The sequence below is a fragment of the Symmachiella macrocystis genome (genome assembly GCF_007860075.1).
Lineage (GTDB): Bacteria > Planctomycetota > Planctomycetia > Planctomycetales > Planctomycetaceae > Symmachiella > Symmachiella macrocystis.
Genome location: NZ_SJPP01000001.1, coordinates 3504562 through 3562232, shown reverse-complemented (window position 1 = coordinate 3562232; position 57671 = coordinate 3504562). Strand labels below are relative to the sequence as shown.

At 55.3% G+C, this 57671-nt stretch carries 46 protein-coding genes (2 of these 46 only partly in view); 24 read left to right on the top strand and 22 right to left on the bottom strand.

Annotated features, from left to right (window positions below; translation table 11 throughout):
* From rfbB to prfB, 3 genes are all read left to right on the top strand, one after another.
* Positions 1–912, top strand: partial view of a dTDP-glucose 4,6-dehydratase gene (gene rfbB, locus CA54_RS13805; protein ID WP_146371317.1) — the 3' portion only. Its footprint begins 105 nt before the window's first position; the window shows 912 of its 1017 coding nt (coding positions 106–1017); its start codon lies beyond the left edge, outside the window; the stop codon is at positions 910–912.
* 296 nt (positions 913–1208) lie between these two features.
* The gene (locus CA54_RS13800; RefSeq protein WP_146371316.1) at positions 1209–2510 is read left to right on the top strand and encodes a UDP-glucose dehydrogenase family protein; all 1302 of its coding nucleotides are present in this window, start codon (positions 1209–1211) and stop codon (positions 2508–2510) included.
* A 173-nt stretch (positions 2511–2683) separates the two neighbouring features.
* A protein-coding gene (prfB, locus tag CA54_RS13795) for a peptide chain release factor 2 (protein ID WP_197532451.1) occupies positions 2684–3791 on the top strand; the annotation gives its coding sequence in 2 pieces (ribosomal slippage) (positions 2684–2752 and positions 2754–3791; 1107 coding nt in all).
* A 63-nt stretch (positions 3792–3854) separates the two neighbouring features.
* Here prfB and CA54_RS13790 read toward each other — a convergent pair.
* The 3 genes from CA54_RS13790 to CA54_RS13780 form a co-directional block, all read right to left on the bottom strand.
* Positions 3855–4322: a RidA family protein gene (locus tag CA54_RS13790; protein ID WP_146371315.1), complete on the bottom strand. Its 468-nt coding sequence runs from the start codon at positions 4320–4322 to the stop codon at positions 3855–3857.
* A gap of 119 nt (positions 4323–4441) precedes the next feature.
* Positions 4442–8083 carry a cytochrome c biogenesis protein gene (gene ccsA, locus CA54_RS13785; RefSeq protein ID WP_146371314.1) on the bottom strand — a complete coding sequence of 1214 codons (3642 nt, stop codon included), beginning with the start codon at positions 8081–8083 and terminating at the stop codon, positions 4442–4444.
* Between the two features lies 1 nt (position 8084).
* Complete coding sequence (locus CA54_RS13780; RefSeq protein ID WP_146371313.1) at positions 8085–8726, bottom strand: hypothetical protein; 642 nt, start codon at positions 8724–8726, stop codon at positions 8085–8087.
* Positions 8727–9084: 358 nt separating this feature from the next.
* Here CA54_RS13780 and CA54_RS13775 point away from each other — a divergent pair, with 358 nt between their 5' ends.
* Positions 9085–9288 (top strand): hypothetical protein, encoded by a 204-nt coding sequence (locus CA54_RS13775; protein WP_146371312.1) that lies wholly within the window; start codon positions 9085–9087, stop codon positions 9286–9288.
* A gap of 36 nt (positions 9289–9324) precedes the next feature.
* Here CA54_RS13775 and CA54_RS13770 read toward each other — a convergent pair whose 3' ends face one another.
* From CA54_RS13770 to CA54_RS30015, 5 genes are all read right to left on the bottom strand, one after another.
* Positions 9325–10584 carry a M14-type cytosolic carboxypeptidase gene (locus CA54_RS13770; protein ID WP_146371311.1) on the bottom strand — a complete coding sequence of 420 codons (1260 nt, stop codon included), beginning with the start codon at positions 10582–10584 and terminating at the stop codon, positions 9325–9327.
* Positions 10585–10604: 20 nt separating this feature from the next.
* Complete coding sequence (locus tag CA54_RS13765) at positions 10605–11714, bottom strand: SMP-30/gluconolactonase/LRE family protein (RefSeq protein WP_146371310.1); 1110 nt, start codon at positions 11712–11714, stop codon at positions 10605–10607.
* Positions 11715–11792: 78 nt separating this feature from the next.
* Positions 11793–13196: a hypothetical protein gene (locus CA54_RS13760; protein WP_146371309.1), complete on the bottom strand. Its 1404-nt coding sequence runs from the start codon at positions 13194–13196 to the stop codon at positions 11793–11795.
* Positions 13197–13311: 115 nt separating this feature from the next.
* A complete protein-coding gene (locus CA54_RS13755) occupies positions 13312–14607 on the bottom strand; it encodes a hypothetical protein (protein WP_146371308.1) in 1296 nt (431 codons plus the stop codon).
* Between the two features lie 42 nt (positions 14608–14649).
* Positions 14650–14775, bottom strand: a complete 126-nt coding sequence (locus CA54_RS30015; protein WP_261343726.1) for a hypothetical protein — start codon at positions 14773–14775, stop codon at positions 14650–14652.
* A 254-nt stretch (positions 14776–15029) separates the two neighbouring features.
* Between CA54_RS30015 and dnaB the strand changes: the two genes are divergently transcribed.
* The 3 genes from dnaB to CA54_RS13740 all read left to right on the top strand — a co-directional run bounded on the left by dnaB (position 15030) and on the right by CA54_RS13740 (position 18361).
* Positions 15030–16487, top strand: coding sequence for a replicative DNA helicase (gene dnaB / locus CA54_RS13750; protein ID WP_146371307.1), 1458 nt, complete (start codon positions 15030–15032; stop codon positions 16485–16487).
* Between the two features lie 105 nt (positions 16488–16592).
* The gene (gene argC / locus CA54_RS13745; protein WP_146371306.1) at positions 16593–17606 is read left to right on the top strand and encodes an N-acetyl-gamma-glutamyl-phosphate reductase; all 1014 of its coding nucleotides are present in this window, start codon (positions 16593–16595) and stop codon (positions 17604–17606) included.
* Between the two features lie 191 nt (positions 17607–17797).
* Positions 17798–18361 carry an REP-associated tyrosine transposase gene (locus CA54_RS13740; RefSeq protein ID WP_146371305.1) on the top strand — a complete coding sequence of 188 codons (564 nt, stop codon included), beginning with the start codon at positions 17798–17800 and terminating at the stop codon, positions 18359–18361.
* A 261-nt stretch (positions 18362–18622) separates the two neighbouring features.
* On the opposite strand, the gene rplI is transcribed toward CA54_RS13740, so the two are convergent.
* The 5 genes from rplI to CA54_RS13715 form a co-directional block, all read right to left on the bottom strand.
* Positions 18623–19126, bottom strand: a complete 504-nt coding sequence (gene rplI / locus CA54_RS13735; RefSeq protein WP_146371304.1) for a 50S ribosomal protein L9 — start codon at positions 19124–19126, stop codon at positions 18623–18625.
* Between the two features lie 130 nt (positions 19127–19256).
* Complete coding sequence (gene ssb / locus CA54_RS13730; protein ID WP_146371303.1) at positions 19257–19772, bottom strand: single-stranded DNA-binding protein; 516 nt, start codon at positions 19770–19772, stop codon at positions 19257–19259.
* A gap of 67 nt (positions 19773–19839) precedes the next feature.
* Positions 19840–20298 (bottom strand): 30S ribosomal protein S6, encoded by a 459-nt coding sequence (gene rpsF, locus CA54_RS13725; RefSeq protein WP_231963056.1) that lies wholly within the window; start codon positions 20296–20298, stop codon positions 19840–19842.
* A 168-nt stretch (positions 20299–20466) separates the two neighbouring features.
* Positions 20467–21036 carry an aminoacyl-tRNA hydrolase gene (gene pth, locus CA54_RS13720; protein WP_146371302.1) on the bottom strand — a complete coding sequence of 190 codons (570 nt, stop codon included), beginning with the start codon at positions 21034–21036 and terminating at the stop codon, positions 20467–20469.
* Positions 21037–21122: 86 nt separating this feature from the next.
* Positions 21123–21764, bottom strand: coding sequence for a 50S ribosomal protein L25 (locus CA54_RS13715; protein WP_146371301.1), 642 nt, complete (start codon positions 21762–21764; stop codon positions 21123–21125).
* A gap of 958 nt (positions 21765–22722) precedes the next feature.
* Here CA54_RS13715 and CA54_RS13710 point away from each other — a divergent pair.
* The 9 genes from CA54_RS13710 to CA54_RS13670 all read left to right on the top strand — a co-directional run bounded on the left by CA54_RS13710 (position 22723) and on the right by CA54_RS13670 (position 35652).
* Positions 22723–27510, top strand: a complete 4788-nt coding sequence (locus tag CA54_RS13710) for an outer membrane protein assembly factor BamB family protein (RefSeq protein WP_197532450.1) — start codon at positions 22723–22725, stop codon at positions 27508–27510.
* 192 nt (positions 27511–27702) lie between these two features.
* Complete coding sequence (locus tag CA54_RS13705) at positions 27703–28584, top strand: FAD binding domain-containing protein (protein ID WP_146371299.1); 882 nt, start codon at positions 27703–27705, stop codon at positions 28582–28584.
* 73 nt (positions 28585–28657) lie between these two features.
* A complete protein-coding gene (locus CA54_RS13700; RefSeq protein WP_146371298.1) occupies positions 28658–29143 on the top strand; it encodes a (2Fe-2S)-binding protein in 486 nt (161 codons plus the stop codon).
* Positions 29143–31428 (top strand): xanthine dehydrogenase family protein molybdopterin-binding subunit, encoded by a 2286-nt coding sequence (locus CA54_RS13695; RefSeq protein WP_146371297.1) that lies wholly within the window; start codon positions 29143–29145, stop codon positions 31426–31428. The genes CA54_RS13700 and CA54_RS13695 overlap by 1 nt, the downstream gene beginning before the upstream one ends.
* Before the next feature lie 56 nt (positions 31429–31484).
* Entirely contained in the window at positions 31485–31748 is a 264-nt protein-coding gene (locus CA54_RS13690; protein ID WP_197532449.1) for a MoaD/ThiS family protein, read from the top strand.
* Between the two features lie 419 nt (positions 31749–32167).
* Positions 32168–33094, top strand: a complete 927-nt coding sequence (locus tag CA54_RS13685) for a hypothetical protein (RefSeq protein ID WP_146371295.1) — start codon at positions 32168–32170, stop codon at positions 33092–33094.
* Between the two features lie 115 nt (positions 33095–33209).
* Positions 33210–33560 carry a hypothetical protein gene (locus tag CA54_RS13680; RefSeq protein WP_146371294.1) on the top strand — a complete coding sequence of 117 codons (351 nt, stop codon included), beginning with the start codon at positions 33210–33212 and terminating at the stop codon, positions 33558–33560.
* Positions 33561–33607: 47 nt separating this feature from the next.
* Complete coding sequence (locus CA54_RS13675; protein WP_146371293.1) at positions 33608–33946, top strand: hypothetical protein; 339 nt, start codon at positions 33608–33610, stop codon at positions 33944–33946.
* Between the two features lie 65 nt (positions 33947–34011).
* Positions 34012–35652: a CehA/McbA family metallohydrolase gene (locus CA54_RS13670; protein WP_146371292.1), complete on the top strand. Its 1641-nt coding sequence runs from the start codon at positions 34012–34014 to the stop codon at positions 35650–35652.
* An 8-nt stretch (positions 35653–35660) separates the two neighbouring features.
* On the opposite strand, the gene CA54_RS13665 is transcribed toward CA54_RS13670, so the two are convergent.
* From CA54_RS13665 to CA54_RS13655, 3 genes are all read right to left on the bottom strand, one after another.
* The gene (locus tag CA54_RS13665; RefSeq protein WP_146371291.1) at positions 35661–36326 is read right to left on the bottom strand and encodes a hypothetical protein; all 666 of its coding nucleotides are present in this window, start codon (positions 36324–36326) and stop codon (positions 35661–35663) included.
* Between the two features lie 293 nt (positions 36327–36619).
* Positions 36620–36904 carry a ferredoxin family protein gene (locus tag CA54_RS13660; protein ID WP_146371290.1) on the bottom strand — a complete coding sequence of 95 codons (285 nt, stop codon included), beginning with the start codon at positions 36902–36904 and terminating at the stop codon, positions 36620–36622.
* A gap of 291 nt (positions 36905–37195) precedes the next feature.
* The gene (locus CA54_RS13655; protein ID WP_146371289.1) at positions 37196–38542 is read right to left on the bottom strand and encodes a PHP domain-containing protein; all 1347 of its coding nucleotides are present in this window, start codon (positions 38540–38542) and stop codon (positions 37196–37198) included.
* A gap of 190 nt (positions 38543–38732) precedes the next feature.
* Between CA54_RS13655 and CA54_RS13650 the strand changes: the two genes are divergently transcribed.
* The 6 genes from CA54_RS13650 (at position 38733) to CA54_RS13625 (ending at position 47869) form a co-directional block, all read left to right on the top strand.
* Positions 38733–40178, top strand: a complete 1446-nt coding sequence (locus CA54_RS13650) for a heparan-alpha-glucosaminide N-acetyltransferase domain-containing protein (protein WP_146371288.1) — start codon at positions 38733–38735, stop codon at positions 40176–40178.
* Between the two features lie 255 nt (positions 40179–40433).
* Entirely contained in the window at positions 40434–41495 is a 1062-nt protein-coding gene (locus CA54_RS13645) for a sugar ABC transporter substrate-binding protein (protein ID WP_146371287.1), read from the top strand.
* Positions 41496–41619: 124 nt separating this feature from the next.
* Positions 41620–43122, top strand: coding sequence for a sugar ABC transporter ATP-binding protein (locus CA54_RS13640; protein ID WP_146371286.1), 1503 nt, complete (start codon positions 41620–41622; stop codon positions 43120–43122).
* 246 nt (positions 43123–43368) lie between these two features.
* On the top strand, positions 43369–44745 hold the full coding sequence (locus CA54_RS13635) for a PQQ-binding-like beta-propeller repeat protein (RefSeq protein WP_197532448.1): 1377 nt from the start codon (positions 43369–43371) through the stop codon (positions 44743–44745).
* A gap of 52 nt (positions 44746–44797) precedes the next feature.
* Entirely contained in the window at positions 44798–47653 is a 2856-nt protein-coding gene (locus tag CA54_RS13630) for a LamG-like jellyroll fold domain-containing protein (RefSeq protein WP_146371285.1), read from the top strand.
* 24 nt (positions 47654–47677) lie between these two features.
* Entirely contained in the window at positions 47678–47869 is a 192-nt protein-coding gene (locus CA54_RS13625) for a hypothetical protein (RefSeq protein ID WP_146371284.1), read from the top strand.
* A gap of 77 nt (positions 47870–47946) precedes the next feature.
* Here CA54_RS13625 and CA54_RS13620 read toward each other — a convergent pair whose 3' ends face one another.
* The 6 genes from CA54_RS13620 to CA54_RS13595 form a co-directional block, all read right to left on the bottom strand.
* On the bottom strand, positions 47947–48768 hold the full coding sequence (locus CA54_RS13620; RefSeq protein WP_146371283.1) for a hypothetical protein: 822 nt from the start codon (positions 48766–48768) through the stop codon (positions 47947–47949).
* Between the two features lie 133 nt (positions 48769–48901).
* Positions 48902–49420, bottom strand: a complete 519-nt coding sequence (locus tag CA54_RS13615; RefSeq protein ID WP_146371282.1) for a CBS domain-containing protein — start codon at positions 49418–49420, stop codon at positions 48902–48904.
* 69 nt (positions 49421–49489) lie between these two features.
* Positions 49490–50515 (bottom strand): 2-oxoacid:ferredoxin oxidoreductase subunit beta, encoded by a 1026-nt coding sequence (locus CA54_RS13610; RefSeq protein ID WP_145379175.1) that lies wholly within the window; start codon positions 50513–50515, stop codon positions 49490–49492.
* 113 nt (positions 50516–50628) lie between these two features.
* On the bottom strand, positions 50629–52524 hold the full coding sequence (locus CA54_RS13605; protein WP_146371281.1) for a 2-oxoacid:acceptor oxidoreductase subunit alpha: 1896 nt from the start codon (positions 52522–52524) through the stop codon (positions 50629–50631).
* 130 nt (positions 52525–52654) lie between these two features.
* Positions 52655–53119 carry a CBS domain-containing protein gene (locus CA54_RS13600; RefSeq protein ID WP_146371280.1) on the bottom strand — a complete coding sequence of 155 codons (465 nt, stop codon included), beginning with the start codon at positions 53117–53119 and terminating at the stop codon, positions 52655–52657.
* A 245-nt stretch (positions 53120–53364) separates the two neighbouring features.
* Positions 53365–54093: a Bax inhibitor-1/YccA family protein gene (locus CA54_RS13595; protein ID WP_146371279.1), complete on the bottom strand. Its 729-nt coding sequence runs from the start codon at positions 54091–54093 to the stop codon at positions 53365–53367.
* A gap of 303 nt (positions 54094–54396) precedes the next feature.
* Here CA54_RS13595 and CA54_RS13590 point away from each other — a divergent pair, with 303 nt between their 5' ends.
* On the top strand, positions 54397–56679 hold the full coding sequence (locus CA54_RS13590) for a serine/threonine protein kinase (protein ID WP_197532447.1): 2283 nt from the start codon (positions 54397–54399) through the stop codon (positions 56677–56679).
* Between the two features lie 236 nt (positions 56680–56915).
* On the top strand, positions 56916–57671 hold the 5' portion of the coding sequence (locus CA54_RS13585; RefSeq protein WP_146371277.1) for an aspartate carbamoyltransferase catalytic subunit. 207 nt of this gene lie beyond the right edge of the window; the window shows 756 of its 963 coding nt (coding positions 1–756); its start codon is at positions 56916–56918; the stop codon falls past the right edge of the window.

The window sequence follows — 57671 nt, the reverse complement described above, 5'->3', positions numbered from 1 at the left end:
ACCTATGCGGGCAACTTGGAAAATCTCCGCGATGTCGAAGACAACCCACGTTACGAATTCGTGCGGGGCGACATCTGCGACCGCGAATGTGTGAACAAGATTTTGGAGAGCCAGCCGGTCGATGCGGTGATCAACTTCGCCGCTGAAAGTCATGTCGACCGTTCGATTCTCGATAGCGGCCCGTTCATTCAAACAAATATCGTGGGGACACAAATCCTCCTCGACGCCAGCCGAGCCGCCAATGTGGAGCGCTACGTACAGGTCTCCACCGATGAAGTTTACGGCAGCTTGGGGCCGACCGGTTTGTTCACCGAAGAGACCCCTTTAGCGCCGAGCAGCCCTTATTCGGCATCCAAAACCGCGGCAGACCTATTGGTCAATGCTTACCACCATTCCTTTGACTTCCCGGCGATTATCACGCGATGCTCGAACAATTACGGCCCCTATCAGTTTCCTGAAAAATTGATTCCGCTATTCATCTCCAACGCCGCGGCAGACTTGAAATTGCCCGTCTACGGAACCGGTACTAATGTGCGGGATTGGATTCACGTGGAGGATCATTGTCGCGGAATCGATGCGGCGCTGCGGCGCGGGAGCATTGGCGAGGTATATAACTTTGGCGGCGGCAATGAACGGACCAATCTGGAAATCACGCATGGCATTTTGAAATTGTTGAACAAGCCCGAAAGCTTGATCCACTACGTGACCGACCGCCCCGGACACGATCTGCGGTACGCCATCGATTCCAGCAAGGCCGAGCGAGAATTGCAGTGGCAGCCCCAGGTCAATTTTGAACAAGGGCTGCAAGACACGATCAATTGGTACCTGTCGCAGGCCGAGTGGACCTCCCACATCAAGAGCGGGGAATACCAAACCTATTACGAAGAACAGTACGGCAAACGACTCGAATAAACGCTTCTCTCAAAAAAAACTAAATAAGAGCTGAGAGTATGTTTTCAAAATAAGTTTTCGCGATTGTCTTTCAGCGCAGCGGGAGGGTGAAGCTCCTGCTGAGCCGTTTTTCCCTTTTAACGTGAAGCGAGCGAATGGGTTTGGCAAGCGTCCCGGTCCATCGCGGCTCGGCGGGAGCCTCGCCCTCCCATTCTGAAAACTAGCATTAATTAGAACAGCCGGCTGCTAAGTTGCGGGGCGGCGGCGGTCCCCCATCCGAATAAAACGAACGGTCAAGGCAACGAGGACGACAACACATGAAGATTGCAATGGTGGGGACCGGCTATGTCGGTTTAGTGACCGGGACATGCTTTGCTGAGAGCGGCAACGATGTGACCTGTGTGGACATCGACCAAAAGAAGGTCGACATGCTCCTGGGTGGCGAAGTGCCGATTTACGAACCAGGTTTGACAGAACTGGTCAAGCGCAATGCTCAAGCGGGACGATTGCATTTCACCACACAGCTCTCCGAAGCTGTTGCCGATTCGCAATGCGCATTCATCGCAGTCGGCACCCCGCAGGGCGACGATGGTTCGGCCAACATGGGCGCATTTTGGAAGGTTGTTGATTCACTGGCACCAATCCTGCCCGACGATTGTATCGTTGTCGTGAAAAGCACCGTCCCGGTAGGAACCAATCGTGCGGTGTCCGAACGTTTACGAGAATTGACCGGTCGTGTCTGCGACGTTGTCTCCAATCCCGAATTCCTCAAAGAGGGCTGCGCGATTGATGACTTCACCAAACCGGACCGCGTGGTTGTCGGGGTCGAGCGGCCCGAACCTGCTGAAGTTCTGAAAGAGCTCTACAAACCATTTTTGCGCACCGAAAAACCGTTCCTCTCCATGGGTTTGGAGAGTGCGGAGATGACCAAGTACGTGGCCAATTGCATGCTGGCCACCAAAATTAGCTTCATCAATGAAATGGCGAACGTCTGTGACGGTGTGGGCGCCGACATCAACGATGTGCGTCGCGGCATCGGGCACGATGCACGAATCGGCTTTTCGTTTCTATTCCCGGGTGTGGGTTACGGCGGGTCTTGTTTCCCCAAGGATGTCCGGGCGCTGGCAGCGGTGGCAGCAGCGCACAACGTCGAGTCACAGATGTTGGAATCCGTCGACAAAGTCAATCAAGCACAAAAAACGGTACTGTTCAGTAAACTGCAGCGGTACTTCGAAGGCGATTTCTCCGGCCGTACTATTGCCATCTGGGGCTTGGCATTCAAACCACGTACCGACGACATTCGTGAAGCCCCGGCGCTGGTATTGATTGATCAATTGTTGGCCGAGGGTGCCAAGGTGCGGGTCCACGATCCCGTGGCGATGGAAAAAGTCAAACAAATCTACGGCGACAAGATCACCTATTGGGAAGACCAATACACTGCGCTCGAAGGGGCGGATGCGTTGGCGATCAATACGGAATGGAACGAGTTTCGCAATCCGAAGTTCGACCTGATGTCCGACAATCTGACACAACCGGTCATTTTTGACGGGCGAAATCTGTACGATCCCGCTAAGATGCGCGATCACGGATTTCATTACGAGGGCATCGGCCTGCGTTAATCGCCCGATGGAATAGGGGTGCCACTGGCGGCTTGTCCGCCAGTGCAAACTGCCTAACCAGAAAAACAGTGCTGGACTAACCAGCAGTAGCACCCGGCGCGCCCCATAGACAGTATCTATTTGAGGCCGTTCGGCGCAGCCGGACACCTATTATAAAACGGAGTGACCAGTCGATGGACAACGAATTACGCGGCACCTGTCAAGGAATCTTGGATCGCATTGTTCAGCTCAGAGACTCTCTTTGACTTAGCTGGCAAACAGTCTCGCTCGCAGGAAATCAACGAACTGATGGGGGCTCCCGGATTTTGGGACGACCAGGAGAAGGCGCAAACACTCGTCAGTGAATTGCGCCGGATCACACTGACCATCAAACCGTTGGCGGAGTTGGAAGAAAGCTCCGAAGAGATGGAAGTGCTGATGGAATTCTCCGAGGAGGACGAATCGGGCGAGAGTACCACCGAATTGGAAGGGCTTGCCAAGCAAGTTGAAAAACGCCTGGAGGCGATGGAACTGAAGGCAATGATGAGCCGTCCCGAGGACGCTTGCAACGCTTATGTCAGTATCCAAGCCGGTGAAGGCGGCACCGACGCGTCCGATTGGGCGGCGATGTTGTTACGCATGTATCAACGCTGGAGCGAAGACAATGGCTACTCCACAGAACTGATTGATATCTCCGCAGCGGAGGAAGCCGGAATCCGCAGCGCCACGATTGCCATCCGCGGCGATTATGTGTACGGATATCTCAAAGGGGAAGTCGGCAATCATCGACTGATTCGTATTAGCCCGTTCGACTCCGCCGGACGCCGCCAAACATCCTTTGCTGCCATCGATATTGTGCCTGAAATCGAGGACGATCTCGACATCGAAATCAACTGGGACAAAGATGTGCGGGAGGACACTTACCGCGCCAGCGGGGCAGGGGGACAGCACGTCAACAAGACCTCGTCGGCCATCCGTTTAACGCACGAATCGACCGGTGTCGTTGTGCAATGCCAAAATGATCGCAGCCAACACAAAAACCGAGCGACAGCGCGGAAAATGTTGCAGGCCAAGCTGTACCAAATCGAGCAGGAAAAGCGGGACAGCGAATTGGCCGCCAAGCGGGGGGACAAATCCCGTATTGGATTCGGCGGCGAAACCATCCGCTCCTACGTGTTGCATCCGCAACAACAGGTCAAGGATCACCGCACCATGCATACCTCGTCCAACCCGACCCGCGTTTTGGACGGCGACTTAAATGCGTTTATCGAAAGCTACCTGCGGTGGAGCTTGACGAATTAGGCTTGCGGCTTGAGGGGTGAGGCCTGAGGAAAGTGCGCGCCTAGTTTGACAGTTTATTGTGTTTTAATCAGTGACTTCGGCCCAGATGGCCAATTGCACGGCGGCGTCCAGCGGCATTTCACTCACCCCTAAGGCCACGCGTGTGTGTCGACCAGCGTCGCAGAATAACTCGACGAGCAGTTCCGAAGCACCGTTGAGTACTTGCGGCTGATGCTGAAATCCCGGTGCGGAGTGGACATAACCTTCCACGCGGACAATCCGCGACACCCGTTGCAGATCGCCGATGCAGGCTTTGATCTGCGCCAGTGCATTGACCACACAGATCCGAGCAGCATCGATCCCTTGTTGTTCGTGCAGTTCACTCCCCAGTTTTCCGCTAAAGACGATCTCTTTGCCGATAAAGGGCAATTGACCACTGGTGACAACCAGGTTGCCGGTCCGCAGCACGGGAACATAGTTGCCAACCGCCGCAGGCGGGGTGGGGAGATCGTAACCAAGTTCTCGCAGCTTCTCTTCGATCGTTTGGCTCATCGAGCGGGCTCGCAATTGAATCATGTATTGAATGACTGGTGAAAACTCACCGACTTCACATCATAACCAAACTCGCTCCGCAAGCCCAATGCTTACGGTCAGGTTTGCAGTCACACGTGCTAAGCCGTACTGCGCCAATTTTTGCGGGGAATAGCTCCCAGCAACATGACGGCGATCTGACTGACCCAGAACATGGCCAATGCCTTGAGCACACCGTCGGTAAAGCCGTATGAGTGCAGGCCAATTCCCAATTCATTCACGCCGAACCAGGACCAAGCGGTGACGATGTTGCCGAAGATGGCCAGCATGGCCAGCCCGCGATCTTTAACCATTCCGCCCCAGCGGGCATGCAGAATCAACGCGTTCCACAACACGATAATCAAGGCTCCGTTTTCTTTAGGGTCCCAACCCCAGAAACGTCCCCACGAATCATCAGCCCACAACCCGCCCAACACCGTGCCGAAGAAACTAAAGAACAGGGCGAAACAAACCGTGCCGTAAATCATGCGACTAACCGTCTTGCTGTTTTGCGGTGTGAACGTAGTGGTAAAGACACCCCAGATCACATAGATCAGCCCCAACATGCCGGCCACGAACGTCGTGGCATAGCCCAACGTAATGCAGACCACGTGTGTCGCCAACCAGAACTGCGTGTCGAGCACTGCTTGCAACACGCCAATGGTATCGCCATCGTTGGAAAGCATGTGAGCGATTCCCAAAGAGACAAAACCGGCCGTCGAGGCAATCACGTTGCCGACACCAATTTTGAAGATCAATTCCAACACAATCCCCATCAACACAGCCGCTAGGCCGATGAAGACCGCCGAGCTGTACAGGTTGGTCACCGGGGGACGGCCGGAGATATACATCCGCATGATGACTGCTGCCATCTGCACGCCGCACAGCAGGACGATCAACCAAAAGGCGGCGCGGTTGAAGGGACGGGTCCAGCCCAGCCAAGAGAGTGCCGTCAGCACGAACGCCAGAATGTACAGCGCTGCCGCATAATAGAATGGCGACGCGTGATTGAACCACGCCTCGGCATTGACCTTCGCAGAGCGGTAATCGACCGGGCGGTCTGTGCCTAACAATTCCTTGTAGTCTTCTACACCACGATTAAACGCTTTGGCATCTCCGGCTTTATAGGCATCAAAAATCCCCTTGAGCGCCGCTGTCGCGGGATTGCCAGCTTCGCGCTGCAAATCCACGGTCATGAAATGGTTGACCCATGCCATCGAAAATGGTTCCCATCCGTCCTTGGTCGCCTCGTCAGACTGCGGGGTTGGCACCGAGCGCGGCGGCTGCATGCGGCTGAGGGCCTGGTTAGCCGCGCGGGCGCGTTCCAAGACTTCCCTGGTTTGCACCAAAATTTGCAACGCCGCTTCGCGGTTGTTCTTGAACTCCGCTTCCGTCGGCAACCTGGGGAACTCGGCAGCTACGAATGAGGCTTGCAGCAACGTATAGCGGCGGACTCGTTTGTCGAGCTCCAACACCTTGCGCTGAAAAACGCTGAGGTGTTCGGCCCCTTTATCGCGCGAGACTTCCCGTGCTTTATCGACTTGTTCGTTGAATTCCACGGCCTTAGGCCGCAGTTCCGACAACGAATACAGATACCCTTTGCGCGGTTTGAGACCCAAATTCTGTTGAACTTCGAGATTCTCGATTCGAAAGACCCGATGTTCTTCAGCCGCTTCGGTCCCCGCTGCGACATCCAATAACCAGCGGATGGCGGGTTGACGATTGACGTTGTTGTCCTTGAAATCCTGCTTATTGGAAATGATCCGCAGACTATTGCGGGCCAATGTGTCAAACGGCTTTACGCGGCCTTCGAAGACCAACGGCAGTTTGCCGAATGCGTACAGATCCATCTCGCCCTCAGCTGTCCGAGGCGGCATCGAGACGCGGAGCAGATACAGTGCGCAAATCCCCACAATCAACACCGGGAACCACTGCGCGGCCATCCCGGCCCAGGTCTTGTCTGGCTCTTCAAGCGGAGGCAGCACGCCGTCGTCATCCGTTTTCGAGGAGGACTTCTCGACCGCCTTGGCCGTGGCAACAGGGCGGGACTGGCGATCCATGAAACGGATCAACACCATGCCGAACTGCGCCAACATGCCGATGACCACGATCATGCAACAGACATAGGGAATCATCCAGCCTGGGTTGCTGACGACCTGCAACGTCGTCGTTTCGGTTCCGGTCCGGGGGTCTTGAAAGTAGCCGCTTTGATAAAACGTTTCGCCGGCAAACCGCAGCGGGTTGTTCATCCAGATTTTGACTTCACGATCCACCTTGCGCGACTTATCAACGAGGTGAATGTTCGAGGAGTAATTCCGCGGGGTATCGGTGCCGAGGTAGTCATCCTTGCGGACATCGAGCAGCGTGACCTGATAGTCCTTATAGGTTCGCTTAAACCGCATCGCCACGTCGTAGGCTTTCCCATCGCCAGCAGTCACCGAATCGCTGAAATCGACGTTCGATAAGAACAGGCCGACGAGGTAGGTCCCCAAGTCCGCGCCTGTTTTTTTATCTGTGAATTTTAAATAGGCGGAGGTCAAATCGACGCTGCTGTTGCTGTCCGCACCGGTACTTGCCTTGGCTTCATCAACCGTCCATTGCTGCCCCACACCCGCAGTCGCTGGCGATTTTTCGCCCGGCTTGAGCTTGCGGGCATTGGAGTTTTGCAAAAACTTGACGACTTCAATGTCAAACGGCAAGAACTCATGTTTGATTTTCGCGCCGGTTTTGATCATCGATTTAGGGATCACGACGACGTCGTCGGTTTCCTTCCCCGAGGGATCAATGACGGCGAGTTCCACTTCACGGATGTCGCGGACGAAGTTCGCCGATTGGTTTTCACTGACCGTGAGTTGCGCTTCCTCGTTGGTCAAGCCGACATACAGCTCGTTGAACATCAACAGTGCGATGCCCCAGTGCAACAAGACGATCCCGCCCCGTTTTTTAAACAGCAGCAGACATCCCCCCAACAACACCACTCCGGCGAACGAGGCTTTGATCAACTGCCACAAAATCCGCATTTCCGATTCACCCAGAAATCCGGCGTCCGGTTGAAACACGTAATACAGGAACAGGCCGCCAATAGAGACGTTGACAATCGCCAACGCCCAACACAGCAATTTGCGCTGCGTGCCGACTTGAAAGAGCGCATATCCCGTTCCCAACCAGGCTGCGCCCAGTCCGGCCAACGAGAGATACCACAATGTTTTCCACTCCAATTTAGGAGCGATTGAGAAACCAGCTTGATTGGTTCCACTGGCGATTACCAGCCAAGTCACAAACATGCCAACGGCGAGCAATGCGAATCCCGCGATCCGCTGCGAACCTTTGGCTTGCAGCTTAAAGCGAATGCCGTGGGCGGCGAGCAAGTTGATGCCCATCAATCCGCCAATCAACCACCCGCCGGGAAACGGAAAGGTCAGCGGCAAACTCACGGTCTCGGAGATGCGAAGCGACTCGGGAATGTCCCAACCGGGGAAGAACGAGGGAGGGAACAAGACCTTGAGCGGGACCCAAGCAATCGCAGTGCGGAAGTAATCATCCATCACCTGCCAGATATCATCCTGTGCTTGGGCCAACGTGCCGATCAACACCAGCAGGATCGCCAAAGCGAACAGTACCACGGTGAATTTCAGCGAGGCCAACGGCTTGAGTAGCGGGTTGATGTTGGCGCGCACGGAGAGTGAGTCCAGGCGATCATCGTCGAGTGCCACGTTCTTAGAATGGGTTGTGGTACCGGCCACTTTAGGCTCCGTCAGAAGAGGAAAACTGAATCGATCGCAAGAACGTCTCAAATGCGGTTTTTTCGCGCGCCGCTAAGGCAGCCGGGGCTCGCAATTTGAAGAACCAAACGTTGCCCGCACGCATAACAATCGCTCCTAGAATTGTCTCTTGTTTCGTCGCCGATTCCGGTCCGACCAACTCGACAAACAATCCTTCCGTCCCGCCGATCGACATCTGTGTGGAATCGGCTTTCAAGTCATCTTCGGTGGTGTCGGGCAAATTGACTTGTCCTCGCCAACGATTGATATTCGCTAAGAGGCCACCCACATTACCGGGAAGGCTGATGGCTGTGACTTCCCCTTTGTTGTCTCCGTCGGGAATCTCAAAGGCTGCTTTGCGCATTCCCCCGGCGGCGATCTCTTTCCAACCCTCTGGAACTTCATACGTCAATTTCTCAGCCGCTGCGGGCGCGGAAGGCGGCATGGGTGGCTGCGCCGACTTGGGTTGTTTTGGGGCCGTATAACGACGGATTTGGTCCTGATTTCCGCATCCCGCCAGGAGGCACACCATCGCCAGGGCGGCAATGATATTCCGGCTGCGGGAGAATTGTTTACGCCCGACTTGGATTGTCAAACCGTGGTGGTTTCGCGGTATACGGAACATGCGGAATTTGTCGATTGAGGTTGATGTAAAATTCGCGGGAACGGACCGAGAGCGCCTGATAACGCCACAGGGAATCAGCGCGGGGGGAGCCTGAAAAAACGGGTTTTACAGGCCAACGCCATGTTTAGGAGGGTTAGATCTTATTATAGGCCCGCAGTCCGCAAAAAGTACACGCTGACTTGTCGGATGTGCTGAAAAATACCGGGAAACCCTCACGCACCCAGAAAACATGGCGTACACTTCGGTGCTGAAGTCACCGTTTCTCCTCGACACCTTAAACCCCAAAGGTAGCATGATGCTACGCGCTGCAATATTCGCTTGTGGAATCTTCGTTTCCCTCTGTGGAACCGCGTTCCTCATGACCGACAAAATCGTAGTTTTCCCCAAACGCGAAGCGGTCGCGCTGATGAAGTGGGAAGCACCCCGTCGCGATCCGCTGGGAGCGATACTCTACGGAGCCGTCGCCCCGCGCCGCGAGATTGCGGTCCCCGAATGGGCCGCCTATGCGACGCTCTCCACCGGAGCCGTCGCCGCCGTGCTGGCGCTGGGCAAGGGACGTTGAGCTCCGTCGCCAACAACAACAGCGAAAAACTATTGCTTATTGTTGCTTAGGGCCGTTTTCTCGAGGATCGGTCCGTAAGTAACGCTCCAGCCCTAGCCCCAATCGCCGACCGATCATCTGATACCCGGTTGTGTTACTGTGTGGCGTATTCCAAGCGGTTTCTAGCGTTATGCCGACGGCGTAATTCTGCGTATTCTGATTGATCCAATTCGCCGAAATTCGTTTCCACAATGGATCGTATTGCGGGCCGGTGGTCTTTAACTCTTTTTCCAAAGGCCAAGGGTCGACAAATTCCGAGCGGCAGGCTTTGATGAATCGTTCTTGGTGAATATATCGTTGCTTAGATACTAGGCTCGGTGCGGCAACGAAGAAGAACGGCTTCGGTGAATTGGCCCCTGGATTGTGTAAATCGATGAACGCGACAAGGCGCTGTCGTTGATCCAACGCCTCCAGCTTCTGCTTGGCAGTTTTAATGGCATTCCATTGCGTATCGGCAAACCATCCACGGTTGTGGTCATAGGGGACTTGTTCCTTCCCGCCATTCCCGGTCGCCGTATTGTCGATGTCCATGATCGGCACGAAATACACGACCGCTCGATGACGCAGCGCTACAGCACGGGGATCATCGCTAATGAGCCATTCAGCAAAACCACGTCCGACCCAACTCGCGCCGGATTCCCACGCGTGTTGCCGCGCTTGCACCCACACAGCCATTCGTGTGCCGTCATCGTCACCACCTTCGGTGACTGTTATCGCAGGCACAGCGCGACCGGCACGTGTGCGGCAAAGCGTAAACGCCGTTGCGTGCGGGGACGACTTGTCCAGTTTTTTGGTCAAGGCTTCGGCGTCACTGGGAAGAAACGGCGGCCCCCAAGCAAACCACGCGGTGGTTGCATCAATTTTTGCGGTCCAGACTGCACGATTCTTATCGCGCACACCTGGCTGAGTTTGTAACCACAGCTTCTGATCGATGCTCATTGCCGCGCGTCTCGGCAAAGCCCAATTCGCACTGAGCGCTTGTCCGTTCGCACGTTTGAGTTGGTCCGCCACAACCTCCAAGGTTATCGTTTCGCCCGGCTCAATTCCGTCCAGACGAAAATACCACCAACAGGGCCAACCGAATTGAGGATCTCCGGCGGGGCGGATCGAGACGCGACGTGCGGCTTGATCAATCTGCACAACCTGAGCCGATCCGCCGGGAAAATCGGAGGTGACCCGCAGTTCCCCGGCATCGACCGTCATCGTACAGGCGGCCAGCGCGCATAAGGCAGCCACGGTTTTGGAAACGAGAGACACCGTCAGATGAGCCTTTCCGCTTACGATACGTGCGCGCCCTTGGTCTCGACATACACCGCATACAGCGACTGGCTGGCGGTCATGAACAGGCGATTGCGTTTCGTGCCGCCGAAGCAGACGTTGGAACAAATTTCGGGCAGCAGGATTTGCCCGATACGGTCGCCATCGGGAGCAAAAATGTGCACGCCGTCATAGCCTTCGCCAACCCAGCCGGCACTAGCCCAGATGTTGCCGTCTTCATCGGCGCGAATCCCGTCGGCGAAGCCCGCCTTGCCGTTGAGTTCCATCGACGCAAACACTTGGCGATTGGCCAACGTCTTGCCGTCAACGACGTCCCAGACTTTGATGTCTTTGGGCGCGTCGGGGTAGTGCGACGCACCCGTGTCGGCGACGTAGAGTTTTTTGTAATCGGGTGAAAAGCAGAGGCCGTTGGGTTTGTAAATCTCGTCAGCGACCTTGTCCATCTTGCCGGTTTTGGCGTCGATACGATAGACCGCTTCCTTGATATGCAGCGGCCCCTTGACCCCTTCATAATTCATCAAGCTGCCGTAACCCGGGTCGGTGAACCAGATGGCCCCGTCGTGAGGGTGCACGACCGCATCGTTAGGAGCGTTGAGCGGTTTGCCCTCCCATTTGTCGGCTAAGACGGTCATGCTGCCATCGTATTCATATCGCACGACGCGGCGGTGTCCGTGCTGACACGAGATTTGCCGTCCTTGATAGTCGAAGGTGTTGCCGTTGCTGTTTCCCACCGGATTGCGAAACGTGCTGACGTGTCCGTCTTCTTCCAGCCAGCGATGTTGGACGTTATTGGGAATGTCACTCCACAACAAATACTTCCCGACTCCATTCCAGGCTGGCCCTTCGGCCCACAACGTGCCGCGATACAGCCGTTGAATCGGCGCGTTGCCCAATTTGTATTTGGCGAATCGAGGATCAAGGACCACCACATCGGGATCTGGATAACGGACCGGTGCCGCGCCGGGACCATAATCACGTCCAAAGGCGAGATTGGCCGTTGCTGCCGCAGTTGCCGCAGCGGTGGCCAGAAATGAACGGCGCCCCAATCGAGCGGCGGGCACGGATGCCCGAACGGTCTCCTCAGCGTTTCCGTTGGCGATTTCGGTCATGGTTGTCTCCTCTCAAGGTGGAAGGTTCCTCGTGACAGTTTGCGAAACAGAACGCGCTTCAACCGCTGTCCCACATCACTAGAGCCGGATAAAGATGTTGTGCTTCTCAAGATGGCGTACAAACAGGTAGTTAATGGCCATGAAGACAAACGTGATAAACCAGCAGTACCACAAAGGCGAATCATTCGGTGCGAGGCTATGCATCGAGTGTCCCACAACGTGGTGAATCGCATAGGCGGCCAGTGGATTCATACCGAACGTACGGAACACGCCGATGTGCATGCCACCGATATCCGACAGCAGAATGAACAACGCATAAATCGCAATCGCGACCCCTGTGGCGAAGAGGATAAACGAAACGCTGACCATCCGCTTGTACATCATCCAATAGTTCCACTGCCGTCCGTAGTCGTAGTGCTGCGCACCCAACAAACTCCGCGACAGCTTTTCTAATTCCTTTTGTTGTTTCTCATCCAAATCCGGCAACGCTTCTAATTCTTTTTTCTTTTCGAGGCGGGCGTTGGTTGCTTTTTGGTCAGGGTGCGGCGGCATGATAAACGGCGGTTCGGCTAACAGGCCTGACAACCCGCGTCCCGCAGCCTTGCTGAAATCAGGGACCATGGGGTCGGACGCATATTTATCGGGCTGGGGTTCATCGAGAGGAATATCGTAAAACCGCGTACCGCATGAGAGAATGTAGCCGATGATCATGAATACAGCGGCAAACAGAAAGATCTTGCCACCGGCATTTTTACGGGTATTCGACGCCAGAATATCGTAGACCAACGAACCGGCCAGCATGGCCACCGACCAGGACATGATGCCAAAAAATCCACCATCCCAACACCGATTGCCGCCGGTGTGCCATAATTGGACCATCCAATTGGTTTGGTCACCATGCACGAATGCCCAATTGAACCAAACGGAAATCAATACGTGCGCCCCTAAACAGCCAAGCATGACCACGAAACGAATGAGTGGTCCAGCGGCGATCACCGGCATCACAAAAATCTGACAAACGGCGATGATGCTGAGCACTTCCCAGAGATTGGACTTGATCAACCGCATCACAAATTGAAACGTCTTGTTGACTTGCACCTCTTCCATCTGGCCTTCGGCGTTGGTCACTTGGATGGTTTCCTCTGCGCTGAAATCGCTCCAGCGTTTAAAATCGCCTCCAAAGCCGTACAACATCAACGACACCAAAATCAACGCGAGTGAGCGGCGAAAGTATGTCGAATACGTTGTCATCGCACTGAACTTCTCCAGGCGTTTCAGGATCGTCAACCGATAGGAGAATCCGACAGCGAAGATAAATCCCGGCATGATCCAGTCAGCGAACGTGACGTAGTTGTCGTTATGTTTCCAAAACGGACTGATGGCTTGGAAGTGAGCGAAATTCACAATGAACATGCTCAGCACGGTAAAGCCGCGAAACTGGTCCATGGAATCCACACGGCCAAGTGTCGGTTGAGAACTCATAATGACAACGCCTTCAGTCCGAGATTCGGGAATAATACTTTTTGGAGGTTATCTCTATTTTGACGGTCGGGACATCATGCGGACCGTAAGAAAAACGAATAGGAATCGTTCGATTTTACTGAGACATGATCGGACGACCTGGCGGCGGATTGCGCGGTTGTTGCCAATCCCATTCGGTCATGTAATCAATATCCAAGTAGGGGGTCTCTACCGGTTTACCCCCTTGTAACTTAGAAATTAGCAACGCGTCCAACGCACCGCTAGTAACCAAGGTCCGCTCAGCGGGCCAGGTCGGTTGGCCAGTATGAAACATTTTCTCCGCCCCCTCCAACAAAAAATTGAAGTGTGCGAACGGACGGGCTTCTTGCGTCCAAAATAATGTCGAGGTGATTTCGTCACTGTCCGCCTCGCGCCACGCAACCGACCACCCTTGCAGCGCGGGATTGAGTTGCAGCACACTCGCCCGCAATCCATCGCGATAGTCGATCACAAAGAGCACCGGGTGCGGAACCAATTCTCGCATGTCTTGGTCGGGAGAAATCGGACGTGCTTTTTGGCGGGACAAGGCGGCGCGAAACAATTCTTGATCATACACGCCCTGCTCACCGGCTTCCCACACCGCATCGTCTTCTAGGCAATAGACCGATTCGATGCCGGTCTCGCCCCCCTGACGGCGTTCGGCCAGGCATTGCACCATTTCCAAGGCGTGAAAACCATACGCGTCGAGTGAACCGTAAGAGACGGCGACGATCTCTTTCAGCTTTGCCCCTCGTTTGGTGTTCGCCGGAGGATACCGCCACAAACCGGGCAATGAAGACCCCGCCATGAAGGGGATCTTGAGCCGCTGCGTCGCATCATAGATCTCTTTGGCGTCGGCCCAATTGTCGGCGACATGCTTGTCATGAAAAATCGGGACTACCCGACCGCTGCTTTCAAAGACTTTGCGAACTTCAGCAAACAGTCGTTTCTTGGGATAGATCGTCTGTCCGGTGTCGGACTTCGGATATTGACCATGCTCAGCGATCAACAAAATGCCATCGACGGCAAGTTCCCCCGTTCCCAGCGTGAGAGCTCCTTCGATTGTCTCGAAAACCGGCACGCCATGTTCTTTGGCCAATCGGCGACTCGTGTCATTTTCGGGGACTTGATCGGTATACAGCGAAACGAGTTGTAGTTTGGGAAACTCGCCTTTTCCATCGAGAGTCTTGGTCTGCATCAACTGGCTGACAATGACGTCGGCATGGGAGTTATGTCGATATTCAGTGACCACAGCAGCGATGCGCGGCAATTTTTGTTTTGCCGGCGAATCAACGGAATCATCTGCACGCACTGGGCCTGGAGATGTGATCCAACCCATCAGCGGAATTGCCAAAACCAGACAGGCAAGAGTTGATCCGAAAACGCGCTGCATTAGACATTTCCCAGGCAAGGTGAGAGTTCATTTGCCTCCATGCTAAGGAATCCGCTCCGCCTTCGCCATCTCGCGGCCCACAACTTCGATTTTTACCCGAACTTCGCCGGACAAACGCTGCTTCGGCAGAAACGGCATACACGACTGCTCAATCGCTGGTTTGGCCATCACAATTCTCCTTCGAAGGCCACCATCGGGCAATGATCGAGTACCAGCCGCTGCACTATCACGCGTCCGGACAACAGGTTGCGACAACGTTATTTGTGGACTTGCTATCGCTCTGTTGACCGGTCATAACAGGACCTCTCCGCCGTGCATTTCCGACAGCTTCCGTGGCAACCTCGGCCGTGCGGCCTCAGTAGTCAACAACGTGCTAAATGCATTAATGCAAAGTGCTTTTGGCAATTCAGGGAGGATATTTCATGGCAACTGTCACGCCAAAAACCAACGAAGCCGATCGCCTGCCCCCGCAGGATATTGAGGCGGAAAAAAGCTTGTTGGGTAGTATGTTACTGGTCAACGACGTGATCGACGAAGTCGTCGAGTTGGTGACGCCCGATCACTTTTACGTAAAAGCCCACATGCAGATTTGCGATGCGATCTATCGCATGCACGAATCGGGCAATCGCGGGATCGACGTCGTCACAGTCGCCGAACATCTGCAACGGACCGACCAGCTCGACGAGGTCGGCGGTGTCGGACATCTGAGCGAAATCCTCAACACCGTCCCGCACGCAGCCCACGCAAAATACTACGCACAAATTGTCCGCGACAAAGGCATCTTGCGGAACCTGATTTACGCCTGCACCGATATTCTCAGTGAAAGCTACGACAGTTCTCAGGATACGGTCGACATCCTCACCAAGGCGGAACAGACGATTTTTCAAATCGTCGAACAGCAGGAAAACACCGACAACATGGTGCTCAAGGATATTCTGATGGATGCGTTCGACCGCATTCAACAGAGGCGGGAAAAAGAGGGGAGCATCAGCGGCCTGAGCACTGGCTTTTCGGATCTCGATAACCAAACAAACGGATTCCAACCCTCGGAATTGGTGATTCTCGCTGCACGGCCCAGTATGGGAAAAACCGCGTTTGTGGTGAACATCGCCGAAGCTGTCGCCCGCCAAGCTCGTGATCGCTTGCGCGACGAATATGTAAAACGCGGCGAAGAGTTACCCTACGGTACAATCCCTGAAGGGGGCGTGCTGATTTTTAGCCTGGAACAGTCTAATCTAGAATTGGCCGAACGGCTTTTATGCATCACCGCCAAGCTGGACGGGCACAAAATGCGCAAAGGCGACCTCGACGATGGCGAATACGATCGCGTGATGGAAGCCTCGTCGGAGTTGGGCGGCATGCCGATGTACATCGACGACAAACCGGGTCGCAATATGTCGGAAATCGGCGCCATCGCCCGTCGCCTCAAACGCAAGCAGAATATCAGCTTAATCATTATCGATTATCTGCAATTGATCGAACCGGAAGACAAACGCGCGCCGCGGGAACAACAGATTTCACTGATTACACGGCGGCTGAAATTCCTGGCTAAAGAAATTCATGTCCCCGTCATCGCCTTGGCACAGCTCAACCGTGGCGTCGAATTGCGAGAGGATAAGCGGCCTCGCTTGGCGGACTTGCGGGAAAGTGGAGCGATCGAACAAGATGCCGACATTGTCATGTTCTTGCATCGTCCGGACGCCTACGACCCCGAGGATTCGCCCGGCAAAGCGGAAGTCGTTGTGGCCAAACACCGTAGTGGTCCCACCGGAATCGTGGACCTGACCTGGCAAAAAGAGTCGATGCGATTCGTCGATTACAGCCATATGGCCGAACCGGACGGCGGGTATTTCGGTGACGACGATATGGGCGGGTTTTAACACAGCGCTGAACCCTTGTTCGCTAACGGGTGTCCCGTAAAATATACGGATTCGTCCCCCTGCGCTTTCATTCTGCAAGTCATTGATTTTTTGGGAAGTTCCCTCATGGTAAAAGTCGCCATTCTCGGTGCGACGGGTTACGCCGCCCTGGAGTTGATCAAAATCCTACTTGCTCACCCCGAAGTGGAGATCACCGCCCTCACCACACGGCAGGAGGGAAGTCCGCACGTCCAAACCATTCACCCCAGTTTGCACGGCCGGTTGGACCTGACTTGCGACAATCTGACGACGGATGAAATCTGCGAAAAAGCCGACGTCGTTTTTTGTGCACTGCCCCATAAGGCGAGCATGGAGGTCATTCCGCAATTGCTGGCTGGTGGCTGCAAGGTGGTCGACCTCAGCGCCGATTATCGCCTGAATGATCCAGGCGTTTATGAACAATGGTACGGCGAGGTCCATACCGATCCCACGCGACTGGGAAACACGGTGTACGGTTTGCCCGAGATTTGGAGCGACCGCATTCCCGGATCAGAATTAGTCGCCAATCCGGGCTGTTATACGAGCACGTCGATACTCGGACTCGCGCCGCTGATCGCCGGGGGGCACATCGAACCGACGGGTATTTTCATCGATGCGAAGAGCGGTATTTCCGGAGCAGGTCGTGGACCAAAATTGACGACCTTGTACCCCGAATGCAATGAAAGCGTCGCCGCCTACTCCGTGGGTCGCCACCGCCACACGCCGGAGATTAACCAGATTCTCAGTGAAGTCGGCGGTTGCAAGGTCGACGTGGTCTTCACCCCGCACCTGATGCCCATGGACCGCGGTATCTTGTGCTCGATCTATACGAAACTCAAAAGCGCGATCACCGAAGATGAATTGCTGGACGTGATGCGGAAGTATTACAGCGACAAACCGTTCGTCCGCATCGTCGAACATCTGCCGGCCACAAAAGACGTCACCGGCAGCAATTTCTGCGACATCACCGTCCGCCGCGTTGGGGACAACGCAATCATCTTCAGCTGCACCGACAATCTGATCAAAGGAGCAGCGGGCGTAGCGGTGCAGAATTTCAATTTGGTGTGCGGATTTGAGGAGACGCTGGGGTTGTTGCCGTGACGTGGGAGCGCATTTAGCCGTAGGGCCGGTTTTACCGGCCGGAACTATTCAAAACGTTGCCGCAATAACACGATGTACGATTAACGTCTATTCATATCCGGTTTCGTCCGGCACAGCCGGACCTACGCGATTTAGCAGTCACATGTTAAATGCGCACAGCCGGAAATTCTGGTTGGAGGTCAGGCCGCATCATGCCCAACTGGCGTCGCGCTCACGTCCCTGGAGGAACGTTTTTCTTTACACTCGTAACGGAATATCGCGCTCCATTATTCCGTTCACAAAATGCTAGAGTGATGTTTGGCGATTGTATTCGTCGGTGCTGCCAGTCGTGGCCGTTTGAAGTGAATGCGATCGTCTTACTACCCGATCATTTACACGCGATCTGGACTTTGCCAACCGGTGATAGCAATTACCCGAAGCGCTGGGCATGGATCAAAAAGGAATTCACGAAGAATTGGCTTTCTGTTGACGGGCGGGAACAGACTACTTCGGCGGGGAAAAAACGGGATGGGAGACGCGGTATTTGGCAAACCAAGTTTTGGGAGCACACGATTGAATCAGAAGATGATTTCCAGAGCCATTTCGACTATATCCACTTCAATCCTGTAAAGCATGGATTGGTAGAGTGCCCAAGCGAATGGCCATGGTCAAGCTTTCATCGCTGGGTGCGTCGTGGAGTCTATCCCGTAAATTGGGCATGCGAGACATCAAACCAGCCCAGATTTCATAGCATTGACGCAACCGTTGGTGAGTAAGGCCAGCTAGAACTGGGAACGGACCCACGTCCTCCGCAGGGCCGGTTCTACCGGCCGGAACTAATCAAAAAGCCACCGCAACATCACGTTGTACGATTGATATAAATTCGCACCCGGATTCGTCCGGCACAGCCGGACCTACGGGGTTTGGTGGTTAATGCATTCTGCTTGTTATCTCGAGCCGCGCAAACAAAATCCCCGCCAGCCAAAACGGCTACGGGGATTTCGATTGTGCCTGTGAATTCAGGAAGCCGCGACGTCTCAAGTCGATGACGTCGGGACGACCCACACCTTGACGTCGGTTTCGACATCGGTGTGCAGGTGGATTTTCACCGTGTACATGCCGATTTCTTTGAGCGGGCCTTCGAGGCGGACCTGTTCGGGGGAGATATCGTATTTGGCCGCTTTGAGGGCTTTGCTGATTTCCGGAGCGGTGATCGATCCGTACAGATGCCCTTCGGGATTGGCGTTGGCTTCGAGCGTCACGCTGTATTCGCTGAGCTGTTCGGCCAAGTTGCGGATCGACTTGATGCGATCTTTTTGCAGTTCGGCTAATCGAATGCGGTGACGTTCGACCATCCGCTTGTTTTCGTCGGTGGCGATCGTGGCCAGTCCCTGCGGAACCAGATAGTTGCGAGCGTAACCTGACTTGACGCGTACGATTTCCCCCTGCTTTCCGAGTGCAGGTACATCCTCGGCCAACAGCAGTTCGGCATTCCCTTTGGGCACGCCCGAACGCATGGCATGGAGACGTTTTTTGGACATAGTGTCAATTTCCCGTATGGTAATCTTCAAAAATTTGTGGATTGTCTGTTGTGTCGATGTGGCACTGCGTCTCAATCGCCGCGGGCCGTGTCACTGAGTGACGATTTGTCTGGCTGGGATCAATTCGGCCCTAGAACGGCACCTCATCGTCCGGAACGTTGCCACCACCACCGGAGGGAGGACCAAAGTCGTCGCCTTGTGGTGGAGCCTGTGAACCGGGATCACCGCCGCCGTAACCGGATTGGCTGCTGCTCCCGCTGTAGCCTCCGCCGCCGCCGCTACGACCGCCACCCCCCCCGCCGCCATCGCCACGGGAACCGAGCATTTGCATCCGTTCACAAACAACGCGCAGCTTGCTGCGGCGTTGCCCGGATTGTTTGTCTTCCCAGGAATCGAGTTGCAATCGCCCCTCGATGAGGACGGGACGGCCTTTAGAGAGGTATTCGCCAGCCACTTCCGCCTCACGTCCCCAAAGGGTCACGTCGACAAACGTGGTTTCTTCTTTACGCGAGTTGGATTGCTTGTCGAACCAGGTACGGTTGACCGCCAACCCAAGCTCAGAGACCGCTGTCCCCGAGGGGATATAGCGGACTTCTGGGTCACGGGTCAAGTTCCCGATCAGGATGACTCGGTTATAACTCGCCATGAGACGGTTTTCCCATTTTTATTGGTCATGCGAGGTCGATGCGTCCTAGACCTCGGCAATCGCAAGATCAAGCAGTTGTGACTTCCTCGGACGCTTCGCCTGTGGCTTCCTTAGAGGCCGATTCCTCGGATGCCGCCTTTTCTTCTGTTGCAGCCTTTTCTTCTGTTGCCGCCTTCTCCGCTGATGCGGTGGGGGATTCACCATTGACGACTGCCACCATCGGTTCGACCAAGGCTGCGTCGAGTTTGATGGCCAGGTGCCGCAGAACGATGTCGTTCAGCTTGCACAGACGGGTTAACTCATCCAGGTTTTGGCCTTCCATTTTCAGGTAGGTCAAATAGTGAAGCCCTTTGCGGCGGCCTTCGACGGGATAAGCCAATTTGCCGTCCTGCCACGGCCGTGCCGCTAAGGTTTCCGCGCCGACCCGTTCGAGGATCTTATTGATCTCGCCCAGTGAGCCGTCCGGATCGCCGGCGTACTTATTGCTGTCGATGAGGAACATCACCTCGTAGGTATTGACCGCCACAGCCGCGTCTCCCTGTCCTAATTTCTCTGGCAAAAGGTTTTGCTGAACGTGCGACTTACACGGGATGAAGTTTTAAAAAACTGTCCCAGTCGCGCCGCCAGATCGCACTGAATCGCTGTTATGTTGTTTCCGAACTGTCTTTCTGCCCGTCTCTGCTATCTGCCCGACTTATTTATCCGCTGCGTTGAACGCGTTCATGGCCGCGGCAATTCCCTGCTCGGCCCAGCACTCGACGGCGTCGGCCGCGCGAGCGACTGCCAAATCCATTTCGGCACGTTCCGCCTTGGCGAATTTGCTGAGAACAAAGTCCGCTCCACTTTGAGTCCCCGGCGGAGTCCCAACTCCGACACGAAGTCTGGGGACTTCATCGGAGCGTAAGTGATCGCAAATATTCTTCAGCCCTTTTTGCCCTCCGGCGGAACCAGACTTGCGAATCCGATTTCGTCCGACGGGCAGATTCATGTCGTCACAAATGACGAACACGTCTACCAACTCTATTTGATAAAAACTGACAGCCGCTTGTACGCTACGGCCGCTGGCATTCATATAAGTTTGCGGAGCCAACAACAAAACCTTAGTTGTCCCGATCAGGACGTCGGTGGTTTCCGCTTCAAATTTTAGCTTCGACGGGGCCGCATTCCATCGACGGGCAAGTTCCGACACGACATCGAATCCGATATTGTGTCGCGTTCCCGCATATTTTTGACCGGGATTCCCCAGTCCGACCACAAGTTTCATTACACATTAAACTCAGCCAGGCCCGGCACTGCACTGCACTGCACTGCACTGCAGGGCCGAACAACCGCAATACAAAACTGCCGTTCTTACTCGCCCTCGCTCTCGCCTTCGGGTTCTTCTCCGACCAGTTCCGGCTCGACGGGACCGCCACCGGCGATTCCTTCTTCGATTTCTTCCTCAGACATTGGCGCGTTAATACGAACGACCAGTGCGGTCGGATCATCCAGGAGCGTTGCCCCCGAGGGAAGCTCCAAATCACTGACATGCAGGGCATCGCCGATCTGCAGTTCCGAGACCCGCAAAACGATGTGATCGGGAACCTGATGAACCAAGCATTCGAAGTTGACCGTCCGATGCGGTTGATCCAGCACGCCGCCGCCGATCACGCCTTCGGGGGTACCCCGTAGTTCCACCGGCACTTCCACCGCAAGCCGCTTGGTGGGATCGATACGCTGCAGATCGAAATGTTGTACGTATTGTGAAAATGTGTCCCACTGGACTTCACGGAAAATTGCTGTGGCACTTTCACCGCCGACTTCGACGTCGACGACCTGTACTCCGCCATAAATCAGCGGTCGCAGAGCCTCTTCGGTCGTGCTCAGCGCGATGGTATCTTTTTCCAGGCCGTACAAACTTCCTGGAATTCGACCTGTGGCCCGCAGCTTACGAGTCGCTGCCGTGCCAACTTTTTCGCGAAGATCAACTGCGAGTTTTGTATTATCCGACATTATGCAAACGCCTTACTGTCCAACGTCGTTCTGAATTGCGTCGTGGAATTATTTTTGACAGACACACACCGGCCATCAATGCGGATACGAAACCTCAACCCTCTCACTTTCGATCGGGGTGCATAACGGCCATTCTGGCCGCTTGTGCGCGAAATTTCGCACGCTCAGACCGAAACTCACCCCAGTGAAGCGCCACCTAGGATAAGGTTCTCCCTACATACTTCCCCCCGCCGAGTACGCACTCTACACGCTAAGCCATTGCGCGGGGAGGCTTTCCGGAGGACCGGAGGGAATTCGCCAAAATAACGACATCCCCCCAATTCTGCAAGCGGTCGAGTGAGAATCAGTACTGTTTCTGCGGGGGAATTTCATGCCGGTGGCGTCGCGAGGGGGCGAGCGCCGATAACCATAGGGAGAATAACGCCTTACGGCTGGTGCAACATGCGGCTCTTGCCGATTATGACGGCTAGGACTGGGGAACGGATCCACGATTCACGCATTTGTCACCAGATTGCCGCCAGGCGACTGCAAGAACGCCAACTTACCGAGAAACTGATTTACGAGAAACCCTTGAGTTTTACGACGATTGACAACAAGCCTTGGTCGTAAATTGCGGGTTTTGGCGGTTGTGACCACCGCGTGCCGTTGCCGTGAAATCAAAAGGGTTCAGCTAGTTGCTACTTGCCAATTGGAGCTGCAGACTCGACAATGACATTGCCAACAGTTTGAGCCGATGGGGGTCGGGATCGCCCGACGAACGCGAATGACGAGACAGTCGACGTTTGCGTTGCATTGGTTTGGGCACGGGGAATGACGAATTCGAAATGTCATGCGTCCGCATGGTTGGCAAGCGGCTCGTCAACGAATTGACATCACCTGATAATGGGTGAGGCCCGATGGTCTCGCCGGGAGTCTGGGAAGTATGACACGGAGCGCGCCGGTTGCTCGGACAATGAGAATGGCCTTTGCCGTTTTGGTCGTCTCGGGCGGTTTTGGTTTATGGTGGTCTAACGCAACGACAGCCGACGAAGGGGACTCGGTTCCGACCGAAAACCAGGAGTCCGATCCAGCGGCACCGCAGCCGCAAGCGGCCGAGGAAACACCGGCTGAAAATCCGAAGGCGGCCGACAAGCCGGCCCCGGAACCGAAATTGCGAAACCCGTTTAAGGATTTCCTCAACGACGTGCTGACGCCGGGAGGAAAGACTGATAAACCAAAGAAAGCTGAAAAGAAAAAACGCCCCCCCCAGCCCCGCAAGCAACCACAACGCCCGATTCAGGACCCGCGCAAGCATACGTCAACCAGCGAACCCAGCGATCCACGGATCCCTGACCCGCGTACGGTGCGAAAGGCGATGCAAGAGGCTCGGCTGAGCATTGATCGTGAAAACTGGAAAATTGCCGTCCGCCAACTCCAATACATTTTGGATTTGCCGGAGGATGCATTTACGCCAGGCAACGGGCGTTCCTGGACTTCGCTGAAGGACGACGCTCGACAGCTACTGGGGAGCATGCCGGCCGAGGAATTGCAGACTTATCGTGCCGCCTATGACGGGGTCGCCGCCAAACAACTGGCCAAGGCAGTCGCCGCCGGCGATTTCCATGCGGTCGCATTGGTCGGTCGCAGATACTTCCACACCAAAGCGGGGCAACAGGCAGCCGATATTGTTGCTTCGCACTATCTGGATCGCGGCGAGTTTGGGTTAGCCAATCACTGGTTCCAGGCATTGCTCCAACCTGAGACTGACATGACGTCATCCCCGGCTTGGCGTGCCAAAGCCGCGCTGGCGGCCAAGCTGTCGAGTGTGGCCGTTCAGGGAGCACAGTCCCCATTGGCGGTGGAGGTCCAGCAGGATGATACCGCTCGATTGGGTGGCGAACAGCAAAATCTCGCTGCTTGGCTGGACGAAATCAACGAGGTTCCCCGTCCGGAGACCGCGCTGTCGGAATGGCCGATGTATATGGGCAATTCCCGTCGGACGGGTATGCCGGACGGTGGCGAGCCGTTATTGCTATCACGGTGGTACGAACCGCTGACTCGCAGCCATCGTATTGAAACTCAAATCCAAGACCTCGTTGAGGACTTGGGCGACGAAGATTTTGCCATGCTGCCGTCGCTGATCCCCTTAATGGTAGATGGCAAACTCATCTATCGCACCTTGCGGGGGGTACGGGTGGCGGATGCGGCAACGGGTGCTCCCCTGTGGGAAACTCAAGATCGGGTTTCAGCGGAAAGCCTGTTGTCCAACGATAATTTGAATGGGGCATGGGGCTTTAGCGGGCGGCGTGTTTTTGCCAATTTCCGGGGCTACTCATCGCAATCGATTACAAAAAACCCGCTCGCCTATCTGCTGTTCGAAGACGCGAACTACGGCATCATTAGCAGCGATGGCCAACGGCTGTTTGTGATCGAAGACTTGGCGATCTTGACCAAACAGCCGCAGCAGTACTGGGGCTCCTCGCAGGAATCGAGCGACCGGTTTGGCCAAGATTGGTCCAGTAACAAAATCGTGGCATATGATCTCAACACAGGGCGCCCGCAATGGGAAATCGGCGGGACGCTGCATGGCGATACTTTTGAATTGCCATTAGCCGGATATTTCTTCCATGGCGCGCCAGTCGCCGACGGCAACGAACTGTTTGTCATCGGTGAAAAAGAACGGTTGATCGAGTTGATTTGCCTAGAAGCGGAAACCGGCAAAGTTCTCTGGAAACAGGCCGTTGCGCAACCGACTGCCAAAATCGAACGCGACATCGTGCGGCGTTGGTACGGTGGGCAGATTGCCGTCGGCAACGGAACGATTGTCTGCCAAACCACGACGGGGTTGATCGCAGCGGTGGAACGTCGGTCCCACGCCTTGTTGTGGTCGGCTGATACTGCAAAATCGAAAACGTCGAACAGAAGCCGTAGGCGTGGACGAAAACAGGAGGACGTCGCCCCCACTGAACCGTTGAACAAACGCTGGTTCCCGACTCCGCCGATCATCGCCGGAAATCGAGTCCTGATAACCGCACCCCGTAGTAACTCGTTGTACTGCCTTGACTTGATCACCGGCAGTGACCAAGCGGGCTGGGGTTGGAAGACCCCCAAGACCTCCAGAGGCATGGAGCTGTTGTATCTGGCGGGCGTGTTTCATCAACACGTCGTTGTGGTCGGCAAACGACACGTGAAGTGCTATGCCCTGCACAACGGGTTTGATGATAAATGGGATATCGATCTCCCTTCGCCCCCTTGCGGACGGGGTGTGGCAGTTGCCGGCCGGTACTACGTGCCCTGCCAAACGGGCGAACTTGTGGGAATCGAATTAGAGACCGGCTCGATCGCCGAAAGCCTCTCGCGCCCCGTAGGTAGCCGCGGGCTTGGCAATTTGGCCCTGTATCGCGGCGCGGTGATTTCACTGAGTCCGTTCGGTGTTGAATCGTTTGAACAACGGCACACCATCGAACAAGAAATCGCGGAACGCAAAAAACGAGACCCACACGATGCCGTCGCACTGCTGCGCGAGGCGGAAATTGCCGAGTTAAATCGCGATGTGACCACCGTACTCGATCGAGCCAGAACCTTAGATGCCGACGCATTATCGCCGGTTGATCAAACCCGGTTTCACGACCTGTACATTCGCGCATTGACCGGGTTGATCCAGTCGGACTATGCCCAACATGATGACGCTGTCGCTGAGCTGCAGCAGCTATCCGTCACGCGTGACGAACGTCAGGCCTATTTGCGATTAGTTGCCGACCGCCTCGTAGCGCGGGGTGAGATCGAAGACGCGTTCGAAAGTTATGTCCAGTTGGCTGCGTCGATTGCACCGAACATGATTCAACCAGTCGCTGATTCGCGCATGAAAGTCCGCGAGGACCTTTGGCTGGCGGGGCGCATTACCGATCTTTGGGCTCAAATCCCCTCCGCCGCGCTGCCCGATTTTGACAACCGTGTCGCCACACTCGCCGATGAGGTGGCCGCAGAGTCCATCGAGGAACAAAAACAGTGGTTAACGCTGTTTGGCTTTCACCCGGCAGCACTCAAAATCCAACAGCAACTTGTTGAGTACTACGCAAGCAACGGCAATCTCGTAGCAGCGGAGGATCTGTTGAATCAGATTCGCGACCGGTCTTCAGACGAAATTGCCGCTCAAGCGGTGCGGCGAAAAGCGGAGTTGTTGCTCAGCGCCGGCGCCGCCGATGCGGCTGCAGACACTTACGCTGAGCTGGAACAACGGTACGGAGCGACCCCACTTCCCGATGGAAAAACCGCTGCGGAGGTCGCGCAGGCGTTCCGTTCTGACAAAAACGCTCCCCACGAACTCAAACGACATTTGTCTCCCGACTGGGGAAATGGGCCAATGACTGCAGTGCGGATGGGCCATGATTATTCGCAACAAGACAGCCTGTTGCCGTTGGATGGCCTGGACCTCGACACGCCGTTTTTCAGCCGACATCAATTGCACGTGCGTAGCTTGCGGCAAAGACTAGAGATCGTGCGAGGCGACAGTGACAAGTATCTGGCCTCGATTCCGTTGCGGGGCGATTCACGACGCGAAAACAATAGTTTGACGGCACACAGCCGCGGGCATCATGTCCTGCTGGTGAACCAAGGCATGCTCCATAGCATTTCGCCATTGGAGAAAAAAGTTCGTTGGGTTCAACCGGTCGAAGTCGCGCCGCAGCACTCGACCTACCAATCCGAATCTAACGCGGATATGCGGATGAAGACCTCATTCGATACAGCCCTCAGACAACGCGGGGGCCGCCAACCGCAGTCGACGAATTTGTTCGACGATCGGCATTTTATCTGGCGATCGGGTCGGGAACTGACGGTCGTCGATACGCTGACCGGCGAAATTTGCTGGACAATGGAAAACGTGCCGTCGGACGCCCAGTTCTTCGGCGGCGATGGGTTGCTCTATCAGCAGGAAGGGAAAAACAAAAAAAATCTGGTGGCGATCCGCTTACTGGACGGTAAACGGATCGACTTGCCGCACTTGGCAGATTTCACCAGTGGAGTCACCTCCAGCCGCGCGAAACGATTTGTGGGACGGTACGGATTGTTCACCAAGAAATCCGATAAGAACGTGCAAATCTCCCTCAGGGATCCGCTCAACGACGCGGAAGTCTGGAACCGCGAATTCCCAGCCAAGTCGCTGTCGGTACTTAGCAATGAACACCAACTCTTCGTCGTAACCCCCGATGGCAAGTTTTCACAATTAAATCTGAAAACCGGCGAGCTACGCCTCTTGGGCGAAGTGGACTTGGATGTCTTGAAGAGTCGCAGAACCGTCTATTGCGTGACGGACAACCAAAACGCATATTTGATCATCGATTGGGCTGCGCGACGATCGAGGGACCGCTATAGTGGCAATCATCTTGCCACCATCCGGATTTCCGGTAAAATTTTCGCTTTTAACCTAGACGACCCGAGCGACCGTTGGGTTTACAAAGTGGATAAGCCGCGACTGCTCATGCTATCGGGATTACAGGACGCTCCGCTGCTCGTACTGGCGCGTCCCCAATCCGAGACAGTCGGTCGGCGTCCTCGGCAGATGATCAATAAGGTCAATTTGGTGGCGATCGACAAACGCAATGGCGAACAAGTCTTGGATGCGACACTTCACATGCAACCCAACTTCCAAAAAGCTCATGTCAACTTACCAGGCAAGTACATTGAGCTACAGACCTACAACGAACGGGTGCGGTTGATGCCCATGCGTGGTGAAACCGCCGCTGCCAGCCCTCAGCCGAGCGAATAATTCGCGCTCAGCGGCCCGCCGCCAACTGCTACCGTTTGACGGTGTTTGGTCGCGGCGCCGACATCAAAATCGGCGTTCAGTTTTCTCTGCGGACTTGCCGTCAGATTTTCCGGCGTTAATCTAAAGATGTGCACTCGTTGGTTCGTTTGAGCCACGCTCCCAACCGATATTCCTCGATAGACGCGATTCACCATGCACGACTTTGAATACGAAGCTCCCACGACCGTCGCGGACGCCGTTAAAATGCTGGCCAAGCACAACGGATCTGCTCGAATTCTGGCCGGCGGCACCGATCTGATCGATCAAATCCGCATGGGGCGATTCGCTCCGGATGTGGTCGTGGACATCAAAAAGGTCGACGCCCTCCACAGCATCGACATCTCAGCAGACGGACTCAAATTAGGCGCCGTCGTCCCTTGCTATCGGATCTACGGCAACGAAATGATTTGCCGCGACTATTCGGCACTGGCCGATGCGACAAAGATTATCGGCGGTGCGCAAATTCAAAGCCGAGCATCGGTCGGCGGCAACCTTTGCAACTCAGGACCCGCGGCCGATTCCACGCCAGCATTGATCGCATTGGGAGCGCAAGCGGTGATTGCCGGACCGGACGAAACACGCGAAGTGCCTGTCGAAAAATTCTGCACGGGACCGGGAAAAAATGTGCTGGAACCGGGAGAGCTGTTGACCGCACTGGTCATGCCCGCGCGGCCTGCCCACAGCGGATCGCACTACCTGCGGTTCATTCCCCGCAACGAAATGGACATTGCCGTAGTCGGGGCAGGGGCTTCGGTGCTGTTGGACGAATCAGGCAAAAATTTTGTTTCAGCGCGGATTGCTATCGGCGCGGTCGCCGCCACTCCGCTGTTTGCCGAAGAAGCGAGCGAGCTATTGGCCGGTCAACCGGTCGGAGACGAAGCGATCGAAGCGGCAATGGCTGCCACGCGAAAAATTGCAACGCCGATCAACGATATGCGGGGCACTGTAGAATTTCGCAAACATGTGACCGGCGTTTTGACGCGCCGAGCTTTGGAAAAAGCGATTGAGCGTGCCCGAGCAAATACGGGAAAATAACGCCGACTAGGTTTTTGTATTTTCATAGAGTCACGCCCACAATCCTTCAATTGATGTTCTTCAGGATTTCCTCATGGCGAAAAAACGAGTTGTCACCACGACCATCAACGACCGGCAGGTTGAGTTTCTCTGCCAACCACGGCAGACATTGCTCGAGTCCTTGCGCGACGTGTTGAATATGACCGGCACGAAGGAAGGGTGTACCAACGGCAATTGCGGCGCCTGTACCGTCCTGATGGACGGCCGCCCGGTCGATTCCTGTCTGGTGCTCGCCGTCGAGGCGGAAGGTGCCGACCTGGAAACGATCGAAGGGGTGGCTCCAAGTGACGGACTGGATCCGATTCAAACCGCGTTTTTAGAAAACGCCGCCTTGCAATGCGGAATCTGCACGCCGGGATTCATCATGGCGACCAAAGCGCTGCTGGAATCCAATCCGCATCCCACAGAAGATGAAATTCGCTTTTATCTGGCCGGCAATTTGTGCCGTTGCACTGGATACGACAAAATCGTCCGCGCCGTCTTGGACGTTGCGGAATCTCGCGAGGAGGTGAGCGCCTGATGGCTTCCGTCGAAAAAACACAAGGTCAAGAACCTTCTACAAACGGCCAGTACAAAGTCATCGGCACCCGCCCGATTCGTCACGACGGGGTCGACAAAGTGACCGGTCGCGCCCGCTATGGAGGCGATACGCGGCTGACCGGCATGTTGCCGGCCGCTGTGCTCCGCAGCCCCCATGCGCATGCGAAGATCATTTCGGTCGACACCTCCAAAGCCGAAGCACTACCGGGCGTGCGCGCGGTCGCCACGGCAGCCGACTTGCCGGACGCAACGGACAAAATCGCGGACCTGGGTGAAGGCTCGGTCAATCTCAAACACCTCAGCGATAACGTCCTGGCCAGCGATAGAGTGCTCTATCGCGGTCATGCAATTGCCGCCGTCGCCGCCGATGACATTCACATCGCCCAAGAGGCGGTGGGACTCATCGAGGTCAAATACGATCTGTTGCCACCGGTGATGAACGTGCTCGATGCGATGAAGGCCGATGCGCCGCTTTTGCACGACGACATCAAAACCGACGATCTAGGCGAAACTGCGGATCAACTTAGCAACATTGCCACGCACATCCGTTTTGAAAAAGGGGATCTCGAAGCGGGGTTCGCCGCAGCGGATGCGATTGTCGAACGAGAATTTCACACTGCCACGGTTCATCAAGGCTATATCGAACCACACAACGCGACCGCCCTGTGGAATGCCGACGGCCATATTACGATCTGGATGAGCACACAAGGCACGTTCACGGCCCGCCAACAAACAGCAGAACTCCTGGATGTGCCGGTCTCCCGCGTGAAAGTGGTGCCGATGGAAATCGGCGGCGGCTTTGGTGGAAAAATCTCTGTGTATTTGCCCCCCGTCGCTGCGATTCTGTCGAAGAAAACCGGACGTCCTGTGCAAATGCTGATGAGCCGCACCGACGTCTTCGAAGCGACCGGCCCCACCTCAGGCTCGACAATCCGCGTGAAAATGGGAGCTGATAGCGAGGGCCGCATCACCGCCGCCGAAGCTTGGCTGGCGTATGAAGCCGGGGCATATCCCGGTTCGCCGGTCGGTGCCGGTGCGATGTGTGTCTTCGCCTGCTATGACGTTCCGAATGGCAAGGTCGATGGCTTTGACGTTGTGGTCAATAAACCACGAACCAACGCCTATCGTGCCCCCGGCGCGACAAACGCCGCCTTCGCCACGGAAACCGTGGTCGATGAACTCTGCGAAAAGCTGAAGCTCGATCCGGTCGAGTTCCGCATCAATAACGCGGCCAAGGAAGGGGTCCGTCGAGTCGATGGCCCCGTTTTCCCACGGGTTGGCATGATCGAAACGGTGGAAGCGATTCGCGATTCTGAGCATTACCAGACCCCGCTGGAAGGCAAACACCGAGGACGTGGAATGGCCAGCGGCTTTTGGTTCAACGTGGGCCTCAAATCGACTGCTCAAGCCACCGTCAATGCCGACGGGACCGTCGCATTGATCGAAGGTTCCACCGACATCGGGGGCTCACGGGCCGGTATCGCCATGCAATTGGCTGAAACACTCGGCATCGCCGCCGAAGATGTCGTGCCGACAGTGGTCGACACCGATAGCATCGGCTACACCGACGTGACCGGCGGGAGCCGCGTGACATTTGCCACCGGTTGGGCCGCCTATTTGGCAGCCAAGGACATTCAAGGCCAGTTGATCGAACGGGCCGCCAAAATCTGGGACTGCGATGTCGCCAAGATCGACTACAAAGACGGCGCGGTCGTCGGTCCCGATGGCAAACGCTTCTCGTTCAAAGAAATCGCCGCTGAGGCGCAGACGGTCGGCGAACCGGTGATCGGTCGCGGATCGGCGGATCCGCAAGAACCGGGTGGCGCATTCGGCACGCATCTGGTCGACGTCGAAGTCGACATCGACACCGGCAAGGTCACCATCTTGCGATACACCGCCGCACAGGACGCCGGCACGGCGATCCATCCCGCCTATGTCGAAGGACAAATCCAAGGCGGCGTGGTCCAAGGCATCGGCTGGGGACTCAACGAAGAGTATTACTACGACGACAAAGGCACGATGCGGAATTCGACCTATCTCGATTACCGCATGCCCACGTCGTACGACCTGCCGATGATCGATACCATCATCGTCGAAGTCCCCAACCCCGGGCACCCTTACGGAGTTCGCGGAGTCGGAGAAGTCCCCATCGTTCCCCCGCCGGCTGCATTGGCCAACGCGATTTACGATGCCATTGGCATTCGTATGCACGAGCTGCCCATGTCTCCGCCGAAAGTGATGCACGAAATCCTCAAACAGCAATGAGGCTTGGGGAAGTCGTGGGTTTTGACAGGGGGCACGCGAAGTTTAAGGAACGAAATATGCCCACAGCTTTCATGCCGCCCGCGCTTCGCAAACTCACCGGCGACAATGATCGCATTACGATCGAAGCGCAGACGGTCCGTGAGGCGATCACTGAGTTGGAGCATCGGTATCCGGGTATCGAGGCACGATTGACCGCTGATGGGGCAATCAAACCGGGACTAGCGGTCGCCGTAGATGGCAACGTCTCCAGCCAAGGCATGTTGCAGAAACTAAAACCCGACAGCGAACTGCACTTTCTACCAGCCATCGGCGGCGGTTGACCGCAAACACCGAAGGAATCCGCATGATGCCTTCGAGACAACCGGCCAGAAACGTCTACCCCGCACTCGCCTTGCTGTATCAACCTGTAGGATCAGTCGGTGGTCTGATGTCCTGCGAGTATGATTATCAAACGCAGGTTGTGTCGGGCAGCTGCCTCACCTACATCTCTGGTTCAACTCTCTAACTTCGGACCTTGCGACAAGACATTCATGCCAGCCCCCGCACACCCATCAATCTATTTTGAAACCGGGGGGGTGAAAGATCAAGCCGTTGTCAGTAGGCGAGGTGGTCCTAGACTCGCTGACGGTTTGGTCGATCGGCCGGATGAGCGTTAGACGGAAACCGCCTATTACGCGCCAAGACGTGTGAAAAACGAGAAAATCGTTGGTAAAATGCAACTTACGAAGAACGGTGGCCTGTGCATGAGGTTGCAAACTTGCAGACTAGCAGACTAGCAGGTGATATGCTGATCATGCCAAAACCAAGCTATTCGCCTAGGTCGACCGTGTATCAAACGCTGGTAATTCTATGCCTATTGCCGATACTTGGCTGCTCAACTGAACCGCAGATGCGAACTGCTGACGAAATCTATTGCTCCGAACTCGACAAACGCGGCATCGGGTACTCCGTGACGCCGGAAGGACTTTACGAGATTCAAATCAACGACCAAACAGTCACAGTTAGTCTCGAAAACATCCGCCGCAATTACGATCGTGACGGCGATGCTGATGCCATTGTGCGATTCGTCGAAAATGTTGACACCGATTTCTTCGCTGAAATACCGTCATGGGATGATGTGCAGTCGTATGTCCGGTACTCACTGGAAACGTCAGACTATGAAACGGGTTTTGACGACGTTTTGTTTACTGCCATCACCGACCAGCTGAATCAGGTATTCGTTTTCACATCCACCGACGGCACCCAAATTACATGGATCAACGAATCGATGCTTGATGACTGGGATGTCACTCGCAAACAAGTCGTTGAACGAGCTGAAGAAAATATGGCGGCAATCGTCGCCGAAACCAAAATCGAGGTTGAGGACATTGCTGTCAACAAATTGAGGATGATCTCCACTGAAGAAACACCGTTCAAGGCTTCCCTTATTTTGTCCCCCGCGTTCCGCGATCTTGTTTCACCAACTCACGGCTGGCCGGTTTGTGCCGTTGTTCCGTGTCGCGATTTCGTCTACGTTATTCGCAACGACAATCGTGATTTCCTGGCTCGTCTCGGTGGCGTCGTAATCAAAGAATATCGCAACTCCGGTCATCCGATCACGAAAGATGTCCTTCAAGTGTCGGATGAGGGAATCACTGCAATTGGCACGTATCCTGAATTTGAATAAACTGCAAAAAATGAAACGTTGGGCGCAAGTGGGCGGCAACTGCAGTTTTGAATGCAATGTCACACGCGCCCGCGTGTGAACGTGGTCGTCATGCCAGACCGGGGAGGCGCTCTTGATGTCACGTGACAAACACCACGTCCGCCTCCGGGAATTGCCTCGTGGAAGACGTCGTCGATGTGTGTTGCTCGCCATTGGAATGGCATGGTTCGCCTTGAGTCTATTCCTGCTGGACATCGCGTTTTGGATTTGGCTCAAGCCCCATGCGCCCGATGCTGCAGCCATTACCACATTTGTATTGATTGGCGTTTCGATGGGAATCAGCCGTGGCACTCATGCAAGACTGACATTGAAGGACCGTGAATCAGAAGAATTCGTAAGCCAACCCAGCGTCTTCGACTTTTCATTGCTGGCACTGTCGTTAATGATGGTGATTGTCGGCGGAAGCGTCGCGATTGCGAATTACTAGCTGAATCGATACCAGTAGCAACACCAAACGTTCTGTCGAGCAAATTCATGTCTGACTCATCTACAGATATTCGCCCGATGACTGACAGTGAATTTGATGAGTGGACGGATGTCCGATCGCGTGGCATCAGCTACTTTCGCCGAAAGTGCTTCATCATCAATTCAAAAGTTGCAGCAATCACGATCGCGATCCTGGCCGTGGTACAGTACACAGAAATCGCGCCTCTGTGGGTGCGATTGATGCTGCCTGGTGGTGTAATTTTCTATATGTTTGGGCTCCCCTTCCTGATGCACTTCTTTTTTACACCACTACTATGGATAAGCCATGAACAACAATACGCCAAGACTCTGGAAATTCGAGCTACAAAAAAGAGCAATGATCAGTAACTTAGGTCATGCAGCTGCCTGACCTCCTCGCTGAAATCGTCGTTCACCATGACCAGGAGTCTGTGATGAGAATCTTGAACCACCGTTGGACGTGTTTGCTGTTTGCTCAGATATGCCTCTTGGCCAACCTCTTCGCAGCGATGGCCGATGAGACCACGCCCGTCCGTTTCCAGGTCGTCGATGCGGACAGCAACACGCCATTGCCTTGCCGCGTTTATCTCCGGTCCGCTGCGGGGACGTACTACCATGTCAAATCGGCTGACTCGGCTGGGAGTGCGGTGACGTACGATGTGAAACGTTCCGCGGAAAGTTTTGAAAAGCATACCACTGTTTCGGCGCATCCTTTTACGGCCGATCTGCCGCCGGGCGACTATACGGTTACGGTGGAACGGGGTAAGGAGTACCGTCCCGTTAAGAAAACGATCACCGTGGGAACCGCGCCGGTTGAGGAAACTATCCGGTTACAACGATGGGTGAACATGGCCGAGCGGGGCTGGTATTCCGGCGACACTCATGTGCATCGCACTGTCGCGGAGCTGCCCAATGTGATGCTGGCTGAGGATCTCAACGTAGCATTGCCGCTGTCGTATTGGGTTCTCAAAGCTTATACACCCCCAGCGCAAGGGGATGAGTCCGTGCCGGCAAAGGCGGAGTTAATCCGCGTCGATGCGACGCACGTGATTTGGCCGTTGAACACGGAATACGAACTGTTTTCCGTCAATGGAAAACAGCACACGTTGGGGGCGGTGTTTGTGCTGAATCAAAAACAACCGCTACGACTAGCGGCGCCGCCGGTTGCCCCGATTGCTGCCGAAGCACGGCGACAAGGTGCGCTGTTGGATTTGGACAAACATTCCTGGCCCTGGTCGATGATGCTGGTGCCGGTGATGGACGTGGATCTATTTGAGCTGTCCAACAATCACATTTGGCGGACGCAGTTCCATTTTAAGCAGTGGACAATCGACCAACTTCCCCCCGGCTGGGAGATCGAAACCGACGGCGATGGTTTTACTGAACGGGGTTGGACCGATTTTGGATTGAAGACGTACTATGCGTTGCTGAATTGCGGGTTTAACATGCGGCCGACAGCGGGGACGGCCTCGGGCGTGCATCCTGTGCCGTTGGGATTTGGTCGCGTATACGTGCATCTGCCCGACGGTTTTCATTACGACAAATGGATGGCCGGATTGGATGCGGGACACAGTTTTGTCACCACCGGTCCGATGCTGCCCGCCACGTTCAACGGCAAGCTGGCCGGGACGACGTTCGTGCACGATGCGCCCACGTCCGTCCGTATCGAAGCCACCGTGCTGAGCGATACGCCGCTGGAATCGGTCGAGATCATCAAGAACGGTGAGATAATTCGCACGATTGCACCGACAGATGAGTCCGTGGTTGGCAATCACCATGAGCAGGTGGTCAACGAAACGATCCCGGTCGAGGAAACGTCGTGGATTGCAGTACGTTGTTTTTCTCGCCCGCCGACAGGCGACCGCCGCCGGTTTGCGCATACCGCCCCCGTGCATATCACGATCAAAGACCGCCCTCTACGTCCACGACGATTCGAGACGCAGTTTCTCACGAATCTCGTGAAGCAGGAACTCGTACGCAATCGGGGTGTACTGAGCGACGACGAATTGGCCGAATATGAGCAGGCGCTGGAGGTCTATCGCAAGCTGCACGCGACGGCGATCCCAAGCCGGTGAGTTCGTCGTTAACTCGCTTCGGGCGCTAATTGAAACTGCTGGTCGACGGTGTACGTTTTCAGTTGCTGTGCCGCTTTGAACCCCGAGAACAGGCCGAACAGCGCAAAGGCGTGAAACCCGACGCTGAGCCATTCTCGAAATAGAAGAAAGATCAGCCCATCAGCCGCGTAGACCAACATGCCAATAATAAATACCCAAGTGTGCGCGCGATTAGCTAAATAACCCATGCCGGCGAACATTCCGGCAATGGTCATACTGATCGCCAACGCAATGCCTGTTAAAACCATCGCAGCCGTGGGATCCAAGTCCTTGGCGATCCCCGCAGCCACGAAATCAATGATCTGCGTGACGCCCAAACCAACCACGAAATTCCAGTCCGCCCCACAGGCTATGATCACCGAATTCACGACCGAAAGCGCTGCGATCCAATAGAACCAATTGGCGCCGGAGTGTAACTGGGCAATCAACTCGCCAGGTTGCGATCCTTCACTTGAGGGGATGGAATGCCCGGGTGTCTCGTAGACTTCGGTTTCATCGTAATCTACGGGTGCATCATACGCCTCGGGTTCATGATGCGTCTCGGCTTCATCATAAGTCTCGGGGACTTCCGAATCCGCTTCGTAAAAGTCCTCGGTTGGCTGCGGCGGGCGGTCTTGGCTGCGGTCATCGTACATAGGAGCGTTCTCTGGAACATGACAGGGCAATTAGGCAACGGCCCGTATTCTGCCATTTGAGAATCTGGATTTCCACTTTTTTCCGGGATTGTGGTGAGATTTTCCAGAGTTGGATCCAGCGCCCCATTGCACGTGATCGAACTGCGGTCGAGGGTTTTGAGAAATAGACGTCGGGGGTTTTGAGAGTCGATCAGTAGTGCGGGTAATAAAAAAAACGCCTCCGACCGTTGCAAGATTTGCAACGCGAGGCGTTTGAGGTTTTCCAGGTGAGAAAACAGTTGCGGCGGGAACGATCAACTGTCGTTGCCGGCCAGCGGTTCTTTTTTCTCGGTCAGCACGGGGCAAGTTTGGGCAAGTTCCGCATTGAGTTCGGTATACTCGGCCCATTCTTCCGGAAGATTGTCTTCATGGAAAATGGCTTCGACGGGGCATTCGGGAACGCAAGCCTCGCAGTCAATACATTCATCGGGATGAATGTACAACATCGACTCGCCTTCATAAAAGCATTCCACCGGGCAAACCACCACACAGTCGGTGTACTTGCAGCCAAAGCAAGGTTCGGCGACAACGTGGGTCATCTGACTCCCTTTCTCAAGCGTTGAACATCTCTAAATAAAACAAACGTAAACCGGTTCAAAAATCAATAAGCTATCATTTCAAGTCGGCATCCGAAGGCGGTTGACAGAAACGATTCTGCTGATTTTTCTCAGCGGCATTGTTGCAGCAAGTTTACAAACCGAAAAGCCCGTGAACATTGAGAACTGCTAGATTTTCACCCGATTTAACAAGTTGAGACCAAGTCTCAATTGATTGGTAATTCCCCAGCAGCCAACTGTCAATTCCAATCGTCCATGAATTTGTACATCGGGTCATTTCGATTCCGGCTCGCGAATGTAGATGGGGTTGGACAGAATCCAAATTCGCGGCTCCTCTTCAAGGTTCAACCAGACTTCTACGCGGTAAATTCCTGGTTCCTGGACGGAAAATTCGCAGGAACGGCCCAGTTCGCGGGCGACTTCGACGCCGTTGCGAATCAATCGAAAGCTACCGACCAACGGCGCGGCGGCGTGAAGTGTCATACCAGAAACAAATGGCGACACATGCCCCATTTCGTAGTTATTGCCATCGGTCTCAAGCTGAAACACAAATCCGGTCGGATCGGCGATCCAGTCGAACGCCACATACGCCCGGCCATTTTGTAAGGCCTCGCGTACGTTTGCCTCGGTGAGCTCCTTCATTAACAGATGCGTACTGACGTGGTGCAGACTGCGGGCATAGGGGTCCAGATCGAGGTCAAAAACCACGTCCCCCGCCTTTTTGCCCAACAGCAGCGGCTTGATCAACGGCAACTTCTCAGGATCAATCAGGGCGACTTTTTCGCCCAAGCCATCGTCGATGCGTATATTTCCATCCTCTTCAATGGTGGCTTTGAGTCCTTGGTTATGGTGGGCATCGTTGGCCGAGACCCCGGTGTGCGGTTTGATGGCGCACATGGCATCCCATTTCTTCAGGTAATCCGCCGGATAGTTTTGCAGAGCGGCAAAAACGCCCTGCGGATATTCTCGCAACGCCGGTCCCAGTTTGAGCATCAAGGCCAACGGATCGCGAAGTACGCGAATGAACCGCGCCTCATCTTTGAAGTCGGCATGCGTGTTATAAATCTCGCTGCCGGTCAATCCGGTCAGCTCCCAATCCATCCGTTCTTCCAGGTGGCACAAAAACGACATTCCGCCGTCGGGTTGCACGGCATCGACGAATTCCTGCGGCTCAGAACCAAGTTTGTCCTTCACGCTGGCCGTGGGAAAGGACAACAACCCGGTCGTCTCCGCACCGGGGATCAGCAACACGCCATCAACAAGACCGCGATGTCCGTCGGTAAAAAAGTCGTAATCGGCCGCCGGATGATTGGTAAACATCAGCACGCGCACGCCGACTTCCTTGGCGGCTTTGACGATTTCCTCAACCGTGCCGTTGCTATCGTGCGAGAGAAACGAGTGCACATGCAGACACGCCCGATAGTCGGTGAATTCACTTGTGCGCGTGACCGGCTGTCGGTCGGTTTTGAGCGTTTCGACGGCGACTTTGAGTTGTCGTAATTTATCGATATCCAACCGATCCAATGCATCGGCAGCGACACTGCGATTGGAATCCGCTGACAGACACAGGGTAGCGACGATGACCCAGCATGTTCGTAGGAGTGGAGTAAGGTTTCGCATAACAGGTTTTTCCCTAAAGACACTTTTGCATCGTGTTGTATTGCTGAGGCTCACGGTCGAGCGTCTGTTTCGAATTTTGGCCTTCCGCTTCATGTTTGCATCGTCTGTGGTCGCTGTCTAGAGTGGGTGCTGCAGAGATAGCGACTGGGGTTGGTCGCCCGATTGCTCCTAGGCTTCGAGATGTTCCCGAATGACGACTCAGCAAACGACAACTGGAAATGCGGCGCCGGCCCTCTCGCCGGATGGTCGGATCCATTCGATCGATCAGTTTCGCGGGTACACGGTGCTGGGCATGTTTGTCGTGAACTATTTGGGGCATTACCGCTGCCACTATAATTTTCACCACAACGACTATTTTCTGAGTTATGCCGACACGATCATGCCCTCGTTCATGTTCGCTGTGGGGATCTCGTTTCGTTTAACGATTTTGAAACGGCTGGCCGGTGGCGCTTACCTGAAGACCTATTGGAGTTACCTCAAACGCTGCATTGCGCTCTGTTTGATTTCGATGGCGATGTACGGCATTGGCCAGGACTTCGACAGTTATCAAGAGTTTTTCACCGATCCGGACAGTGAAGCCATTGACCAAGCCGCGTGGGATCAGTTTGTTGCGGGCGATGCGGAGGCAACCATTCCGCCACACTTCAAAGAGCACTGGTGGCTGTTAGCCAAGTTGATCGCCAAGTCCTATCTCTGGGAAACTTTGGCGGTGATTGGCATCACGCAACTGTTTGTCTTGCCGTTTGCGAACCTGCGGTTTTGGTATCGCTTTGCTGTGCTGATTGTTTTTGGAGCCGCGCATGTGGCGCTCAGTGAATGGTTCAATTGGCAATTCTTTTACGGCTACACAATCGACGGCAGCTATGTCGACCTGCCCAGCGGCCTGAACAACTGGATGGGCGAAATCTGGGGCACCGGGTCCAACCGCAGTTGGGATGGCGGGATATGCGGGATCATCACCTGGAGCGTTGCCATGCTGGCCGGCACGTTGTGTTATGACTTGATGGCCGGAAACACCTCGTCGCAGACGATTAAAAATCTACTGCGCTGGGGCACGGTGTTTCTCTGCGTTGGTTATGCGATGTCTTGTCTTTCGTGCTTATACGACCTGCCCGCTGATCCGGAGTCGACCACCCAGTTTGTTCCCGCTGCGGCGGACAAACGGATTACGAATTCGCGCGGCAATGCGAAGGGAGGAATGCGAGCCCAACTGGCAGCCTCACCAGTGATTCCCGATTGGCGAGCAGTGCAAGGCCGATCCTTCACATCGTTCTTTGCGGAGCCGCCGTTCGTAGCTCGTCCTGAGAACCGGTTGGTGAATTATTGGATGATGCAAAAACGCTTTGCCTCGTTGCCGTATGTGGTTTTCGTCTCGGGACTCGCATTCGTGCTGTTGGCGTTGTTTGTGGTGATCACAGATATCGGCGGCATTCAGATCGGCGTGTTTCGCACATTCGGCATGAATCCGTTAGCCGCTTATGTGTTGCACAAATTGGTGTTGATGAACGTGGTATTTCACGTCGTCCCCAAGAACTCCGCTGCCTGGCTGTATTGGAGCGGATTGTTTGTGTACCTGGCGGTCGTGTATCTTCTGGTGCGCGGTTTGGAGAAACAGGGCGTTTATATCCGCCTGTAAATCCGGCTGAAACTCGCCGTCTCGTGGGAACTGCAACGTCATCTATGGCGGCAACACTTGCGTTCAGTTGGCCGACCGGACACCATAGAGGTTGCCATTTTGGCGACAACCTTTAGAACCCGTTTCAAAACCCAATTGTGCTTGTTCTGAAAACTTGCGGAGCAGTGTCGGCAAGACGCATCAGAGGGTTTAGGAACGACTTGCAGTAACACCGGCTCTCCATACCTGCCGAGGCAATCATAAGGAACAGATTCCGTGACCGATACGAATCCACAAAGCTCGTCACGCCGTAATTTTTTGGGCAACATGGCACTGGGCGGTTCCGCCGCATTGACTGGACTCGCAGCCGGTTGTGCGAAACAAGACGAACAAACAAATGCCGGTGGTGCCGACGGACAAAAACCGCTCAAGGCGGCCTTCTCCAATGCCGGGCTGCAAAGCACTTGGTGCGCGCTGGGCAAACAAACGGCCGAGTTGTGGGGCAAATTGCTGAACGTAGAAATCGAGTGGTTCGACGGCGAATTCGATCCGGAAAAACAACGCAATAAAATCGACCAGATCGTCGACCGCGACTGGGATTTTTGCTGTTTCCAAGCGGTCGCCATCGATGCCTTAGCGCCGCCGACCGAAATCCTCCGCGATCGTGGCATTCCGGTGATCTCGATGGACACCCTATTGGTCCCGATGGACCAAATGCGCAAAACCGGAGTTTGGACCCAGGTTTCTCCCGACCATATTTTCATGGCCGAGTCGAGCACAAAACATCTGGTCGACAAAATCGGCGGTAAGGGCAAGGTGATCCATATCGGCGGTCTCAGCGCTCACAGCGGCGCACAGGACCGCAGGACCGGGTTTGAAAACATCGCATCACAATATTCTGACATTGAAGTATTGAACGGCGGTGAAGTGGTATGGTGCGATTGGAAAAAGGAAATGGCCCGCAATCAATTCGAATCGTTGTTGGAACAAGAGAAAGAACCGATTGCCGGCGCGTTTTTCCACAGCGACGACATGGCGCTCGCCTGTGTGTCGGCCATTGAAAACACAATTCATAAGGACATGGTCATCACTGCGGTCGACGGGCAAAAAGAAGGCCTGCATGCGGTACGCGATGGCGGACTGGCCGGGACCACAGTCAACCCGGTCTGCCGCATCCACCGCACCGCCCTGACCTTGGGCCAGTTTTACGTTCGCAACAACGAAAAAATGGACGACGTTCCCGTCGAAGTCATCACGCCCGGCCCGCTGGTCACATCGGAAACCGGAAACCTGGAGACGATGCTCTACCTCGCCGACCCAGCGCATTGCCTCGTTTGATTTGTGTTTGATAAATCGCGCGGACTCCCACTGTAAGAACAATCGCCTCCAAACCCTTCTCCCGCTCCCTCTGCGAGAGGGCCGCGCGACACAAGACGTAACCCCTTGAGACACAACGCGATAAATGATCCGAACCGCCACTCCGCTCCTGCAATGCACAGCCATCACCAAACGCTTTGGCGGCGAAACCGCGCTGGATGGCGTCGATTTTTCGCTGCAAACCGGCGAGGTGCATGGCTTGGTCGGCAGTAACGGTGCGGGTAAAAGCACGCTGATGAAAATCCTGGCCGGCGCGCTGCCCGATCACGGGGGACAAGTCCTGCTCAACGGAAAACCAACGACGCTGGGGAATCCGCTTCAAGCGCAGCATGCGGGCATCGCGATGGTTTATCAGGAACTCTCCGGCGTGGGACAAATGTCCGTCGCCGAGAATCTGTTTCTCGGCCGCCAACCGACGACGCGGCTGGGACGCATCGACTGGAAGGCCATGCGGCAACAGGCGGCGGAGTATTTGGCGGAGATTGATATTCATGTCGACGTCCGCAGCCGACTCGACAGCCATCCGTTGGTCATCCGGCAAATGGTGGAGATCGCTCGCGGACTGCATAGCGGCGCACGGATATTGATTCTCGACGAACCGACCAGCGCTTTGAGCCCGCCCGAGACTCGGCGCTTGTTTGATTTGATTGCACAACTGAAACAGCGCGGCGTTGCCGTGATTTTTATCAGCCATTTTATTGAAGATGTGCTGGAAATCTGCGACCGCGTGACCGTCCTGCGTGACGGCCGCCGCGTGGAAACTGTACGTTCTGAAGTGGTCGACAAGCATACCCTGATTCACACCATGCTGGGGCATGCATTGAATCGAACGGCAACAGCTTGTGAAACAGCCGTTACACTGCCGCCGCAGACGGAGACGCCTTCCGTACTAATCAGTGAGAATTTGCAACTTGCGGGCACATTCTCCAATGTGAGCATCAAAGTCGCTCCGGGAGAATGTTTGGGTTTGTATGGTTTTGTGGGAGCGGGGCACCAGGAACTCGCACACGTCATCGCCGGTGCCCGCAAACAGGATGAAGGCACGATTCTTTTTGACGGCTGCCGCATGAAACCGGGGAACACGCATCGTGCGGTCCAAAAAGGAATTGTCCTCGTCGCGGCCGATCGGGGGCAGACTTTAGTGGGTGGGGCGGAAATTTATAAAAATGCCACGTTGGCGCATTTGAAACGGATCGCTGATAAATGGGTCACCTCGGGGCGTGAAATCACAGCAGTCAATCCACTGTTGGAACGTGTCGGTTGCAAGCCCGCGGCGCCGCGAATGAGGGCCGGTGATTTGTCGGGCGGCAACCAACAAAAAGTAGTGCTCAGTAAATGGTTGTTGGGAGACGTGCGGGTCTTGGTTCTTGAGGAACCAACGCGCGGAATGGATGTCGGCGCCAAGGAAGAAATCATGCAACTGGTCGCTGAGCTGAAACAACGGGGCACAGCGGTCATTCTCGCCTCAACCGAGCCGGAATTGCTGCTGGAGCACGCCGATCGCATCGCTGTCTTTCGCCGCGGAACACAAACGGCCGAATTCTCTAACTGCGAACTCGACAAAGCCACCCTAATGCGGCACGCTTGAGCGGCAGATCCTCGCAGTGCATTGGAATCAGATCCCCGCAGCAGTTACCATGAAGGCTGTGAGAAACTGCAGGAGAAATATGCTTGCTGCAGATGTTCACCTGCCAAGAACGCTCACCTTCATAAGACGTGGCTAGAACCAGTTTCAAAACCCGGTTGTGCTTGTTCTCGAAACGTTCAGATCAGTGTCAGTGAGACGCGTCAGAGGGTTTTGAAACGACTTGTAAAGATGTTTGAGGATGCGGCTGTGAAACGAACCATTGGCCTGGGCCTGTTGCTAACGTTCTTGTCGCCATCGCTGGCTGCAGCGGACGATTGGCCGACGTACATGCACGACAACGCCCGCAGTGGCGTCTCGGATGAAACGCTCAAACTTCCACTACGGTTGGCATGGGATTATTCCACGCCGCTGCCGCCACAACCTGCATGGCCCGATTCGGCCAAGTGGGACGGGTGGTCGAAAACTTACAATCTGAAAACCCGGCAGGTCTTTGACCGTGTCTATCATGTCGCCGTTGGGGAGGGGGCCGTCTATTTCGGTTCATCTTCGAGCGATCAAGTCTATTGCTTGGATGCGGCCACTGGAAAAAAACGCTGGTCTTTTTTCACCGAAGGCCCTGTACGACTCGCACCGATGCTGCACGACGGACGCGTTTATTTCGGCAGCGACGATGGGTATGTGTACTGCGTTGAAGCTGCTGATGGGAAATTGGTCTGGAAGCACCGGCCCGGTCCGCACCCGCGGCGGATTCCCGGCAACGGCCGCGTGATCTCCGTCTGGCCGGTCCGCGGGTCGTTGGTCTTACAGGACGGTCTGTTGCACGGCGCGGCAGGAATGTTTCCCTCGGAAAAGGTCTACGTCTTCGCCCTGGACCCGGCGACCGGCGAGGAAGCCTGGAAAACTCCGCAAAGCGATCTGCCGGTGCAAGGATATTTGCTCGCATCGTCGACGCGGTTGTATACACCTTCGGGACGGAACAATCCCATCGTCTTTGATCGTGGCAATGGAAAACGGCTGCGGGTCGTGGAAGGGCAGGGGGGTACGTATGCTCTGCTGACCGGCAACCAAATTGTCTTTGGCCCCGGCAAGACGGGCGAACTAGGTTTGGTCGAAGGGGACCAACAAGATCAGTTGGCTCAGTTTGCTGGAAATCACATGATCGTCACACCAAGCATGTCCTATCTGCATACGGACACGCATCTGAGCGGGTTGGATCGCCCGCAATACTTGGCGCACTCCCGCATACGAAAAGCATTGATGGGCGAACACCGCGGTCATCGCGATGCTTTGAAAAAGCTAGGAGCTGACGGGGACAAGGCCGAGATCAAAAAACATAAAGAGGAAATGGCACGGATCTCGACGCGGTTGCAAGAGGTCGCCGAAGACCTCAAAAAATGCATCCTCTACAATCAGCTGTGCGGCCAGTCTTTATCGTTGATTCTCGCCGGCGACATGCTGTTTACCGGCGGCACGGGCGAGGTCGCTGCCTATGGGGGCGACAGCGGAAAGCAGTTGTGGAAACACAAAGTCGACGGCAATGTTTACGGACTGGCTGTTGCCGGTGGACGGTTATTTGCGAGTACTGATACGGGGCGGATTTACTGTTTTCAAGCGGCGCAATAATACGGCAACTTGAGGCGGATAATTTCCCAAGACACAAGAGACGCAGACTCAAATGCAAAAGATAGCGATGAAATTGGCCTACACTCTGCTCTTCCTGGTTGGCTTTCCCAGCATTGTAACCGCTCAAGCGGCGGACAAGCCGGTGATGCATTGGTTGCTGCAGCCTGAATATGTCGACCACTTGACCATCAAAGATGCCGCCGCCGCGCATGCCGGGCAGATCAACGGCATTGTGAGTCACTGGCATGGGAACAACATCGCCGCTTTGGAATTCGACGGCCTGCACAACAGGATCGTCGCCGAACCAGTGAAAAGCCTGTCAGCCCCCCCAACGCTGTCGGTCTCTGCCTGGGTCACGATCGACAAACCGGCCGACCATGGCGGGATCGCTGGGCTGATTCAAAAAGAAAAACCATTCGCCACCGCTTGGCTGCTGGGGTATCAAGGCGATCAATTCACGTTTTCCGGGCCCGCCTCCACGGGCAAGACGCTCATGAGCCGAACGAGATTCCAACCCGGCCGTTGGTATCACGTTGCAGCGACGGATGACGGAATAACACAAAAGCTGTTCGTCAACGGACAACAGGAAGCCTCCGCCGAAAGCCCCACAGAAAAGAACGTCGCCCTCCCCGGACTGCAATTTGTTATCGGCGCAGCGCGGGACGGAGACCAGATTGTCCACATGCACGGCATGATTCACGAAATCGCCATTTATGAACAGGCGATCGATGCTGCAGCCTTCCAAGGACAATACGACAGTAAGGCAACCGCGTTCCCCGCCCCGCTAGAAATCACAGTCGGCCCGCACGTTGAATTCCTTTCACGTACTTCCGCCGTTGTGGAGTGGGAAACCGCCCAACCCATGCCCTCGGTCGTTGCCTATGGTATCGACAAACAACTAGGCCACCGCGTCGCGGACGCCCAACCGACGACTCAGCATCGCGTCACGCTGGACGATATCGCGCCGGATTCCATCTACTCTTTTCAAATCCGAGGCACGGACAACGAACAAGAAACTGCGGGGAAAACCCATGTGTTTGACTCGCATTTCAATTACACATTGCCGACGGTCGTTGACGATCAATCCCCCTATCCACACGACGAACTGACCGAATTGTATGAGTCGTTTGCCGAGCGGATTCTCAAAGAAACCGGCGTTACGCAAGGGTACTGTTTAGTGCTGGGCGTCGAGCAAGGCCGCTTGGCGTATGAATTGGCCAAGCGATCGAATCTGAAAATTGTCGCCGTCGACGACAATCCCGCCAACGTCGCCGCCGCTCGCGCCGCTCTGGGCGAGACACCTTATTACGGCCTGCGAATCAGCATCCACGAAGGTAGTCTCTCCGATTTACCTTATGGTGAATACTTCGCCAATCTGGTCGTTTCCGACAGCCTGCTGAGGCGGGGCAAGCTCGCTGCTGATCCTGGGGAAATGTATCGCGTGCTCAGTCCGTCGGGAGGCACCGCCTATTTGGGGCAATCGGACAAGCGCAGGGTCAAGGTCACGCAAACGGATTTGAAGAAATGGCTCAGCGAGGATCCCAACGACGAATCCCGAATCGACGAAAATGGCGGCCTCTTTGCCTCGGTCCGTCGCGGCCCATTGACCGGTGCCGGGCAATGGACACATCAATATGGACAAGCGGACAACGCCTCGTGCAGTCAGGACTTTCTCGTTCGGGGCAAGATGAACGTCCAATGGTGGGGCCGCCCCGGTCCCCGACCGATGCCTGACCGTGGCCCCCGCAATCCCGCGCCGCTCTCTGCCGGGGGACGACTTTACATTCAAGGGGACCGCGTCCTGTTCAGTTTGAATGCTTATAACGGCACCGTCTTGTGGTCGAAACAGGTCCCGGCCATCCGCCGCGCCAACATGCCGCGGGATTGCAGCAACATGGTTGCCGCTGATGATGCGCTTTACGTCGTCGAAGGAGATCATGTGCTCAAATTTGACGGCCAAACCGGCAAGCCGGCCGTTGTGATGCAACTTCCTGACAGCGATGAGGCAGTACCAGTCGATTGGGGTTACCTGGCCTGCGTCGGCGACACGCTGCTCGGCTCTGTTCAGAAATCAGGGGCGGGATATTTGGGGGATTTCGGCGAATGGTACGATAAAAGCGAGCCGACATCGATTGCGAAAGTCACCAGTCGCCGGCTTTTTGCCCTCGACCGCAACACGGGAGCAGCGCAGTGGAATTATCAAGGCGGCGTGATCATCAACTCTACGCTCACGGTGGCTGACGGCCGCGTGTACTTTGTAGAAAGCCGCAATCCCGCCGCCCTGGACAGCAACGCGGGCCGTTTGGTCGATGAAGTGCAAACCGGACAGTTCTTGGTCGCGGTGGACTTACAAACCGGCGAAAAATTGTGGGAGCAACCGACCGATCTCAGCGATGCCTCACGGGTAATCTATCTCGTGCATACCGACGACACGTTGGCCGTGACGGGATCCTCCAACGGGAAATACCATATCTGGGCCTTCAACAACAAAGAGGGCAAACCGCTCTGGAAAGAATCGTTTGCCATGAAAAAGGACGATCACGGCGGTGCGATTCAACATCCCGTGGCGGTTGGCAGCACGCTGTACTGCGAATTGCGAGGCTACAATCTCCGCACCGGCAAATTGGAACGGACCGACTTGCCCCAGCGGCGCGGTTGCGGGACGATGGCGGCGTCGAATTACGCGTTCTTTTACCGACACCGTTTTCACGGCATGTGGGATTTGGAGACCAATACTCAAAGCGAGTTTCAGGGCATCCGAGGAGGCTGCTGGTTGGGCCAAATTCCCGCAGCGGGTTTAATGCTCGCACCAGAATCGAGCGCCGGATGTTCTTGCACACATTCGATCCAAATCTCCGTGGGCTACATCCCGTCGGCAATGACCAAACAAACTCCCCCCAGTCAATAAACTGTTGCCCGCACCGAGTCGCCCATGAAACTCACAGATACCCTCCGTAAACGCAAACGGCCACTCATCGCGCTCGGTATCTGGATCCTGTTTCTGATCATCCTGGCCGGCGTCGGCTGGGGGGTCGTCCAAATCGGGGCCATCGCGCTGTTGCTCGCAACCGTACTAGGAACCGGCTGTTACGCCGTGTTCCGCATCATGTACACCATCAGCTAACCGTGTTGCATGCCCGAGATAATCAGCAAGGCAAGATCAAGCAGCGATGCGAATCCGTGCGCTGGGACGGCACGTTCTTACGCACCGGCGGGAACCACGTCGGCGTCGTCCAGCAACGTGGCAAGGCTCTCTAAAATGGTATCAATCGGCGCGGTTTTGGGCAGCACGCAATCTCCGCCGCACGCCTCGGCCTGCTGTGCTTGATGGGGACGCATTGAGCCGATGAGCACCAAGACCCCTTGGTCGGGATGAGCATCATGAAAACGTTTCAATTGCTGCGCCGCGCGGTCGTCCCACACCGGGGCATCCCAAATCGCAGCTTGCCATGTCGCTTTAGTGGAAGCGGTTTGAAAGCTTGCAGCGACTAACGCGTCATTCAGCCAGGCTCGAATTGCAGGATCGGCCGAGGCGACGTGGACACTCCCAGTTTTGGCGCGTCCCAGGTGTCCGATTGCCCCTGCGTGTTGCCGTTGGAAGACCTCTTCGATCGAGGCGGTGGCCGGCAACGGGGGGCGGCCGGCAGCGGCATCTTCCCAGATCCGGCGAATCAGTCCCGCTGATTCCGCCACAGCAGTGCGGGTCGCCGGTGGCCACAAATCACGGTTACGGCCATCGGACTCACACCACGATCCGAAACAACAAAGGACGGTGGCCAGCGGAAACATCTCATGCAGATGTGAGATTTCGCCACGTGTGAATTCATCAGGCCAAGTTTGGCAAACGATGACTAGATCAGGAAATGCCCCACTAACGGCAAGGATCGCTTCGATATCCGCGATCGCCGCAGCGCGAAACAACTGTTTCGTCGGGACCAGTGTTGCCACGGTCTCAGCTACGGAATCCATTTCCGCGTGCCCGGCATTCCCAACCAACAGGAGCGTCGGTAAGGGGCGATCCATAGGCTGGCCACCTGTCACTGGTTTCATCATTCGCAGACATGTCACGTCGGGGTTATGATTTCGACATCAAACAGCAGGCCCAACGGAGTTTTGAAACGGGTTCTTGCTCAAAGAAAACGAAACACCGGCCGGACTATTCGTCGTCGCGCGAATTGGCGTACCGGACACAGAGGAATCGCATGATGTCACGAGCGGAGACGATACCAGTTGGCATGCCGTTCGAGTCGACGACTGGCAGATGCCGGTACCCGCCAACGTCCATGGCATGCATGGCATAGGCGATGGAATCGTTCTTAGTGATGGTTTCCGGAGAGGCGGTCATGTGATGCTCCAAGCCTTCCGACATTTGCGAAATATCTTGGCTCACATCGTTCAGGACGTCGCGTTCAGTGAAGATACCGGCCACTTCTCCATCGGATTCGACCAGCACCGCACCGGTTTGATGTTTCAACATCAAGTCGATGGCTTCACGCACCGATGTCGCTGCGGAAACACAAACGGGCCGCTTCGCGCACAGCACGTCGACCGAATGTGCGATAATTCCCCGTTCGAGCGCATTGGTGATCTCTTCGCGGTGAGTCAGTGAGGCTCCGCAACCTTCGCAGACATCGGCGCCGACAATATTATCGCAGTGACAATCGGGGCAAATCATGGCATCGCACCCAGTGATGGAACGGAAAATAGATCGCAAACCGCATTACGGCTCAAACCGCGATTTTGGTTAGGTCACGGTCCAAGTATCGCCACTGTTAAAGAGGGCTTCGAGGTCGCCTTCGCCTTTGTCCTGAATCGCGGCGTCGACTTGGGCATTGACCCGATCGTCGTACACTGGTTTTTCGACATCGCGAAAGACACCGACCGGTTCGGGGAATTCGGGATGACGCATGCGGGAAAGCAGAAACGCCAAGCTTGGTTCTTCCGCTTTTTCATCGTGGAACAACAGGTCGTCTTCGGAAATCCCCTTGCCGAGTTCGACAATCTCCGGCTTCATTTCGTTGAGACGAATCCCTTTTTGACCATCTTTACCAAAGATCAACGGTTTGCCGTGCTCTAGATAAATCAGGTTGTCTTCTTTGAGTTTCTTGTCGGTGGCATACTCGAACGCACCGGGATTGAAGACATTGCAGTCCTGATAGACTTCGACGAACGCAGTCCCTTTGTGAGCAGCGGCACGTTCCAGCGTATTGACCAACCCCTTAATGTCGACATCGACGGCCCGCGCGACGAAAGTCGCTTCGGAGCCGATAGCAACACACAGCGGCGTTAAAGGGTTATCGACCGAGCCCATCGGCGTGCTTTTGGTCCGTGAACCAAGCGGGCTGGTGGGCGAGTATTGCCCTTTGGTTAGTCCGTAGATTTGGTTGTTGAACAGAATGATCTTCAGATCGATGTTCCGACGGATGGCGTGCATCAAGTGATTGCCGCCGATCGAGAGCGCGTCGCCATCGCCGGTAATGACCCACACACTCAGGTCCGGCCGGCTGACCTTCACTCCGGTGGCCAGTGCGGGAGCACGTCCATGGATTCCGTGGAATCCGTAGGTGTTCATGTAATAAGGGAACCGACTGGAGCATCCAATTCCCGAAACGAAGACGAAGTTTTCTTTAGGAATGCCGAGTTTGGGCAAAACCTTCTTCATCTGCGCCAAGATGGAATAGTCCCCGCAACGGGGGCACCAGCGAAGTTCCTGGTCACTCGCGAAATCCTTCGCAGTGAGAACCGGCAAAGCTGACGAATCAGTGCTCATTGGTCATTAAACTTTCTCAGACGCCTTATCCAGTATCAAACAACATCACGACCTCAAAAGAGGCCAAGAATCGGATAGACTTGTTAGTAGTTGAGAATTTCGATAGCCGCGATTTAGGTATCCTGACAATCTGCCAATACTTCGTCGATCTTGGCTACCAACTCGCTAACCAAGAATGGCTTTCCCTGAACTTTATTATAACCCACGGCATCAACTAGGAAATAACTGCGAATCAGTAATCGCAGTTGCCCGGTGTTCAATTCAGGAATTAAGACTCTTTTGTATTTCGAAATCACTTCGCCCAAGTTGCGGGGCATAGGATTGAGGTACTGCAAATGCGCGAGCGCCACTGATTTACCGGCTCGCATACATTCTCGCACGGCGGTTCGTGTTGAGCCGTAGGTTCCGCCCCAACTCAATACCAGCAAATCCCCCTCCTCGGGGCCCTCGACACTCTGTTCAGGGATGAAATTGGCGATGCCATCGACTTTAGACTGCCGTGTTTTCACCATGTGCTCATGGTTTTCCGGCGAGTAGTCGACGTTACCGGTGCCGTCGGATTTCTCCAGACCGCCGACGCGGTGTTGCAATCCCGGGGTTCCCGGAATCGCCCAGGGCCGCGCCAATTTTTCGTTGCGCGAATAGGGGAGAAATTTCTCCTCATCGCCGTTGGTCACTCCCTCGGGATGTAGAATCTCGATCGGCCGCAACTCCGACATCTCAGGAATCCGCCACGGTTCGGCGCCGTTGGCGATATAACCGTCGGTCAATAGGATCACCGGCGTCATAAACTCCGTCGCTATACGGAAGGCCTCTTGAGCCATCTTAAAGCAATCAGCCGGTGCTGCAGCAGCCACAATCGGTAATGGACAATCGCCGTTGCGACCGTACATGGCCAATAACAAGTCCGATTGCTCTGTTTTCGTGGGCAAGCCGGTACTCGGTCCGCCACGTTGGACGTTGATGATCACCATCGGCAATTCCGTCATCACGCCCAGGCCCATCGCCTCAGCTTTCAGACAAATCCCCGGTCCGCTGCTCGCGGTCACGGCTAGTTCACCGGAATAGGAGGCGCCAACAACAGCTGTCATCGCGGCGATTTCGTCTTCCACCTGGCAGGTGCGTACCCCAAAGTTCTTCAACTTCGAGAGTTCGTGCAAGATATCGCTGGCGGGTGTAATCGGGTACCCGGCATAAAACAATTTCTTGCCCGACAATTTCGCAGCTGTTGCCAACCCAATGGCGGTCGCTTCGTTGCCGGTAATTTTGCGGTACTTGCCCGGCGGTAACTTAGCCGGCGGAACCTGATAATGGACGGTAAACGATTCAGTCGAAAAGCCATAATTGGAACCCGCTGTGAGCGCGTTCATGTTGGCCTGAGCGATCGCCGGATTTTTGCCAAATTTGGTGGTGATCCAATCGGTCGTCGGTTTGGGGTCGCGGTCATACAGCCAGAAGACCAAACCGAGCGCGAAAAAGTTCTTACAGCGGTCCGCGATTTTCAGCGACAGTCCCAATTCAGCCACGGAATCGCGTGTCAGCCGTGTCATAGGCACTTTATGCACACGGAATTTGGACAGTTCGACTTCGTTTTCCAACGGATTGTGGTCGTAATGCGCCTTTTGCAGGTTGCCTTTTTCAAAAGCATCCTCATTGACGATTAACGTCCCACCTCGTTTGAGATCAGCAATGTTGGTTTTCAGCGCCGCCGGGTTCATGGCGACCAGGGTATCGACCTCGTCCCCCGGAGTGAAAATATCGTCGCTGGAAAAGCTAATCTGGAATCCGCTCACCCCACCCAGCGTTCCGGCAGGAGCCCGGATTTCCGCGGGAAAGTCAGGAAGCGTGACCACATCGTTGCCAAATACGGCGGACACGTTGGTTAATTGTGTTCCCGCCAATTGCATGCCGTCGCCGCTATCTCCGCAAAATCGAACAACAACTGTTTCGACCTCTTCAAGAGGCTTCTGCTCGGGGGACTCGGACGTGGCGGCGTCTGTCGCAGCCATTCGCTTTTCACTCCTATATTTTAAGTTCTTCAAACCGACCGGAACGTTATGCCCACGGGAAACGGTTCATTAAGGACATGGTCTGGAAAACGCGTGAATTCGTATCATGGAGGGAATCCAAAGCCATTCGTCACGCGCCTTCGCGGTCTGAAGTCGTTTGCTTGGACTGAGGGGACTGATTGTAAATCGCTGAGGGAAAGTGCTCGACGAAAAAATGCACGATGGTTTTCACGTCGATAATCCCAATCGGAGCGCCGTCTGCGTTGACTACGGGTATCCGACGGTACCCCCCTTGATCCAGGTAACCGATCGCCGACATGAGCGCGTCGTCTGAGGTGACCGTTTGGGGGTTGGCCGTCATGGCTTCGGCAATGGCATCATCCAGCGAGCGACCGTCGGCTAACCACCGCAGTAGATCGCGCTCGGTAAAGACTCCGACCAAACGGTCGTTGTCACAGACCAGCGCCGAACCGTGGCTATGGCTTCGCATTTGAGCGGCTGCATGGTGCACGCTGTCTTGCGGAGACAAGATCGGGACCGACTTGATCGCCAATTGGCCAATCCGCGTCGTCGTCAGAATTTCGCGTAAGTCCATCGATTCCAGCTTTCGCAGCGTGACTCCGAACGACAACCTATTGAATTGTAACGGGTTATGTCCAAAAATCCATGGGCAAGTTGCACACGGTTTGTCAATTTCGGCGTCAGCAGGTCATTGTTGCAATTTGGATCTTTTTAGGAAAGTCCGACTGAATAAAAAAATCCGATAACTTTGGCAATTCCCCCTATTCCCTCACAGTAAGGATTTCGAGGTTCTCACCAGCATGGCCGTGAAGGTCACAGTTAATCACGACTCATGACCAATTGCAAAATGTACCAAAACAGCAAGGCGATCGCCGCGAACAGACTCAATGAAGCCGCCACGTATTGGTCCGTGCGGTAGTGATGCAAAACGTTGGAGGTACTATAGAGCACCATGCCGCTACCCAGCACCACGCCAATTCCGGCGAACATTGTGACCGGCATGTTGAGTCCAAAAAACGCGGATGCGGCAAATGCCGCTAGCAGTGTGAATGACAACACGATTAACAGGGTACGGAGAAACGAAAAATCCTTACCCGTGATAAAGACCACGGCGGTCAATACTGCGGTCGCTAACATCGTTAGCCCTGCGGCTGTGGGAATGACATCGGGACCGGCGGTCTCTCGGGCGATGTACAACAGCGGTACAAAAATAATGGCTTCGGCAACCGTGTAGAGTGCCAATCCGAGGTATTGCATGCCGATCGACGTATCACTGCGCGCCCAACGATCCGCGATCCAACTCACCGCCATAAAGGCAATCAATACAATAAACCATTGGCCGCCTTGAATCATGCGAACCATCGGTTCCAGAATGGCCTGTGTATTCAGAAACACATACGTCAGCCCCATGAAGGCCAAAATCGCCAGCATCAGGTGGCCGTAGGTCAGCCGCAAAAATTTCGCGCGGGCTTCATCCGCGGCATCGGCGGCGAACAGGTCGTTGACGTCGTAATGAGGGCGGGGGGCGAAATCATCGGTTTGGTTCATGATTGTAGCCTTTGCACGGGTTGCGCGGTTGACTGAAACTCCCGGCCCAGGGCGCCGAGATGGGAAATTTTTCAAGGTCAGTATTATCTTAGCTCGCTAACTCCGATCCTGTCTACAGGCAGTTTCCCGAATTCGGCGTTCTCGCCTGAACCGGACCGCACTTGAGGCAATTTCATGAATCTGACATAGTTCCGCTGCGCGGGAGAGACAGGAACAATAACGTCACTCTGCGCGTGATTCAGGAAAACCTTCGAAATTGTCAGCTCGACACTCCCCACGTCGCGGGAAAAGGACGCCTGCCCGTTGTTGGACCCACCGTCACAAGCATTGCTCGAACGGCTGTACGAGAATCAACTCTGCACGCCGCGCGACCTCAGTCGCTGCCGCAAGCAAGTACAACGCCTCACGCGCGACCTGCCGGCGTTTGACTCGGTGTGGATCGATGCGCTGTTGCAGGCTCGTATACTTACGCCGTTTCAAGCCCGTTTGTTGGATTCCACCCCTCCCGGGCAAATCGTCGTCGGTCCCTGCCTGTTGCTTGATCGCTTGGGTGGTGGGCAGCGGGGGGAAACATTTTTAGCGCAACACAAATCGAGCCGGCAAATCTGCGTACTGAAAATAGTCGCACCGCGTGATGGCTATTCCGTCGAGGAGTTTTCGGCATTCGAATCGGTCGTCGCGAAGATTGCCGATATCAATCATCCCTGCGTCGTCGGACCGCAGGTGTGCGACCGCCTGGGTGATCGTATCGTAGTTGTCAGTCGACACATCGCCGGTCCGCATTTGGCGGAATTGCTCGTCCGGCGCGGCCGTTTTCCGGCCGACATAGTCTGGGAAATTGGGCGACAACTGTTGGACGGTCTCGCCGCGTTGCATGCCAGCGGCCAGATGCATGGTGACATCCGCACACACAACGTACGGCTGGTTACATCGGGGGTGGCCGTATTGGTCGACGCCGGAGTCCGACCGGTGGTGGAGCGCGACCTCACCATCCACACAGCAGCGGCACCGGAACGGTTTGATGGAATCGCACCGGAGTTAATCGGCACCGGCCGCAGCCACGCCCCGACGACCGATTTCTATGCGCTGGGTTGCCTGCTCTGGCAGTTGTTGGCGGGACGACCGCCTTTCCCGGGGGGAGATCCACTGGCCAAAATTGCCGCGCACCAAACCAGTACGGTTGACGATGTGCGGGAATGGGCGCCCGATACGCCGCCAAAACTCGCCGAGGCCATCGCACAACTCACCGACCCCGATCCGACCAAACGCCCGTCGTCCGCCGCTGCGGCCATAGAGGTCTGGGGCAAACCGAGCCGCATGGCCCGCAGCAAAGTCTCACGATTTGTCGCCGGCTTCCGCGGCCCAGCCCGCGCTTCACGTGAAGGTCGCGCCGCGACAACAGTTGGACGCTGGGCACCGATGTTTGTGCTCGTGTTTTTGCTTTCCGGATTAGCAACCTTTTTATCCGACCAGGGCGCGCGGAATGCGATGCTACAAATGGTCAACGACCTTGCCCCCTCGTTGAGTCGCTTGGAGGACAACAAGAATTCCAAGTCGCCCCCCGCGGCAAAGGCCGATCCACCGGAGACATCTACCGCTCAGCCAAAATACCTGGAACTGCCCGCAGTGCAAGACGGAGTAATCGTGCTCAACGCGCCCGGTCCTTACAGCATACGGCCCATTTCAGCCGTGGGGCCGTTAGTCATCCGTGGAACGGCAGGCGCGCCGTCGGAAATCGTCATCGATTCGGCTCCCCTAAAAATTAGCGCCGAATCGGTCCGTCTAGAAAACGTCCGTCTACGAAATATCGCCTCAGAAACCGGGCATACCCCCGCTGGTTCGCTGGTTTTGCTGCAAACGGATCGGCTTGATGTTAACCGCTGCGAGTTTCACACTCATGCGCTGGACTCGCTCGCGCCGGAATCAATTACCCCGGCGGCGCGCCTCTCCATCAAACCGATCGCGCTGGCATGGCGAAACCTGGGCACGTCGGCCGGTGGGATGATTCGGTTGCGGGATACGCAGTTTGTGGGAGTCGGAACCGCACTGCACCTGGCTAGCGCGCCACAAAGACTACAGGCAAAAAACTGCCTGCGGTTGGGAGGCGGCACTATGTTTGTGCTCAACAGCCCTCCGCCGGCAGGAAGTCTACTGACAGTCCAATTGAATTCGGTGACCTGTCGCGACAGTGGTCCGTTGTGGAATTGGCGATTCTCAGACAAAAACCGCCGACCGGGTAAAGTCCAAATCAATGTGACCAATTGCGTGTTCCATGCAGCGGATCAACAGACCGCATTGTTTGAGTTCCTAGGCGACGACGTGAGCAACGATTGGAGCGATCTGATCGCGCTGAACGGTGTCGACACGATCATCCGGCCGCAAACGCGATTAGTGACATGGTTGAACCGGCAAACCGGGCAGCTCACACCGTTGGCCGACGAAAAGCTGTACGTCGAAGGGGTCTTTGCCGTGCCGTATACATTTCGTGGAGACCTGACGACTCGCCCGGCCGATTCGGAACTGGACGAAATCAAAGCCAGTATTTCACGACGTTCCGAGGAATTACCCGGATATCATGTTCGGTAATGCTCCGCCGCCCAATGCTCCGCAGCAAACTCAGCTCGCGGAATTCCGGCCGCTGGTTGGCAGATGACACAGCCGACGCAGCATTCCAACTTGGCCCGCCATAGAGACATTTGCCATCATGGCGAAACCAGCGGGGCAGCGTTGAACCCGGTTCGTTTCGCTGGTAGGATCATCACACACAATCGCATGTCGCGGATTGCCGCTACGTCACCTACGGCCTTGCCGGGCAGACCCTGATGAATTTCGTTACGGATACAGACAATTCAATCAAGAAACGCTGGACCAAACGACATCTTTTGGGGTTGGAATACCTCTCGGCTGACGAAATCACGATGATTTTAGATCAGGCCGCCGAGTTCAAACGCCTCGCCGAGCAAGGTGAAACAAAACTCGGACTGCTCCGCGGGACGGTGGTCGCCAATCTGTTTTTTGAACCTTCGACCCGCACACGCACCAGTTTTGGCTTGGCCGCCAAACGACTGAGCGCCGACACCGTTGAGTTCAGCGCTGCCGGCAGCAGTCTGGTCAAAGGCGAAACATTCATCGATACGGCCCGCAATATCGAAGCCATGGGGGTCGATCAAGTCGTCGTACGTCACAGCACGCCCGGCGCCCCGCACCTTCTCGCACAAAACTTGAACACCAGCGTCCTGAATGCCGGAGATGGCACGCACGAACATCCTACGCAAGCGCTGCTGGACATCTTTACGATCCGTGAACACCGAGGCACGTTGCAAGGATTGACCGTCGCGCTCGTCGGCGACATTTCGCACAGTCGCGTCGCCCGGTCCAATATCTGGGGTCTGACCAAACTGGGAGCGCGGGTCATCGTCTGCGGTCCGGCTACGTTGATTCCGCAGCACGTGGAAAAACTGGGCGTCGAAGTCGCCACGAACCTCGACAAAATCCTTCCCGAACTCGATTGCATCAACTTGTTGCGGATTCAATTCGAACGACAACGCAGCGGTTTGTTCCCCTCGATTGCTGAATAC

Bases quoted from the DNA above. Each gene is read 5' to 3' on its own strand.
- CA54_RS13760 (WP_146371309.1), bottom strand. From the start codon at position 13,196: ATGAGTTCTCAACCGACACTTGGCCGTGTGGATTCCATGGACCAGTTT.
- CA54_RS13680 (WP_146371294.1), top strand. From the start codon at position 33,210: ATGTCACGTGACAAACACCACGTCCGCCTCCGGGAATTGCCTCGTGGA.
- CA54_RS13650 (WP_146371288.1), top strand. From the start codon at position 38,733: ATGACGACTCAGCAAACGACAACTGGAAATGCGGCGCCGGCCCTCTCG.
- rplI (WP_146371304.1), bottom strand. From the start codon at position 19,126: ATGTCCAAAAAACGTCTCCATGCCATGCGTTCGGGCGTGCCCAAAGGG.
- ssb (WP_146371303.1), bottom strand. From the start codon at position 19,772: ATGGCGAGTTATAACCGAGTCATCCTGATCGGGAACTTGACCCGTGAC.
- CA54_RS13605 (WP_146371281.1), bottom strand. From the start codon at position 52,524: ATGGCTGCGACAGACGCCGCCACGTCCGAGTCCCCCGAGCAGAAGCCT.
- CA54_RS13715 (WP_146371301.1), bottom strand. From the start codon at position 21,764: ATGTCGGATAATACAAAACTCGCAGTTGATCTTCGCGAAAAAGTTGGC.
- CA54_RS30015 (WP_261343726.1), bottom strand. From the start codon at position 14,775: ATGGCCAAACCAGCGATTGAGCAGTCGTGTATGCCGTTTCTGCCGAAG.
- CA54_RS13705 (WP_146371299.1), top strand. From the start codon at position 27,703: ATGCACGACTTTGAATACGAAGCTCCCACGACCGTCGCGGACGCCGTT.
- CA54_RS13765 (WP_146371310.1), bottom strand. From the start codon at position 11,714: ATGACCGAAATCGCCAACGGAAACGCTGAGGAGACCGTTCGGGCATCC.
- CA54_RS13615 (WP_146371282.1), bottom strand. From the start codon at position 49,420: ATGATTTGCCCCGATTGTCACTGCGATAATATTGTCGGCGCCGATGTC.
- CA54_RS13700 (WP_146371298.1), top strand. From the start codon at position 28,658: ATGGCGAAAAAACGAGTTGTCACCACGACCATCAACGACCGGCAGGTT.
- CA54_RS13630 (WP_146371285.1), top strand. From the start codon at position 44,798: ATGCAAAAGATAGCGATGAAATTGGCCTACACTCTGCTCTTCCTGGTT.
- CA54_RS13610 (WP_145379175.1), bottom strand. From the start codon at position 50,515: ATGAGCACTGATTCGTCAGCTTTGCCGGTTCTCACTGCGAAGGATTTC.
- CA54_RS13620 (WP_146371283.1), bottom strand. From the start codon at position 48,768: ATGGATCGCCCCTTACCGACGCTCCTGTTGGTTGGGAATGCCGGGCAC.
- CA54_RS13695 (WP_146371297.1), top strand. From the start codon at position 29,143: ATGGCTTCCGTCGAAAAAACACAAGGTCAAGAACCTTCTACAAACGGC.
- CA54_RS13595 (WP_146371279.1), bottom strand. From the start codon at position 54,093: ATGAACCAAACCGATGATTTCGCCCCCCGCCCTCATTACGACGTCAAC.
- pth (WP_146371302.1), bottom strand. From the start codon at position 21,036: ATGAAACTTGTGGTCGGACTGGGGAATCCCGGTCAAAAATATGCGGGA.
- CA54_RS13675 (WP_146371293.1), top strand. From the start codon at position 33,608: ATGTCTGACTCATCTACAGATATTCGCCCGATGACTGACAGTGAATTT.
- CA54_RS13710 (WP_197532450.1), top strand. From the start codon at position 22,723: ATGGCCTTTGCCGTTTTGGTCGTCTCGGGCGGTTTTGGTTTATGGTGG.
- CA54_RS13660 (WP_146371290.1), bottom strand. From the start codon at position 36,904: ATGACCCACGTTGTCGCCGAACCTTGCTTTGGCTGCAAGTACACCGAC.
- CA54_RS13665 (WP_146371291.1), bottom strand. From the start codon at position 36,326: ATGTACGATGACCGCAGCCAAGACCGCCCGCCGCAGCCAACCGAGGAC.
- CA54_RS13640 (WP_146371286.1), top strand. From the start codon at position 41,620: ATGATCCGAACCGCCACTCCGCTCCTGCAATGCACAGCCATCACCAAA.
- CA54_RS13755 (WP_146371308.1), bottom strand. From the start codon at position 14,607: ATGCAGCGCGTTTTCGGATCAACTCTTGCCTGTCTGGTTTTGGCAATT.
- CA54_RS13740 (WP_146371305.1), top strand. From the start codon at position 17,798: ATGCCCAACTGGCGTCGCGCTCACGTCCCTGGAGGAACGTTTTTCTTT.
- CA54_RS13775 (WP_146371312.1), top strand. From the start codon at position 9,085: ATGACCGACAAAATCGTAGTTTTCCCCAAACGCGAAGCGGTCGCGCTG.
- dnaB (WP_146371307.1), top strand. From the start codon at position 15,030: ATGGCAACTGTCACGCCAAAAACCAACGAAGCCGATCGCCTGCCCCCG.
- CA54_RS13690 (WP_197532449.1), top strand. From the start codon at position 31,485: ATGCCCACAGCTTTCATGCCGCCCGCGCTTCGCAAACTCACCGGCGAC.
- CA54_RS13625 (WP_146371284.1), top strand. From the start codon at position 47,678: ATGAAACTCACAGATACCCTCCGTAAACGCAAACGGCCACTCATCGCG.
- argC (WP_146371306.1), top strand. From the start codon at position 16,593: ATGGTAAAAGTCGCCATTCTCGGTGCGACGGGTTACGCCGCCCTGGAG.
- CA54_RS13600 (WP_146371280.1), bottom strand. From the start codon at position 53,119: ATGGACTTACGCGAAATTCTGACGACGACGCGGATTGGCCAATTGGCG.
- CA54_RS13780 (WP_146371313.1), bottom strand. From the start codon at position 8,726: ATGTTCCGTATACCGCGAAACCACCACGGTTTGACAATCCAAGTCGGG.
- CA54_RS13670 (WP_146371292.1), top strand. From the start codon at position 34,012: ATGAGAATCTTGAACCACCGTTGGACGTGTTTGCTGTTTGCTCAGATA.
- CA54_RS13655 (WP_146371289.1), bottom strand. From the start codon at position 38,542: ATGCGAAACCTTACTCCACTCCTACGAACATGCTGGGTCATCGTCGCT.
- CA54_RS13800 (WP_146371316.1), top strand. From the start codon at position 1,209: ATGAAGATTGCAATGGTGGGGACCGGCTATGTCGGTTTAGTGACCGGG.
- CA54_RS13790 (WP_146371315.1), bottom strand. From the start codon at position 4,322: ATGAGCCAAACGATCGAAGAGAAGCTGCGAGAACTTGGTTACGATCTC.